56 protein-coding genes (1 of these 56 running past the window's edge) are annotated in these 57,671 nt (G+C 46.3%); 25 read left to right on the top strand and 31 right to left on the bottom strand.

Annotation, left to right across the window (positions count from 1 at the left end; all coding sequences use genetic code 11):
- The 5 genes in view from HY200_11070 to HY200_11050 are tightly spaced (at most 45 nt apart) and all read left to right on the top strand, a layout consistent with a single transcriptional unit that may run on beyond the window.
- Positions 1–666: the 3' portion of a triose-phosphate isomerase gene (locus HY200_11070; GenBank protein ID MBI3595487.1), read on the top strand. Its footprint begins 138 nt before the window's first position; 666 of the gene's 804 nt are visible here — the last part of the coding sequence; its start codon lies beyond the left edge, outside the window; it ends in the stop codon at positions 664–666.
- Positions 667–689: 23 nt separating this feature from the next.
- Complete coding sequence (gene secG / locus HY200_11065) at positions 690–1,133, top strand: preprotein translocase subunit SecG (GenBank protein MBI3595486.1); 444 nt, start codon at positions 690–692, stop codon at positions 1,131–1,133.
- A gap of 1 nt (position 1,134) precedes the next feature.
- Positions 1,135–2,703, top strand: coding sequence for a peptide-binding protein (locus HY200_11060; protein ID MBI3595485.1), 1,569 nt, complete (start codon positions 1,135–1,137; stop codon positions 2,701–2,703).
- A 45-nt stretch (positions 2,704–2,748) separates the two neighbouring features.
- A complete protein-coding gene (locus HY200_11055; protein ID MBI3595484.1) occupies positions 2,749–3,384 on the top strand; it encodes a hypothetical protein in 636 nt (211 codons plus the stop codon).
- 35 nt (positions 3,385–3,419) lie between these two features.
- Complete coding sequence (locus tag HY200_11050; protein ID MBI3595483.1) at positions 3,420–4,679, top strand: hypothetical protein; 1,260 nt, start codon at positions 3,420–3,422, stop codon at positions 4,677–4,679.
- 11 nt (positions 4,680–4,690) lie between these two features.
- Here the strand turns inward: HY200_11050 and HY200_11045 are convergent, their stop codons facing one another.
- From HY200_11045 to HY200_11035, 3 genes are all read right to left on the bottom strand, one after another.
- Positions 4,691–4,930, bottom strand: coding sequence for a DUF2934 domain-containing protein (locus tag HY200_11045; GenBank protein MBI3595482.1), 240 nt, complete (start codon positions 4,928–4,930; stop codon positions 4,691–4,693).
- Positions 4,931–5,034: 104 nt separating this feature from the next.
- Positions 5,035–6,567 carry a YifB family Mg chelatase-like AAA ATPase gene (locus HY200_11040; GenBank protein ID MBI3595481.1) on the bottom strand — a complete coding sequence of 511 codons (1,533 nt, stop codon included), beginning with the start codon at positions 6,565–6,567 and terminating at the stop codon, positions 5,035–5,037.
- 82 nt (positions 6,568–6,649) lie between these two features.
- Positions 6,650–7,018 (bottom strand): phage holin family protein, encoded by a 369-nt coding sequence (locus HY200_11035; protein MBI3595480.1) that lies wholly within the window; start codon positions 7,016–7,018, stop codon positions 6,650–6,652.
- A gap of 261 nt (positions 7,019–7,279) precedes the next feature.
- Here HY200_11035 and nfo point away from each other — a divergent pair, with 261 nt between their 5' ends.
- Positions 7,280–8,155, top strand: coding sequence for a deoxyribonuclease IV (nfo, locus tag HY200_11030; protein MBI3595479.1), 876 nt, complete (start codon positions 7,280–7,282; stop codon positions 8,153–8,155).
- Positions 8,152–9,411 (top strand): hypothetical protein, encoded by a 1,260-nt coding sequence (locus HY200_11025; protein MBI3595478.1) that lies wholly within the window; start codon positions 8,152–8,154, stop codon positions 9,409–9,411. Before nfo ends, HY200_11025 begins: the two co-directional genes overlap by 4 nt.
- A 428-nt stretch (positions 9,412–9,839) precedes the next feature.
- Here the strand turns inward: HY200_11025 and HY200_11020 are convergent, their stop codons facing one another.
- Complete coding sequence (locus tag HY200_11020) at positions 9,840–11,840, bottom strand: SBBP repeat-containing protein (protein ID MBI3595477.1); 2,001 nt, start codon at positions 11,838–11,840, stop codon at positions 9,840–9,842.
- Between the two features lie 132 nt (positions 11,841–11,972).
- A complete protein-coding gene (locus tag HY200_11015) occupies positions 11,973–12,794 on the bottom strand; it encodes a response regulator transcription factor (GenBank protein ID MBI3595476.1) in 822 nt (273 codons plus the stop codon).
- 254 nt (positions 12,795–13,048) lie between these two features.
- Here HY200_11015 and HY200_11010 point away from each other — a divergent pair, with 254 nt between their 5' ends.
- The 4 genes from HY200_11010 to HY200_10995 all read left to right on the top strand — a co-directional run bounded on the left by HY200_11010 (position 13,049) and on the right by HY200_10995 (position 18,515).
- Positions 13,049–13,528, top strand: a complete 480-nt coding sequence (locus HY200_11010) for a diguanylate cyclase (protein MBI3595475.1) — start codon at positions 13,049–13,051, stop codon at positions 13,526–13,528.
- 157 nt (positions 13,529–13,685) lie between these two features.
- Complete coding sequence (locus HY200_11005; protein ID MBI3595474.1) at positions 13,686–17,150, top strand: diguanylate cyclase; 3,465 nt, start codon at positions 13,686–13,688, stop codon at positions 17,148–17,150.
- A gap of 150 nt (positions 17,151–17,300) precedes the next feature.
- Positions 17,301–17,996 carry a response regulator transcription factor gene (locus tag HY200_11000; GenBank protein ID MBI3595473.1) on the top strand — a complete coding sequence of 232 codons (696 nt, stop codon included), beginning with the start codon at positions 17,301–17,303 and terminating at the stop codon, positions 17,994–17,996.
- 222 nt (positions 17,997–18,218) lie between these two features.
- Positions 18,219–18,515 carry a hypothetical protein gene (locus tag HY200_10995; protein MBI3595472.1) on the top strand — a complete coding sequence of 99 codons (297 nt, stop codon included), beginning with the start codon at positions 18,219–18,221 and terminating at the stop codon, positions 18,513–18,515.
- On the opposite strand, the gene HY200_10990 is transcribed toward HY200_10995, so the two are convergent.
- The 6 genes from HY200_10990 to HY200_10965 form a co-directional block, all read right to left on the bottom strand.
- Complete coding sequence (locus HY200_10990; protein ID MBI3595471.1) at positions 18,500–19,474, bottom strand: AgmX/PglI C-terminal domain-containing protein; 975 nt, start codon at positions 19,472–19,474, stop codon at positions 18,500–18,502. The two genes, HY200_10995 and HY200_10990, sit on opposite strands and share 16 nt — an antisense overlap.
- On the bottom strand, positions 19,471–19,932 hold the full coding sequence (locus HY200_10985) for a biopolymer transporter ExbD (protein ID MBI3595470.1): 462 nt from the start codon (positions 19,930–19,932) through the stop codon (positions 19,471–19,473). Before HY200_10985 ends, HY200_10990 begins: the two co-directional genes overlap by 4 nt.
- The gene (locus tag HY200_10980) at positions 19,929–20,411 is read right to left on the bottom strand and encodes a biopolymer transporter ExbD (protein MBI3595469.1); all 483 of its coding nucleotides are present in this window, start codon (positions 20,409–20,411) and stop codon (positions 19,929–19,931) included. Before HY200_10980 ends, HY200_10985 begins: the two co-directional genes overlap by 4 nt.
- Complete coding sequence (locus tag HY200_10975) at positions 20,408–21,055, bottom strand: MotA/TolQ/ExbB proton channel family protein (protein MBI3595468.1); 648 nt, start codon at positions 21,053–21,055, stop codon at positions 20,408–20,410. The genes HY200_10980 and HY200_10975 overlap by 4 nt, the downstream gene beginning before the upstream one ends.
- A 328-nt stretch (positions 21,056–21,383) precedes the next feature.
- Positions 21,384–24,176 (bottom strand): tetratricopeptide repeat protein, encoded by a 2,793-nt coding sequence (locus HY200_10970; protein MBI3595467.1) that lies wholly within the window; start codon positions 24,174–24,176, stop codon positions 21,384–21,386.
- The gene (locus HY200_10965; GenBank protein MBI3595466.1) at positions 24,173–25,042 is read right to left on the bottom strand and encodes a hypothetical protein; all 870 of its coding nucleotides are present in this window, start codon (positions 25,040–25,042) and stop codon (positions 24,173–24,175) included. Before HY200_10965 ends, HY200_10970 begins: the two co-directional genes overlap by 4 nt.
- 347 nt (positions 25,043–25,389) lie before the next feature.
- Here HY200_10965 and HY200_10960 point away from each other — a divergent pair, with 347 nt between their 5' ends.
- Genes HY200_10960 through HY200_10950 form a run of 3 tightly spaced genes read left to right on the top strand, consistent with a single transcriptional unit; the run spans position 25,390 to position 27,843 of the window.
- Positions 25,390–26,778, top strand: coding sequence for an FAD-binding protein (locus HY200_10960; protein MBI3595465.1), 1,389 nt, complete (start codon positions 25,390–25,392; stop codon positions 26,776–26,778).
- Positions 26,779–26,782: 4 nt separating this feature from the next.
- Positions 26,783–26,962, top strand: coding sequence for a hypothetical protein (locus HY200_10955; GenBank protein ID MBI3595464.1), 180 nt, complete (start codon positions 26,783–26,785; stop codon positions 26,960–26,962).
- The gene (locus HY200_10950) at positions 26,962–27,843 is read left to right on the top strand and encodes a site-2 protease family protein (GenBank protein ID MBI3595463.1); all 882 of its coding nucleotides are present in this window, start codon (positions 26,962–26,964) and stop codon (positions 27,841–27,843) included. Before HY200_10955 ends, HY200_10950 begins: the two co-directional genes overlap by 1 nt.
- Here HY200_10950 and HY200_10945 read toward each other — a convergent pair.
- The 14 genes from HY200_10945 to HY200_10880 form a co-directional block, all read right to left on the bottom strand.
- Positions 27,840–29,354 (bottom strand): response regulator, encoded by a 1,515-nt coding sequence (locus HY200_10945; GenBank protein ID MBI3595462.1) that lies wholly within the window; start codon positions 29,352–29,354, stop codon positions 27,840–27,842. The two genes, HY200_10950 and HY200_10945, sit on opposite strands and share 4 nt — an antisense overlap.
- Before the next feature lie 3 nt (positions 29,355–29,357).
- The gene (locus HY200_10940; protein MBI3595461.1) at positions 29,358–31,535 is read right to left on the bottom strand and encodes a hypothetical protein; all 2,178 of its coding nucleotides are present in this window, start codon (positions 31,533–31,535) and stop codon (positions 29,358–29,360) included.
- Between the two features lie 6 nt (positions 31,536–31,541).
- Positions 31,542–32,783 carry a hypothetical protein gene (locus HY200_10935; protein ID MBI3595460.1) on the bottom strand — a complete coding sequence of 414 codons (1,242 nt, stop codon included), beginning with the start codon at positions 32,781–32,783 and terminating at the stop codon, positions 31,542–31,544.
- Positions 32,784–32,956: 173 nt separating this feature from the next.
- Positions 32,957–33,706 carry an inositol monophosphatase gene (locus HY200_10930; protein MBI3595459.1) on the bottom strand — a complete coding sequence of 250 codons (750 nt, stop codon included), beginning with the start codon at positions 33,704–33,706 and terminating at the stop codon, positions 32,957–32,959.
- A 20-nt stretch (positions 33,707–33,726) separates the two neighbouring features.
- Positions 33,727–36,366, bottom strand: coding sequence for a DNA mismatch repair protein MutS (mutS, locus tag HY200_10925; protein MBI3595458.1), 2,640 nt, complete (start codon positions 36,364–36,366; stop codon positions 33,727–33,729).
- Positions 36,367–36,390: 24 nt separating this feature from the next.
- Positions 36,391–36,723, bottom strand: a complete 333-nt coding sequence (locus HY200_10920) for a LapA family protein (protein MBI3595457.1) — start codon at positions 36,721–36,723, stop codon at positions 36,391–36,393.
- Positions 36,720–37,211 carry an HIT domain-containing protein gene (locus HY200_10915; GenBank protein MBI3595456.1) on the bottom strand — a complete coding sequence of 164 codons (492 nt, stop codon included), beginning with the start codon at positions 37,209–37,211 and terminating at the stop codon, positions 36,720–36,722. Before HY200_10915 ends, HY200_10920 begins: the two co-directional genes overlap by 4 nt.
- A 14-nt stretch (positions 37,212–37,225) precedes the next feature.
- Complete coding sequence (locus HY200_10910) at positions 37,226–37,915, bottom strand: uracil-DNA glycosylase (protein MBI3595455.1); 690 nt, start codon at positions 37,913–37,915, stop codon at positions 37,226–37,228.
- Positions 37,897–38,364, bottom strand: a complete 468-nt coding sequence (gene tsaE / locus HY200_10905) for a tRNA (adenosine(37)-N6)-threonylcarbamoyltransferase complex ATPase subunit type 1 TsaE (protein ID MBI3595454.1) — start codon at positions 38,362–38,364, stop codon at positions 37,897–37,899. Before tsaE ends, HY200_10910 begins: the two co-directional genes overlap by 19 nt.
- Positions 38,365–38,371: 7 nt before the next feature.
- On the bottom strand, positions 38,372–38,986 hold the full coding sequence (locus tag HY200_10900) for a hypothetical protein (protein ID MBI3595453.1): 615 nt from the start codon (positions 38,984–38,986) through the stop codon (positions 38,372–38,374).
- Positions 38,983–40,536 (bottom strand): NAD(P)H-hydrate dehydratase, encoded by a 1,554-nt coding sequence (locus tag HY200_10895; protein MBI3595452.1) that lies wholly within the window; start codon positions 40,534–40,536, stop codon positions 38,983–38,985. The genes HY200_10900 and HY200_10895 overlap by 4 nt, the downstream gene beginning before the upstream one ends.
- Entirely contained in the window at positions 40,523–40,903 is a 381-nt protein-coding gene (gene acpS / locus HY200_10890) for a holo-ACP synthase (protein ID MBI3595451.1), read from the bottom strand. Before acpS ends, HY200_10895 begins: the two co-directional genes overlap by 14 nt.
- 30 nt (positions 40,904–40,933) lie before the next feature.
- Positions 40,934–41,662: a pyridoxine 5'-phosphate synthase gene (locus HY200_10885; GenBank protein MBI3595450.1), complete on the bottom strand. Its 729-nt coding sequence runs from the start codon at positions 41,660–41,662 to the stop codon at positions 40,934–40,936.
- Between the two features lie 155 nt (positions 41,663–41,817).
- Positions 41,818–42,852 carry an FAD:protein FMN transferase gene (locus HY200_10880; GenBank protein MBI3595449.1) on the bottom strand — a complete coding sequence of 345 codons (1,035 nt, stop codon included), beginning with the start codon at positions 42,850–42,852 and terminating at the stop codon, positions 41,818–41,820.
- Positions 42,853–42,892: 40 nt separating this feature from the next.
- Here HY200_10880 and HY200_10875 point away from each other — a divergent pair, with 40 nt between their 5' ends.
- From HY200_10875 to HY200_10860, 4 genes are read left to right on the top strand one after another with little or no spacing between them, the layout of a single operon-like run.
- Positions 42,893–44,878 (top strand): ATP-dependent helicase, encoded by a 1,986-nt coding sequence (locus HY200_10875; GenBank protein MBI3595448.1) that lies wholly within the window; start codon positions 42,893–42,895, stop codon positions 44,876–44,878.
- Positions 44,875–45,339: a DUF4149 domain-containing protein gene (locus HY200_10870; GenBank protein ID MBI3595447.1), complete on the top strand. Its 465-nt coding sequence runs from the start codon at positions 44,875–44,877 to the stop codon at positions 45,337–45,339. The genes HY200_10875 and HY200_10870 overlap by 4 nt, the downstream gene beginning before the upstream one ends.
- Positions 45,332–46,543 carry an iron-containing alcohol dehydrogenase gene (locus tag HY200_10865; GenBank protein ID MBI3595446.1) on the top strand — a complete coding sequence of 404 codons (1,212 nt, stop codon included), beginning with the start codon at positions 45,332–45,334 and terminating at the stop codon, positions 46,541–46,543. Before HY200_10870 ends, HY200_10865 begins: the two co-directional genes overlap by 8 nt.
- A complete protein-coding gene (locus tag HY200_10860) occupies positions 46,544–47,044 on the top strand; it encodes a DUF2127 domain-containing protein (protein ID MBI3595445.1) in 501 nt (166 codons plus the stop codon). It abuts the gene before it with no gap.
- 7 nt (positions 47,045–47,051) lie between these two features.
- Here HY200_10860 and HY200_10855 read toward each other — a convergent pair whose 3' ends face one another.
- Genes HY200_10855 through HY200_10840 form a run of 4 tightly spaced genes read right to left on the bottom strand, consistent with a single transcriptional unit; the run spans position 47,052 to position 50,093 of the window.
- A complete protein-coding gene (locus HY200_10855) occupies positions 47,052–48,458 on the bottom strand; it encodes an NAD-dependent malic enzyme (GenBank protein ID MBI3595444.1) in 1,407 nt (468 codons plus the stop codon).
- Entirely contained in the window at positions 48,455–49,405 is a 951-nt protein-coding gene (gene queG / locus HY200_10850; protein MBI3595443.1) for a tRNA epoxyqueuosine(34) reductase QueG, read from the bottom strand. The genes HY200_10855 and queG overlap by 4 nt, the downstream gene beginning before the upstream one ends.
- 17 nt (positions 49,406–49,422) lie before the next feature.
- Positions 49,423–49,863: a type II toxin-antitoxin system VapC family toxin gene (locus HY200_10845; protein ID MBI3595442.1), complete on the bottom strand. Its 441-nt coding sequence runs from the start codon at positions 49,861–49,863 to the stop codon at positions 49,423–49,425.
- Positions 49,863–50,093 carry a hypothetical protein gene (locus HY200_10840; protein MBI3595441.1) on the bottom strand — a complete coding sequence of 77 codons (231 nt, stop codon included), beginning with the start codon at positions 50,091–50,093 and terminating at the stop codon, positions 49,863–49,865. Before HY200_10840 ends, HY200_10845 begins: the two co-directional genes overlap by 1 nt.
- A gap of 114 nt (positions 50,094–50,207) precedes the next feature.
- Here HY200_10840 and HY200_10835 point away from each other — a divergent pair, with 114 nt between their 5' ends.
- A complete protein-coding gene (locus tag HY200_10835; GenBank protein ID MBI3595440.1) occupies positions 50,208–51,491 on the top strand; it encodes a hypothetical protein in 1,284 nt (427 codons plus the stop codon).
- On the opposite strand, the gene der is transcribed toward HY200_10835, so the two are convergent.
- Positions 51,488–52,822 carry a ribosome biogenesis GTPase Der gene (gene der, locus HY200_10830; GenBank protein ID MBI3595439.1) on the bottom strand — a complete coding sequence of 445 codons (1,335 nt, stop codon included), beginning with the start codon at positions 52,820–52,822 and terminating at the stop codon, positions 51,488–51,490. The genes HY200_10835 and der overlap by 4 nt on opposite strands.
- A gap of 178 nt (positions 52,823–53,000) precedes the next feature.
- Positions 53,001–53,555: a hypothetical protein gene (locus HY200_10825; protein ID MBI3595438.1), complete on the bottom strand. Its 555-nt coding sequence runs from the start codon at positions 53,553–53,555 to the stop codon at positions 53,001–53,003.
- Between the two features lie 169 nt (positions 53,556–53,724).
- On the opposite strand from HY200_10825, the gene HY200_10820 reads away from it, so the two are divergent.
- The 6 genes from HY200_10820 to HY200_10795 all read left to right on the top strand — a co-directional run bounded on the left by HY200_10820 (position 53,725) and on the right by HY200_10795 (position 57,326).
- Positions 53,725–54,033: an MTH1187 family thiamine-binding protein gene (locus HY200_10820; protein ID MBI3595437.1), complete on the top strand. Its 309-nt coding sequence runs from the start codon at positions 53,725–53,727 to the stop codon at positions 54,031–54,033.
- A gap of 35 nt (positions 54,034–54,068) precedes the next feature.
- On the top strand, positions 54,069–54,425 hold the full coding sequence (locus HY200_10815; protein MBI3595436.1) for a cupin domain-containing protein: 357 nt from the start codon (positions 54,069–54,071) through the stop codon (positions 54,423–54,425).
- A gap of 89 nt (positions 54,426–54,514) precedes the next feature.
- Positions 54,515–55,126, top strand: coding sequence for a DUF177 domain-containing protein (locus HY200_10810; protein MBI3595435.1), 612 nt, complete (start codon positions 54,515–54,517; stop codon positions 55,124–55,126).
- 1 nt (position 55,127) lies between these two features.
- The gene (gene rpmF / locus HY200_10805) at positions 55,128–55,310 is read left to right on the top strand and encodes a 50S ribosomal protein L32 (protein ID MBI3595434.1); all 183 of its coding nucleotides are present in this window, start codon (positions 55,128–55,130) and stop codon (positions 55,308–55,310) included.
- A gap of 16 nt (positions 55,311–55,326) precedes the next feature.
- Entirely contained in the window at positions 55,327–56,343 is a 1,017-nt protein-coding gene (gene plsX / locus HY200_10800; GenBank protein MBI3595433.1) for a phosphate acyltransferase PlsX, read from the top strand.
- Positions 56,340–57,326 (top strand): ketoacyl-ACP synthase III, encoded by a 987-nt coding sequence (locus tag HY200_10795; protein ID MBI3595432.1) that lies wholly within the window; start codon positions 56,340–56,342, stop codon positions 57,324–57,326. Before plsX ends, HY200_10795 begins: the two co-directional genes overlap by 4 nt.
- Positions 57,327–57,671 lie beyond the last annotated feature (345 nt).

The following is a 57,671-nucleotide window of genomic DNA, read 5'->3' as shown; positions in this document are numbered from 1 at the left end:
ATTTCCCTTTTTTCTTCTGAGTGTGTGAATAGCCGGGTGCAACTCGGCGCCCAGAATATGCATTGGGAAGATGCGGGGGCTTATACCGGTGAAATCTCGCCTGTCTTGATTAAGGAAGCGGGATGCCAGTGGGTGATTCTCGGGCATTCTGAACGGCGTCAATATTTTGGAGAGACCTATACCCAGGTTCGCCGCAAACTGGAAAGTGCTTATAAACACAAGATCACGCCTGTGGTCTGTATTGGGGAAACCCTTTCCGTCCGGAGGGCCGGCCGGACATTTTATCTAGTGGAAGATCAGATAGATGAGGCATTGAAAGGCCTCAAACCCAAACAGGTTGCGGGGACGGTCCTGGCCTATGAACCGATCTGGGCGATCGGTACAGGTAAAACCGCCTCGCCCTGGCAGGCCAATGAAGTGCACCATTTTATACGAAATAAGATTGAAAACCTTTTTGGGAAGCCGACCGCGTCGGAAATTCGAATTTTGTATGGAGGAAGTGTCAATCCTGAAAATTGCGAAGCCTTGATTCAAGAACCTGAAATTGACGGATTTCTGGTCGGAGGCGCAAGTCAAAAGGAAGAATCTTTTCAAAAGATTATTTCTGCCGTTGAAGAAAACTGGAAAATTAAAAGAACAAAGAAATCACGAACGCGCATGTCCTAACACCCATCAGGAAGGAAATTTAAATGTATACTTTTTTAATCATCATCCATCTTTTTGTCAGTTTCATCATGATTGGAGCCATATTGCTTCAGGCCGGAAAAGGAGCGGAGATTGGAGCGTCATTCGGGGGTTCTAGCCAGACGATATTTGGAAGCCGCGGCGCTGCCACTTTTTTAAGTAAAATGACCGTGGGTGCCGCCGTCATCTTTATGCTCACCTCCCTGAGTTTGGCGTTTTTGTCGCGAGAACGGGCTGGAGAACATTCTATTATGAACAGTTCCACAGCGGCTCCCTCATCCGCTTCTTCAATTCCTGCGACCCTTCCCTCACCGGCACCGGTTTCTCCGGCTCCGCAGGCATCGTTGCCCCCAGCTCCTCAGCCGCCTGCGCCTTCGAGTTCAGCCGCGGTTCCTGGACCCCCTGCCGTTTCGACCGGAATCCCGACCCCTTCTCCGGAAAAAAAATAAGATGATTGATACAAGATTCGGTCTGGTTTTGACCCTTCTTCTGGTGTTGTCCTCTCCAAATAACGGTTTCGCTAAAAATCCAAAATCGATTTCGGTCGGATCGATCGCTGATGCCCAGAAATTAAGCCCGATTCTTGCCTCGGATGGTGCCTCAGCTGAAATATCAGGATGGATTTTTAATGGGTTGGTTAAATACGACCCCGATCTGATGCTCGTTCCTGACCTGGCAGAGACGTTTGAAGCTTCTCCAGATTGTAAAAAAGTTTCCTTTCACCTGCGCAAAGGGGTCAAATGGCACGACGGGAAAGAGCTTACCGCAGAAGATCTCCTATTTACCTATGAGAAAATTATCGACCCTAAAGTTGCCACTCCGTACAGTGGTGGTTTTGACAAAGTGAATCAGGTCAAAATCGTCAATCCCTATCAGATCGAGGTCACCTATAAAGAATCATTTGCCCCCGGTCTTGCGAACTGGGGGATGGGCATCATTCCCAAACATCTTCTAGTCGGGAAAGATCTTCAAACGGATTCGTTCAATCAACATCCGGTTGGAACTGGTCCGTACCGTTTTAAGGAGTGGGTTCCTCAACAAAAAATCGTTCTCACTTCCAACCCGGCCTATTTCGAAGGAACCCCCGATATACAGGAATATCTCTTCAGGATTATCCCGGATGGCGCTACGATGTTTCTCGAACTGAAATCAGGAAATCTTGACTATATGGGATTGAGCCCGCTTCAGTACCAAAAGCAGACCGAAACGTCCTATTTCAAAAATAGTTTTAATAAGTATCAATACCCCAGTTTTTCCTACACTTACCTGGGGTTTAATCATCTTAACCCCCTGTTCTCAGATAAGATGATTCGACGTGCAATCACGTATGCAATTAATCGGCAGGATATCATTGATGGTGTCATGCTGGGCTACGGGAAAATTGCGACGGGTCCTTTTCTTCCCGAATCTTGGGCTTACAACCCTGAGATCAAACCCTTCCCATATGATCCGGGAAAAGCGAAAACCTTGTTAGCCGAGGCGGGATGGAAGCCGGGAGCCGATGGGATTCTCGAGAAAAAGGGCCGCCGGTTTGAATTTACCGTGTTGACGAATCAAGGAAATGAAGAAAGAAAAAAAAGTGCGGAAATCATTCAGTCCAATCTGAAACAGATTGGTATCAAAGTCAATATTCAAGTTCTGGAATGGCAGGCGCTTCTTCACCAGTTTATCGACAAGAAAAGATTTGAAGCCATTATTCTCGGATGGGGATTAGGTCAGGAACCGGACCCATACGATATCTGGTCCTCCGAGAAGACGAAAGAAGGAGAGTTTAATTTTATTTCCTATCGAAATCCAAAAGTGGACCAGCTTTTGATTGAAGGGAGAAAAGTCTGTGATCAGGAAAAGAGAAAACAGATTTATCACGAAATTCATGCCCTGATCGCGGACGATCAGCCCTATACTTTCTTGTATTATCCTCAGTCTCTTCCCATACTTGCAAAAAGATTTACCGGAGTAAGAGTGACGCCAATCGGAATCTGGTGGAATTTTCCCCAATGGAAAGTCATGACACAGTAGACCAGGAACGGCGCTCAGGAGTCGATCTTGCACAGGGGTTTTCGAATGAACCCATTTCTCTTCGTTTTTGCTTTTCTTTTATTCTCCGTCTTCTTTTTCCTGACCTCCTCCTTTTTTCAAAAGGGACAATCTCTTCAGGTTATGGTGGGATTTCTTCTGTTAATCACCGCATTCTATTCATTGTATGAATCCGGGCTTCCTCAAACGCAAGATCACATGGCTGGTATGGCATCTCACATGACCCCAAAGCTGGCGCTTGAGACCGATTCGCCGGAACAAATCATTGAAAAAATGGGATGTTCCTCCTGCCACCAGATCCCCGGAATGCTCTGGAAAACGGGAACCCTGGGGCCTATTTTGATCGAGAAAGTGCTTGCTCCAAAACGGCTTGCCTCCCCTGAATATCAGTTGCGTTTAAAAACCGGAAAGGCATCTGCCCACTCTCCGAGAGAATATGTGATGGAGTCCATCGTATCTCCGGATCATTTTATTTCGCCAGATTTTATCTATCATTCAAATTCGGAACATTCGATTATGCCCGCGGGTTACGATCAAAAGTTTACATATGCCGCATTGGAAAAACTGGTGGATTATCTCCTTATTCTGGACTGTGATTCCGCGAAAAAAGAAGGATTAAAGGGCCCTCCCGCCGAAACGCTGGTCCGTATTTGCGGGGGATAGTTTCAGAAATCGACGTTCTTAAAACAAGAGGGAAAATGATCGGGAATTGCGGACAAAGATTACTCGTGGCCATCGCCTTCATACTGTTCTTGAACAGCATTGCCGATGCCGGGGTGATTCCAGAGCGACGGAAGTCCCAGTTTTCAACCGAGTTTGGCTATGCGGTTTTTCCTTATCCCTACAGTCTGCCAGGAATTGGTTCGGGTGTTGGACTGGTGGGAGGCGCCAGTAACATTGCCGGAACTCACACTGATGCGTACGGCATCTTGTTTGGCGGCCAAATTATCGGACTTGCGGTAGGTCTGGCAGATGTGCAAATTCTTCCGAAGATGCTCATTCTCGACAGTGGCTTTAGCAAAATCAGTTCCGCGAATATCCAGAACTACAGCCAGCGGGGAATGAATACCGATCAATCCGATTATACGAATATCGAGCTGGGAGATATTACCTATTATGGTTCCCGGCTGACCGCCACATTTTTTGACCGGCGCTTTGAGTTCTACGGAGCGTATTATGAAGGAAGCACGCAGCTGAAGAGCATTCGCGACCGGGATGGCAATGTCATTGTCCAGAGCCAGAACGCGCCCGTAGAACGAGGCCACGTCGCCCTGGTTGGGACTCGGCTGGATCTGACTGATGATTACGCCGATCCGAGACGAGGATTCCGCCTGGACATCAGCCGGACGATGACGCCTCCGAGAGAAATGGGCCCGGACTTCTATCTCCAGGATTACAATGCATCGGCCTATTTTCCTCTTGGAAGACGCAGCACTTGGGCATTCAGCTTTTTGCGCTCCGATGCACATGTCGATCAGAAAGGGGACACCAATCCGTCCACGATAGAATCGACTCTGGGACTCAACTGTTCTGCGCTGGCTCCGCCCCAAGCCGCAGACTGCACTCACTTTATTCAAAACACGGTCGTGGGCAATACCTATGGAACAGCCACGACTTTGGGCGGATTCAATCGTCTGCGATCGTATCCCAACATGAGGTATCAAGGGTCCCACACCCTTTTTTACGGATCCGAAATTCGGTGGAATTTGACAGATGAATCGACCTTTTTCGACATTTTTATCATGAGGGATATTCGCAATTCGTGGCAGCTTGCGTTCTTTTATGAGACGGGAAGCACTGCAGATGAGCCGAGTCAGCCGGGCGACGTTTGGCGGTCGTCCGCAGGATTCGGTCTGCGCATGGTGACCGCTTCAGGGGTCGTCTTCAGGGCTGATCTGGCCACCGGATCGGAAGGGACATTGCCTTGTGTCTTCATTGGCTATCCCTGGGAACTGTAATGACATTTTTTCTAACCGACAACTGTCTTGAGCCACTGTCTCATAAAATCCTTGGAGCCGATTTCGGAAAGAACAATCTTCTCTGCTTCTAACCAGTGCTCAACGTGGTAGCCGTCAATTCGTCCTCTATTCAGATAAATTTCATAAGCTTTTTGGGCAATCCGCTCATTCAATGATTTGTCAATGAAAGGCTTGCCCTCTGCATGAACTTCGACGGATACTTGAGTCTTGTCCGGATTTTTTTTTGACATAAGTTCCTCCAATAGGTTCGAAGATTTATTTGTTCTGAAAAGGGACTCTCAATGAGGGTCGCTAAATTAAAAAGAACCATGATGCCGTAAGGGCAACCACATTGTCAGAGCCGGTTGCGTCGGTCCAGATTCCGGTATCCGATTGCTTCGGAGACATGCCCAGGAAGAATTTTTTCGTTTTGATCCAAATCTGCAATGGTCCGTGAGACTTTCAAAATCCGATTATAGGCACGGGCTGAAAGACCCAACTTTTCCATGGCCAACGAAATCAGCTTCCGGGTAGACGTGTCCAATTCGCAATATTTCCTGAAATGTCTTGGTTTAAGCTGGGAATTGCAGAAAATGCCATCTTTGTGGAAGCGCTCTTTCTGAATCTCCCTTGCTGCCACGACTCTTTTTCTGATTTCAAAAGACGTTTCCTTTGTTCTGTCGCTTGAAAGTTCTTTAAACTTGACGGCGGGAACTTCAATATGAATATCGATGCGGTCAAGAAGGGGTCCCGAAACGCGAGCCCTGTATTTTTGAATTTGCGAAGCCGAACAGACGCAGGGATGAAGCGGATCCCCCAGATGACCGCAATGACAGGGGTTCATCGCGGCAATCAGCATGAATCGGGCAGGGTAAGCAAGAGACGCCGAGGCTCTGGAAATAACGACCTGGCCTTCTTCAAGTGGCTGTCGAAGAACCTCCAGAACGTTTCTTTTAAATTCCGGGAGTTCATCCAGGAAAAGAACTCCGTTATGGGCGAGACTGACCTCACCCGGTTTTGGAAATTGGCCCCCACCGATCAGTCCGGCATCCGAAATTGTGTGATGGGGCGATCGAAAGGGACGATGAGTTAACAACGGTTGATCTCGCGACATGAGTCCTGCGACGCTGTGAACACGTGTTGTTTCCAGTGCTTCCTCAAAATGAAGCAGGGGAAGTATTCCGGACATTCTTTTGGCCAGCATGGTTTTTCCGGAACCGGGTGGTCCAACCATCAAAACATTGTGACTGCCTGAAGCAGCAATTTCGAGAGCCCTTTTTGCCGACTCCTGTCCTTTCACATCGATGAAATCTTCAAAGCACTGTAACTGATTTTGAAAAAGTAATTCCGAATCAAACTCAACGGGTGAGAGTTTCTGGTTTCCGGCAAGAAATTCGACCACCTCCGGAATGGTATGGATCCCGAATACATCCAGACCTTTTACCACGGCCGCCTCCTGGGCGTTGTCAGCGGGTAGAATCAGACCTTTAAATTTAGCCTCCCGGGCTAACATGGCAATTGAGAGAGCACCCCTAACCGGTTTGATTCTGCCATCCAGGGAGACCTCACCGACAAATAGATAGTTCTGAACCGGATTCAGGGGAACAACGCCGTCACTCGCGAGGATTCCAATGGCAACCGGAAGATCGAATGAGGAACCCTCCTTTTTGAGATCGGCGGGAGCGAGATTGACTGTAATCTTTTTAACCGGAAAATTAAATCCTGTGTTTTTAAGGGCCGCCCGAACCCGGTCTTTGCTTTCTTTGACCGCAGCATCGGGAAGCCCAACAATTGAGAAATGAGGTAGGCCCTGGGCGAGATCGACCTCAACTTCGACAAGAAAAGCATCGAGGCCATAGACCGCACTGCTAAACACTTTAGAAATCATGGGGTAACTCAAACGCAATATCAGCTATAGAAACTATAGGATATTTGCCAGGCAAAAGTCAATTTGGCTTCGAAAGGCCTGATTAGGTGCGGTAGGGCCTCTCTACGTGAGAAGAAGAAAAGAAGAAAAAATGGGCGATCCCGTTGACAACAGATATAATCAGCGCTCCGAAGAAGGCGGGCCAAAAGCCGGCGATTGCCATGCCTTTTACGACATTTCCGATAAAGTAAAAGATGAATCCGTTAAGAACAAATGTGAATAGCCCCAATGTGAGAATGTTCAATGGAAGCGTCAGCAAAATGAGAATCGGACGGATAAGAACATTGATCACACCCAAAACACCCGCGGCGACAACTGCAGTCAGGTAGCCCTCAAGGTAAATTCCCTGGACGAGATATCCTGCGAATAGAATTCCCACAGTATTGATTAACCATCGCAAAAATAATTTCAAAGGATCCTTTTGATAGCGTAATTCTAAAGATCTAATGCAAAAATAGGTAGCTGAGGCGACCGGATGAAAAAGCGCCTTGACTATCGCCAGATCCTTACTCCATAATTAACCTATTGAAAAACCACAATTTCCGGCTCTTAAATTGAGCGGGTTAACCTTCCTTTATGACCTCCTCAAGCGAATGATTGAAGGGATGCCTGGCCTGAAACGGGCATTCCGGTATGGGCTCGATGAGAACCGGGCCGTTGAAAGGAATACTCTATGTTATTGGGCGCCCATATGTCAATCAGCGGCGGTCTTTACAAAGCCATCGAACGTGGAAAAGAGGCTCAATGTGAAGCGCTGCAGATTTTTAGTAAAAACTCAAACCAGTGGAAGGCCAAGCCGCTTCAAAAGGACGAAATAGGCCAGTTTAAGGAAAAACAGAAAAGCTGGGGAGAATTTAGCATTCTTGTACACGATTCCTATCTGATAAATCTCGGAAGCCCGAAAGAAGGGGACCGGCAAAAATCGATCCACGCTTTCCTGGATGAAATCGATCGATGTGATCAACTCAGCCTTCCTTATCTTGTTTTTCATCCCGGTTCTCATCTTGGCGCAGGTGAAGAAGAGGGATGCCGTATCATCGCCAAAAGCCTGAACGACATTTTCGAAAAGAACCCGGGGTTTCAGGTTAAACTGCTCATGGAAACGACGGCCGGACAGGGGACCAATATCGGTTACCGGTTCGAACATTTGAGAAATATCCTGGATTTGCTGGATTCCCGCGAAAAAATGGGGATCTGTGTGGATACCTGCCATATTTTTGCTGCAGGTTATGATATTCGCACGCGAGAAGGATATGACAGAACTTTTCAAGAATTTGACCAGAAGATCGGTTTAGAATGGATCAAGGCGTTTCACCTGAATGATTCTAAAAAGGACTATCTTTCCAGGGTAGACCGGCACGAACATATCGGAAAAGGATATCTCGGCATTGAAGCGTTTCGGTTTCTGATGAACGATTGTCGCTTCGAGAAAATTCCGATGGTTTTGGAGACTCCTAAAGGGGACACGGACAAGGAAGATAAAGAAAATCTCTCTTTATTGCGTCAGCTCAGCCTGGAATCCACAAGCAAGAAGGTCGTCAGGGCGTGAAAAAGATAATAGGGGCATCGATTCTTGTTTTGATCGGATTTCTCCTTTTTGAAGGGTACAATCATTTTATTTATTCTCCCGTTATCTTTAAAATTGCACCGCCGTTTAATAAACCCATTCCCTACCAGGCCATTCCGGCCGGATTGACTGGAATTAAAGCAAGTGACTGCGGCGTCTGTCACACTGAAATTTACCGGGAGTGGGAAGGATCCATTCACGGGAACGCCTGGAAAGATCCCTTTTTTCAGGCTTATTGGAAAAAAGATCAACAGATTTGGGTTTGTCTGAACTGCCACACTCCGGTTGAAAATCAACAGGAGTTTCTAATACAGGCGCTGCAGAATCAAAGGGCAGACCGGCCCGTTAGAATCAAGAATCCCCGCTTTGATCCTCAATTCCGTGAGGAGGGAATCTCTTGCGCGACCTGTCATCTTCGAAACGGAACGATCTATGGTCCATTTAATGACCTCCAGGCCCCGCATCCGACGGCGTTTGATCCGAGATTTCGAACCGCCCGGCTTTGCCTAGACTGTCATCATGTCCCGAAGGAAAAATTCATGTTTTACAGGGGCAACCCCTGTAATACGCAGGTGGAGTGGGAAAACGGACCTTACGCAAAAAAGGGGATAATTTGCCAGGACTGTCATATGCCGAAAATAGAAAGGGCTTTGGTCCCCGGCGGTCCGGTCAGGGAAGTCCGCCAACATTTATGGTGGGGGGGGCACCGGCCCGAAATGCTTCAAAGGGCACTCCAGGTCGAATTGAAATCAGACCGAATGGCCTATGCTCCCGGGGTTAAGGCGAATTATGTTCTGACTTTGAAAAACAGGGGAGCGGGACATAACCTCCCGACCGGTGACCCTGATCGCTATTTTACGGTTGAATTTACCGTCACGAATGGTAAAGGTCAAAGAGTTCAACATTCCCTAAAAACAATAGGGAGGTGGCTCATCTGGAAACCGGTCATTTTCGAATATTACGACAACCGTCTCAATCCTCTTGAAGAAAGAAATTTTTCTTTTTCGTACTGGATTCCGTCTGACGGAGAAAAACTTACTCTTGAGGCCAAAGTCAGCTATCATATTATGACGCCACGGGCGCATCAGAAATTAATCAAACGTTACGGTCTTTCTGCTGAAGATCCGACCCCAATCGAGACAATTCTTTATGATGAAAAGATTCCAATTGAAAAAGGAATGGAGCCCAAAGATTTACAGGCTGCGGATAATCACGTCGCTTGCGATTCATCCTCTTGAAAAATCCGTTAAGGCATTGAATTGTCAAAGGCTTTTCAATGTCTCCACCAAAATCGTTTCAAAGAATTAAATCATTCTTACCCTTCCTTAATAGAATCTTTATAAAAATTTACATCACCTTTATTCAGCACTGATAATAATCCATTAATCTTCGGACATATTTAATTTAAGGAATTTCTTATCACCCTAACCCTTTCACCAGGAGGTCCATATGGTTCCCGTCAACGGTTTCATCGAATATGGCATTGCGGCATTGCTTGGAGCTGTAGGAATGATTGCCTTAAGTATCTGGGCCCTGATTAGCGACGATTCCGGGAAAAATAATAGACGATCTCTTTAATCGGTAACGAAAGGATCTTTTCCTGGAATCCGTTCATGGCCGTGGCAATTGTTTTGAGAGTATCTGCCACGGCCATGAATTGACCTCACTAATGGACCTGTATCGCAGTGGTCATTGCGAGGCCGTTGTTCGTTTCATTTCCCTCCGGAACCTTGTTTGAAAAATCGGAATAGGCCCCGAGAAAATAGCTGCCTGGTGTTGTACTGCCTGGAATAATCAGGGAAACCGTACCACCAAATGATGCGCCCCCAGCCAAACCGTTTTTCATATAAACAGTACCGAGCAGTTTATCGGTCGTGGTGATCGTACTATCCGTTGAAAGGTAAAGTCCGATATAAAACGCCGATGCCCCGTTACTTCCCAAGTTCTTAACGGTATAAGTGACGGAAACGGCTCCCCCTTTCACAAGATTCGTGGCGGGAGTACCGACCGAAGTCATGACCAAGTCAGCCGGCGCAACAGAGATCACACCGGACGAATTGGTCAATGCGTTGTTGGTTTCGTCCGATTCTACAATTTGATTGGTATAATCGGCGATGGCTTGCAGGTAGTAAGTTCCTCCCGGCGTATTGGCAGGGAGTTTAACAGATGTTGTTGCGGTAGAAGCGGCTCCGGAAGCCAGGCCGGAAACAAATCGGCTTCCGAGAAAGACCGTTTGTCCCTGTCCGATCGGAGAGAGAAAGATTCCCACGGAGAATGATCCCGCCGGACTATTTCCCTGATTGGACACCGTATCTGAAACCGCAAAACTTGCACCCGGATTTTGAAGAGTTCCTAAAGCTGGACTGGCCATATTTGTTTCAAACAGGTCAGGCGCAATCTTGTACTTCAAAGTGAGATAATCTAACGCGTTGTGATTACTCACACCTGTTATCAGGAGATTCCCCAACGGGTCAAATGCGAGGGCCATGGGCCAATCATTGAATCCGTTATTGAATCTCACTTTCCATATTTGATTGCCGGAAGAGTCGAGCTTGATAGTCGTGATGCCTAAGAGGGATGTGGTCTCAGAGCTCGTCTCTGTCACATAAATATTTCCTGATGGATCAACCAGGACATTATGCGGGAATCCATTTGCGAAGTGCCGAAACCAAAGTTGATTTCCATTTGAATCATATTTTACCAATTCCAGCGGGATTGCACTGCTATCGCAGCCAAATACAATAGCGCTTCCTGCGGAATCGATGGCAAGATCCGCATTTTGAATGACATTACGGGCCACCCAGAGCTGATTACCGCTTGGATCATATTTAATTGTTGCGTTTTCGATATTGCTGGATCCTGTAACATATGTATTTCCAAGGGCATCTGAGACAATCCGTACGGGATAGTCATCTCCCGATGCAGGCCCATTGTAACGATTGAGCCAAAGTCGATCGCCACTGTTACTATATTTAATCGTCGCGAAATCTTGTCCGGTTCCAGTTCCGTAGCTCGATCCGGTAATGTAGATATTTCCAATTCTATCAATTGAAATACCGATGGAATGATCGGTCCCTCCATTATCGTAGGTTTTCATCCAGATCCGAGTTCCGTAAGTATCCAATTTTAGGGTGACATAGTCGTCGTTCGATCCGTTAGATGTGAAACCTGTCACGTAGACATTTCCCGCCAAATCAACGGCAATCGCCGTTGCATTTCCGTTAATTGACTTGTCTGCCCAAAGTTGATTTCCATTTTGGTCGTATTTTATGGTAGTCAAATCATAATTGATGCCGTTAAAGCTGGTTCCCGAGACCCATACGCTTCCGGTAGAATCCGTCACAATGTCTCCGGGACTACCATTTACGTACCGAGCTATCCAGATTTGATTGCCGGACGAATCATATTTTATCGTGGTTATATCATAGTCTTTCCCATTCAAAGAGCTGCTTCCCGTCACATAGACGTTTCCCGCGGAATCTGTCGCAATTTTTCGCACGCTGTCGCTGTATCCGGAATCGTATTCAACGGACCATGCCAGAGGCGGGACGGTTTGTGCATAAAGATTTGTCGAATACATTATTTCTAAAGCAAACAGCCACGATAAAACGAAAAACAGCTGATAAATGGGTCTCTTGGTGATATCGAAATGAAATTGCCTTTTCATCGGATCCCCCTGTGTAGTAGATGAAACATCGCGGTATAAGCGGAATTTACCGCTGATCATGGAGCTCATCCTATTGACTATTGTCGCGTGTCAATATTTACCAGATTGTCTTTCAACGACACTAGGTGTTTTCTAAAAAAGAGTAGGAGTTTGTTTGGGCAGGACATGGAGATCGGAAACAGGCGGTTTCGACCTTTTGTAGCACGACGGGACGGTTCCGAAATATCTCTTAAAGATGCGGGTAAAATGCGAGAGATCATTAAATCCCACGGAAAATGCAATGTCCGTGATGGATGAATAGGGGTTGTCCAACAGCTGTTTTGCTTTGTTAATTCTAAATTGAATCAGGTGTTCACGAATGGAAATGCCGTTTTCCTTTTTAAAAGCCAGGCTGAACTGGGCTGGTGTCAATGTACAAAGCTCGGCCAGCATCCTAACTCTTATCTTATCGCCAAAATTTTTTTCAATGAAAGAGATGGCGGGGAGCGTCATTCTTTTTTTTAACGGGTGGCCGATAAACCTGAATGCGACGGGTATAAGCTGGCAGGACGAATACATCGTCCTGGTATAACTGTCATTTCGCTGATTACAAATTTTGAAGAGGGTTTCAAGTCGAAGAGCCATCTCTTCCAGAGACAAGGGTTGTACCATATAATCCCAAACGCGCGCCCTGAATGCCCACACCGCCAGTTCTTCGGAGTGGTAATGAGTGACCATGAGAATTGGCAAGAACGGAAATTCAAGCTTGGTTTTTCTGATCGCTTTTAATCCTTCGATATCGGGGTAATCGAACTCAAAACAGAGAAATTGAGGGGAAGTCTCCTTTATTTTGGCGGGAATATCTTCCCCAATTTCTATTCGAAATGTCAGCCACTGTCTGGATAGGGTGGCAAAAAGACTTTTAGGAGAAGGGTCGCATCTTAGATCAATCCAAAGATAGCCAGGACTATTCATATCAACCTCTTCATCGAATTCGCGCTTATCATATTTCAAGAGGATAAATGAAATTGATTAGAATTTGATAAAAGAGGAGTTAACTTTTGTTGTTAAATTTTCAAGATCGCATTAAGGATTTCTCACGCTCGTCAAATCTGGAAAAGTCTTTAGAAAGGTTTTACGCGTTCTCAATATATCATTACGAGAATCTCATCAATTCTTAAAAACACCCGAGTATTCTTGAAACTAAACATCTATCAGGAGTGGTTAAAATGATGAACCTCATTGATGAAACCAGTGCGATTTCTCGAAACGTTTTTAGATATTTACTCGAATCGGAGGAAAAACGAGCCCTTCGGTATGATTATTTTTTTTCGCTGCTTTCCGTGGCGTTTGATCAATTGGACAACGGTGAAGGCCTAAAAAGTCTCGTTCACTTCATCAGACAGTCCATTCGAGATACCGATTTGATCGGGAGGATCAATCATAGCCGGATTCTCGTTATCCTGTATCAGGCGGAAGGCTCCCATGCGTTGGATATTGGAGAAAGGATTCGGAGCAAAGTGGAACTCAGTGATTTTGTACAGCCTGAAGGAAGAATGAGAAAGACCATCAGCATTGGGGGTGCCTGTTTTCCAACTCACTATGCGAACATTGATGATTTGATCTTCATAGCCCACGAAATGGTTCTCATTGCGAAATCCCTGGGGGGTAACAAGGTCCTGCTTCCCGGCATGGCGAATTTTCAATAATCCAAAATCGACCATACCTTCTTTCCCGGTTCTCTCATGGAGCCGCCCGGCCTTTCAAATTAAAACTAAAAGTTAATCTGGTATTAAATTAAATGAAATTATGGTAGATTGGGGGGGAATTTTTAAAAAACTTAAACCCCTATTTTGATGGTTGTTTATGACGGTCAGACAACACAAGACAGGACTTAGAAACAAAATAATCGTAGCCCTCCTTATTGTGGGACTTGTCCCGATTATCGTAGGACTTTCGATTACCTACTGGAATGGTATATACAGGCTGAGAGAATCAATGGGCCACAATTTTCAGGGATTGGCCCGGGAAGCTGCACGTAAAACGGATCTCGTCATTGAAAAGGAGATTGAAGGAAAAAGGAATCTGTCCATCAACAAGGAGCTCAAACAGGCTCTCAAAGAGTCCAATCGAAACTACCGCGCGCTTTCCGACCCGGAAATCCGAAATGAACTGGCTCAATTGAATCGGCGATGGGACGAGGATGACCCAACCCTTAAAGAAGCCATTCTCATGAAAGACGCCTCTATTCTTCTTAGAAGCTTTATGGTAACCAAAGGGATTTTATATCCCGCCTTTTATCTGACGGACGAAAAAGGGGCCATCGTCGCCAGTGTCAATGGTTTCCCGGATTTCTTGCACAGTCAGGAAAGTTGGTGGAAAGAGGCTTACAATGACGGCGTGGGGAAAGTTTATATCGGGGATCTTGCGTTTATTGAGAAGTCTCAATCTTGGGTCATCAATATTGCTGTGCCCGTGATCGATGAAGAAAAGGGAAAAACGATCGGCATTCTGGTCGTTTTCCATGATATTCGAACCCTGATCCAGCCGTACATACACGATATCCGTTTCGGCGAAACCGGTCACGCGATGCTCATTGATTCTTTAGGCCGGGTTTTGACCTGTCCCGTGATGCCAACCGGGAGCTATTTAAAAGACAGTGGACTGCTGACATCTGTGATTTCATCGACTCCCGGATGGATCAGGGCAATCGATGACGGTCATGGCGGCCATGATTCAATCGTCGGATTTTCTGAAGCCATTGCGGCTTCCGAAATCACGTTGAATTCGACCGGCAAAACCTGGCACAGTTTTATTCGACAGGATCCTCGTGAGCTCTACGCACCGATTAATTCCCTGCTCATGTCCGTTTCCATGTCAGGCCTCGTCCTGGTGGGATTTGTCGTCGTCATGGGGGTGATGCTGTCCAAGAAATTGGCAAAACCCGTACAGATTTTACATGAAGGCGCCGAAGAGATCGGGAAAGGCAATCTGGATGTCAAACTGGATATCAGAACCAATGATGAGATAGAACAACTTGCCGATGAATTTAATCGAATGGCGGAAAAGCTCAAGGAATCCTATTCGACCCTTGAAAAGAAAGTGGACAGTCGTACTCGCCAGCTTACCGCCTTGAATATTACTGCGACGACCATCAATCGATCGCTGGATCTTCAGGAAATTCTTGAAAACAGTCTCGATAAGATCATCGAACTGATGCAGTTTCAAGCGGGCGCGATTCGCTTATTGGATTCAACCAAAACCCGGCTCCACCTCAAGGTCACACGCGGACTGCCGCCGGACTTTTCCAGTCAGTACCAGGACATCGCGGTCAAGGAATTGATCGCAGGTCAGGTCGCGGCATCGGGACAGCCGCTCATCATCGAAGACGCCCGGAAACATCCCCTGCATGAAAGTCCGATTTTTAAGCTCGGGTATGTTTCGATGGTAGCGATTCCTCTAAAATCAAAAGACCGTGTTGTCGGGACCCTCACCGGAACTGGACGCACTCCCCGAATTTTCACAGAATCGGAGATAGAGTTAATGACCTCAATCGGAAACCAGTTAGGAATCGCAATTGAAAATGCCACCCTCTATTCCCAGACGCTTGAAATGGTCGAACAACTCAAAGAAGCCGATCGGTTTAAGTCCGAATTTTTCTCCAATGTGAGCCATGAACTTCGGGCACCCCTGACGTCGATCATCGGCTATTCCGAACTGCTGCTGGACGAAATGACCCAGCAGCTTAATTCGAAGCAGGAAGAATATATTACAAATATTCAGAGCAGCGGATCACATCTTCTCGATATCATCAATAACCTCCTGGATCTCTCGAAAATTCGAGCGGGAAAAATGGAACTCCATTTTGGAGAATTCTCGATGAGGAGTGTGATTCACAATTGCATTAAAGCCGTTACGCCTCTCGTGACAAAGAAAGGTCAAGTTCTTGAATCCAGGATGGGAAATGGAAATTTCGTGATCAGTGCGGATGAAGTGAAAGTCAAACAGATTCTTTTGAATCTCCTGAGTAATGCGATCAAGTTTACCTATCAGGGAGGGCTTATTGCAATCGAAGTCCGGGCTTGCAAACTGGAAGATCAGGATGCCATTGAAGTCTCTGTAATCGATTCCGGTGTTGGAATTAAAGATACCGATCTGATTAAAATATTTGAGGAATTCAGGCAGGCCGATACTTCCTACACCCGGCAGTTTCCCGGAACGGGCCTGGGACTCCCCATTGTGAAACGGTTCGTTGAAATGCATCACGGCCAGGTCAAATTGGAAAGTCAGATCGGAAAGGGCAGCCGCTTTTCGTTTATCCTCCCGACGCGGATGGAATCGGAAAAAGAGGTGACGGCAAAGTCCGGTAAGGACGATGAACGGATCGAAACCTCCGGTTTGACAGATTCCGGACAGGTCAACTCGGGCATGACAGTCCTTATTGTCGAGAAGGATCTGCATTTCACCCATTTCCTGCAGAGCTGCTTTACCGGGTTAGGTTATCGGACAATTCATGTGGATTCAGTCATCCAGGCGATTGAAAAATCACGCGAAGTGAAGCCGGGTCTCATCACCCTGGATGTTCTCTTGCCGGACCGAGACGGCTGGGAAGTACTCAGTTCCCTAAAAGGCATCCCCGAGACCAGCAAAATTCCCGTGATTATTATTTCGAATACGGGTAATCGTGAAATGGCATTAAGCATGGGTGCGATAGATTATCTCGCCAAGCCCCTGAGAATAGAAACGCTGCTTGAATGTTTAAAACGCCACAACCTTTCGACTGGAGGAAGAAGGAGAGCGGAAGCGGCTTCGAACATTCCGGAAAAATTCAGAATCATTGATCCTCTCACGGGCTTGCATAATGAAAAGTATTTCGAAGACACTCTCAGACAGCGGCTAGACAAACTTTTGGACACGTCTTCGCTGAATACCATTTTGATCACACGGATTGACTATTTTAAAGAGCTCAACGAAAAAACGGGGAGAATTGCCGCCGACGAGACGATTAAGCGGGTCGCAAAAATGTTTTGTGATTCATTGCGTAAACCGGATCTTGTCTGCCGCTGTTATGGCAGTACCTTTGGAATTGTATTAACCGAAACACCTAAGGAAAATGCGATCGGCGTTGGAAATAAGCTGAAAAGCCTTCTTGAAAAGGAATCTTTTCCGAACAGTGAAAATATCCCGGGAAGAACGATCACAATGAGTATCGGCATCTTTGAAATAACAGAAGGCATTCCGTCTGTGGAGGCATTTTTGACGCGGGCACGACGGACATTGGATGAAGCCGAAAAACGAGGAGGAAATCAGCTGATAACGGCTCTCCTCTGATCTTTAGGGGAATCCCTTTACCAATTCTTAATATAATCTTTATAAAATTTAACATTATTTTTATCCGCGCCTTATAACGACATTATATGCTCCCTACAGTATTAAATGAAAAGATTTGGAATCTCATTGAAACAGTGGGGGTAATTGCTCATGAATCCGATATTGATAGTCGATGACGATATTAAAATTTCATCTTTAATTGCAAATTCACTTCAAAACGATGGCTTTGCGACGATCCGAGCTTCTGACGGTGAAGAGGCCATTCAAAGTGCGGAAAAAAACGATCCGAGATTGATCATTCTCGATTTGATGCTTCCCAAGATAGATGGAATTGAAGTTTGTCGTCAAATACGTAAGAATTCAGAAATTCCCATTTTAATGCTTACCCAGAAAGCCGATGAATTTGACAAGATATTGGGTTTATCCATCGGGGCAGATGATTATTTGACCAAACCGTTTAGCCCGCGGGAATTGATTGCCCGGGTTCGCGCCATTCTGAGACGGAGTATTCCGAAAGCCCAGGGGAGCATAAGGAAATTAAAGTGCCTCGATCTTGAAATTGATTTTGACAAGTGCAATGTGACGCTATTGGGGAAAGATGTTTCGCTGACGGTATATGAATACAAGATTTTGCAAGCGTTGGCAAGTTCACCCGGACATGTTTTGACGCGAGAGCAGTTGATTCAAAAGATTTATGCTTATGAAGATGTCAGCGTTGTTGATCGGGTCATCGATGTACATGTTGCCAATCTGAGATCAAAAATAGAAGACGACAATACTTCTCCGAAATATATCCTGACTGTCAGAGGAATGGGCTACAAGTTTTCCGAAGCATTTTCAAATTAAGAGTCCTCCATGCGTGATCGTCCGCTACCGTCTGTCACCTCGTTTGACCTGTCTGGAGAGTCCCGCTTTTTATAAAGAATAGGGTTTTCGCATCCTTGAACCGTGATTAATTTAGAAAATCTTTACCACCTTTTTATCTCTTCTTAACAATTTCCCGGTACACTTCCATCTAAATCAATTGAAGAATTGGAAGTTCACATTTTAGCGGGAAGGAGAAAAGAAATGCTAAACGAAGAGACGATCGGCACGAGTCATCATTCATTGAGCATTCCTTGTCCCCATTGTCAGGCCGGCCGCGATCGGGATGCACTCGGACTGATATGGGATCTTGCAGAAGAAGCATGGCGGTGTCTTCTTTGCGGTCACCGGTCCTTTTTACAAAAGGAAAAATCGGATGAGGAAAAGGCCGAAGAAAAGATGTGGGACCGTATCCTTTCCAGCATGGCACCCGAAGAATCCTCAGATCATTCCGGTGACGACATCGAAGAAGAGGAATTGCCGGTTCATTTCTCCGGGTGAAACTTCAGCGAATGATTGTAAGACTCTTCCCCCTGTGCAATTCTGGAGAAGCGAAATTGTTCCTGGATCATCCGCCGGATCTCTTCCTCAAATGTTCTGTCATTGAGTGTGCTGGAAAGGATATCGCATCGGATGACTGATCCGTCGGCGGCAAGAATAATCTTGACCAACATCTTTCCCGCTAAAGCCGGTTTTGACTGGAGGGTTTTGTCATAAAACGATTTCAACCTTCCTTCGTAAGCTTTAAATGACCTTTCGAAGTCTTCAGGAGATCGGATACTTTCAATTTTCCCCGTGCCACCTCCGGAGCCAAAGTGTTTCGTCTCGTGCTCACCAAATAATGCCGTTGACTGGTTATCTTTTCCCGCGGGGAGGCCTTTCAGAATCGAATCCGTATCCAGATTCTGAATCGGGATCTGCAAATCCTCTCCCTTGGGAGCCGCAGGGATCTCCTTGACTCCGGTGTGACCCGCAGGATTTTTGGCGGCAATGACATTCAAATTTTTGTTTTGAATCAAATCTTCCGCACTGTTTCCAAAAAGCGAAGCAATTTTATTGTTTGCAATCTCCTTATTTTTTTCAAGCTCCCTGGCTTTTTGCAAGGCAAGGGCTGCTGACCTTTTTTGTTCAAGCTCTTCGGCGCTTGGTTCAGGGGGCCTTTCTGGAACGGGTGAAGGTTCCTTTGCGGCCTTTTTAGGACGAATGGGAACTGGAGGTTTCTTTTTCTCCGGTTTTGGAATAGGTAGCGGAAGAACCGGCCGGGGAGCAGGCTTGGGCGGAGAAACGAGTAGAGAGATCTTCCTTGCTGGCCGGGTCGATTGGGGTCGGATGTGATTCCAGTTCAAGGGGAGTATAGACAAGAGGACGATCAAAGCCAGATAGAATGCAGACGTACCCGCGAGAATCAGATTAAACTCGAGCCGGTCATCAATCTTGTGAACATCGACCCTGCTGCTCATTTCCCGCTCTCTTTCGGATAGACGGCAAGAGAAATATCTGTGAAGCCGTTTTGAGTAAAAGTATAAATGATCTTTCTAAGGAGGTAGTATGGGATTCGTTTATCGCCTTGAATAGTCACCTGTTTTTGACTGGAAGGCGTATTGTTTTTATGCATGAGAGAAACCACCGCTTCATCTAATTTTGGAATGTTAGGAACGTCAGTAGAAAAAAGCGAGGAATCCACAATTTTAGTTTGGTCAAGAAACAGTTCTTTTTCTGTCACGGTAACAACCAGATTCAGATCACCTGACAAGTTCGCCGTGGAGATCGGGAGATTGACAGGAACAGGAGAATTCAGGGTCCCTTCGGCAGAGTAGCTTTTTAGCAAGAATACAAGCAGAACGGTAAATACGTCCACCATAGCGGTCAGATTTAATCTCGGAGGTTCGAGATGACGCCTCGATTTGTTCCGAATCATAGGGTTTCTCCGGGGGAGTCCGACCCAAGCGAGATTTCTGGAAATCCCGCGCTCCGACATTGGTCCATCGCCTGAATCAGCGTTTCATAAGAAACATGCGATGAACTGGAAAGAATAATCGTCTCTTCGGTTGCGTTCTTCCTTTTAAAGTCCTCCAGCAATGCTGCAAGTGCTGTGATATCGTACCGCCCTTCGCGAAGGGGAATCAGGTTCCTTTGCGAAGGTCCCTGTTCGAGGATCATGCCGTCCATTTTGAGCGTGAGCTGTATGGGGACTTTTACAGGACTGGTGGGTTTGGGTTCGGAGGGAGAGGCGGTAACGGCGGGTATCATGAGATTGAGAATGGCGGTCTCTGAAAATGCGGCGGATAGAAGGAGAAAGGGGATCAAGATCAGCATCAAATTCCAGAGGGCGACGATATGAATCGCTTCGTCCGCCTGAGCCCTTCTCTTTTTTCGTTTTTCCCGGTTCAGATTCATGAGGATTTCGGATTCGATTCGGTTAACAGGTGGAGAAGCTTCAGAGAGTATTCATCGATCTCATCTTCAAGTGTAGCGCTCTTAGACTGCATAAAGGAGTAGGAAAGCATCAGGATAATCGCGATGAGGAGTCCGAACGCGGTATTATTGAGCGCCAGTGAAATGCCACTTGCCAGGAGAACCGACTTTTGAGCCGGGTCCGAAGCCGAAACCGCGGTGAAAGATTGAATCAGACCGGTAACTGTTCCGAGAAGCCCAAGAAGTGTCGAAACATTCGATAGCGCATAGAGATAGTGAATCCGTTTTTCCAGGTAAGGCTGAATTTCAAGCAGCGTTTCTTCAAAGGCTCCCTGGATTTCCTTTTCAGATGTGGACTGAATTCTTTTCTGGATTCCTGAGGCAAGAACATGGGAGAGGTAAGTTCCGGTCCCATCACAGAGTTCGAGCGCCTCCTTCAGCTGGCCCTTACCAACGAGATTTTTTACCTTTTTCCAGAGAATCTTTCCATCGCCCCGGTTCCTGTAGAATAGCGATAATAATCTTTCTATGATAATCGCTGTTCCAATAGCCAATACCGCCAAAATAGCATACATAAAAATGCCGCCTGCTTTGAAACTTCCGATCAGAAAAATAATAATTTCCATTTATACTCCTCTTTCCAGGGCCAATTGCTGGGTCTCATTTTTATATTTTTTTAAGGGTGAACCGGACGAAATATTTCCTTTTTGAAGGTTCGATGTGATTGCGGTGAATTAAAATTATTAATCAAGGGACCTTTCCACCGGAGCTCTGTATTCAACTGTGGCCTTTCAAGTGTTCCCAAAATTTCAGACTCCCTGAAAGTAGATGATTTCGGCACGACCGGATCATTCGACATCTTGCGGAGTTCCTCTGCATGAACCGGGTTGAATGAATATCCGAAAACGAATATGAGGAGAATAACTCCGAAAATGAATTTAACCTGTTTCATCATCATGACCCTTTATTTTCCAGTATCAGCTGACGGTATCGGGCGTCGCTTTTCTTAACCCATTCATTTTCAAGCTGTTTATCCAGGAGCAAGGATTGCTTATAGACATCGATTGCTTTTTGGTAAAACGGTTTGATCTGATTGGTCAAAAGGCCTTCATAAATTTCCCTCTGTTCCGGTGTCAATTCTTTGGGCCTTTCAGACCTAACCAGATCATTTGCGAATTGTTCGAAGAGACTGCCAATATGATAGAGCGCTTCCGGCGCAATGTCCGGGTATCCGGATTGGGCGGCGATATTAAAGGTGTCCAGGGTCTCTTTAAGCTTTTCCTTTTTTAGCGGGAGGCTTTTTTCAATGGGATCTGAAAGAATCAATGTGACAAATTCCCGCGCGAGAATATCACCTTTCAATAACATTGCTTTCATCACCCATTTTTCATCTTCAGGTTCTTTCAGTTCATTCTGATTGAGGAGAATCAGCGCCTGATCGGCCGAAAGAAGCACATCAGCATCCATGTTTAATTCTTTGGCTGATTTTCCATAAAAATAGAGATATTTCAAGTTTTTCAGAGAGGATTCTTTAAATGCCGATTTCAGAATCTGATTGAGTTTTAGCCAGTTGCCATCCCGGTAGTAAAGAGAATAGAGCTTGTCAGAATACCGGTTCTTTTTATCGGATTCAGAAGTCTTTGAAAGAAGGAGTTCATATCCTGATGCGGCTTCGTTCCATTTCCCCTTTCTTTCATAAAGCGTAGCCAGTGCCAAAGCTGCATCTTGATAAAAAGAGGATTTTGGATAGGAAACGGTGACTTTGTTGAAGGAGTTTAATGCAGAATCATAGTCTTTTGATTCCAAAAACGTACTTCCGGAATTCATCAGGGAGACGGCCGCCAACTCGCTTTCCGGATACTCCTCGTAAAGGTGATAGAATGCATTGGCGGCCTCCTTCCACTTCAGTTCGTTTTTCAGGAGGTCTGCTCTCTTATATTGAATTGAAGCGAGAAATTCCATGATTTCCTTTTGAGGCGGACCATCCGGATCATGATACCCGGGTCTTCTTCTCCAGGACTCCGTCTCTTTAAATTCGGCTTCTGCTCGATCGAATTCTCCGTTCTCATAGGCGTTTTTTGCCAGCAAGAAATGGGTCTGAACAATCATTTCCGCGGAAACGATGTCTAACGGCGAGTCAAGAATCTGTTGCGCATAAGCTCTTCCATTTTTGCTATTTCCGGTCTGTAGCGACAGGGTCATCGCTTTAAACAAAACGGTCTGTCGTTTTGGAGAATGGGGAAAGTTTTTCAGATAAGATTCACACGATTTCAACAGGGATTGTTGAAGAGATTTGGAAGAATCGGGAGACCGAATGAGCGCCTTTTCGTAGGAAATCAGAGCGGTCCATCCGGCGTCCTGGCTGTACAGGTGTAAAGGGTATTGATAAGCGGATGTTTCATAAGCCGAAGCCGCCTGTTCAAACTGATCTGTTTCAAAAAAAGCTTCTCCAAGAAAAAAGTGAATTCGGGGAGCCTCCATTTCTTTTGGAAAATTGGACAAAAATTTCTGATAACTTGTAATGGCATTTAGATAATCGCCTCTTTTATTTGATTTCTGGGCCTCCCCATGGTAGGACTGAGCCTGTTGAAAGAGTATTTCCTTTCGAACGAGAGCGGTTTTTTCCCGTGCAGTTTGGTTGTTTGCTTTCCACCAGGCTGTTTCTGGTTTGAAGTTTTCAATGAGTGATTCCCGGGCCTGTTTAGCCAATTCGGGTTTTTCGCCTTTCTGGTAAGCCTCAATCAGGTCCAGTTGAAACAGTGGGGCATCTTCATGAGTTGGGTATAAAGAAAGAAAGGTGTTAAAAGCATAGGCTGCTTCCTGAAACTTTCCTCGATTCAGGTAGAGATGGCCCAAGGGCCGATATATCAGGTTTTCAAAGGAGACATGTCCATGAAAGTCAAAATAGCTCCTTGCTTTATCCGTGCCACCCCAGAAATCAATGGAAAGCGTTGCCAGATGAATCAGTTCTTTGACCTCATTCCAGCTGGAATCAGAAAGTGATTCAATATCGAGAAGCGTTTTCCCATTGGGCTGGTGCACAGAATATCGATTTAAAGACGAGATGACCCGATCGACCGTTCTTCGATAGTCCCCCATTTTGAAGTAAGACCAGATGAGCTTATAAGAAATGAAATCCATTAACGGATTGGCCGGATTGGACTCCAGCCCTTTCAGATACGAAACCGAAGCTTCCGGAAATTTACCCTCATTGAAATACGATTCCCCGATTCTGAACCGGGCTTCGGCATAATAACTGCTCTTTGGAAAGCGGTCGGCCAGTTCTTTGAGAAGGGAAAGCGACCGTTCCTTTTTATCCGACTCGTCATAACCATGGGCCAGTTGATAGAGTAGTTCGTCATTGGTGGGATACAGGGCAGCATTGGCCCGGAGTTTTTCATAAATTCCTATGGAATAGGTATGATCTCTGTGATGCCGGAGGGGAACGACTGGAATCTTCTGAAGTTCTTCTTCATTTTCTTCCATAGCCATAATCAAATGGCCTAACCGGAGTAGCGATTCGGCCTGCTGGTTGTTGGAAATATCAAATTGGGACAGAAAAGATTCATATTCTTTCAGTGCCTCAGCCTGACCCGATTGAGTTAAGGAATTTTCATTTCCGACCATAATATTCGAAATGATCTTTTTGAGCTTTTCATCTTCAATTTTGAGCCCATAGACCGATGAAGGATTCACTGAATTTAAGACCAGACAGGCCGATAGGAGAGAGACAAATAACCCTTTCATCGGCCGCTCTTGTTTTGCGCCTGCAAAGACTGTTCCATTACCATATTTCTTGCGAGTTCGACTGCGGTGTCCGAGGATAGATCCTGGTAAATAGACACTCTTTCCATCAGGCTTTCCTGAACATATTTCTGGATAAGCGTTTGAATATGCACTTTCATGGGCGCCAAAGAATTCCGGACGGTACCTGCATTTGACTGAAAAGCCGGATTTTTATTAATTCGTTCGGTTAGATTAAAAAACTCCTCCGCCATTTTTAAGAACTCCTCGCCGGTGGAAGTGGTTTGCATCTGATGAAACAATAATTTCCAATCCGGGGGAGAATGGACAAAAATAAATTCCCTTTCAAATAAAGTCGGTTCTTGGGAAGCCTGAAGAAGTCTGTGAAGCGTCTCGATACGTTTGTTATAGAGGTGCAGGGCTTTTTGGTAATAAGCAACACCGTTAGGGTAGGAGAGAAGACGGGAATAACAAAAGCCCATTTTGGAATAGGCCTCCGGACTGTTTTCTCCATCCGGATATTCATTGACCAACTCTTCAAAAATAGCGATAGTTTTGACAAACTCTTCTTCTTCCAATAGACTCCAGGCGATTCCGTTCAGAGCGGTTTCTCTGAATGCAGGTTCCTTTTCAAGAACCGAAAATTCCAACAGGGCTTCCTTCGGCCGGAGCTGATCCAGGTAAATATAGCCGAGCGTGGCATGTATTTCTTTTTTAAATGAGTCCGAGACCTGACTGGAAGCGAGGAGTTCTTTGAGTTTTTGAATGGCCGTATAGCCGTCGCCGTTATGGAGAAGGTTTAATCCATTCTCATAAATCCGCAGAGGCACATTGTCCGCCGGTGGAAGCGGCGCAGGCTCGTTTGCCATGCTTTTTAACTGCTGGAAGTTGGACCTGAGTTCGACAAGAAGACTTGATTTCAGATCTCCGTATCCCCCGGCGATGACATTAGGAACAAACAGAAAGAACAAACACAAAGCGGAAAAGAGAAAAGAGGGAAAAATCAAAGGATCTAAACTATATTTTTGAGGTTTAAAAATGAGTCACTTTCAAGAAACAAACACCCATTCAAGAGCGAGTCTACTAGGATTAAGGATAGCTTAAATCGTCAAAAAATTCAAATGATTAAAGGTTTCTAAATCGGGTTTTAGGCAGGCTATTCCTGCAAAATCAATTTCAGATTGTGCCTCTTTGAAGGGTTTGTTATGATGATGTCATGCTGACGGATCAACAAATCAAGCGGCTGGAAACACTCCTTCCAAAACCCTGGATTGCCACCGGAAAAGAAGATCTCCTTTGTTATGGTTTCGACGCGACACAAATAGAGTTCATGCCCGATGTACTGGTCCGGCCATCTACCGCAGATGAGATTTCCAAAATCCTGATTTTTGCGAATCAAGAGGGCATCCCCGTAGTGCCGAGAGGTTTGGGGAGCGGTTTTACCGGGGGTGCGGTCCCGGTTCAGGGCGGAATTCTCCTTTCACAAGAAAGAATGAACAGGATCATTAGAATTGACGAAGAAAATCTGATTGCGGTCGCCGAAGCGGGTGTCATTACGGGAGAATTGCACAGAAAGGTGAGGGAAAAAGGGCTCTATTATCCTCCCGACCCTTCAAGCTCCGATTTTTGCACCTTGGGTGGGAATATTGCCGAAGGGGCCTCGGGGCCTCATTCCGTCAAGTACGGCGGCACCCGGGACTACCTTTTGGGGCTTGAAATGGTCCTTCCGACGGGAGAGATTATTCAAACAGGAGGGGAGACGGTCAAGAGAACCGTGGGATACGATCTAACCCGCCTCATGGTTGGAGCGGAAGGAACACTGGCTGTTGTGACGCGGGCGAATTTACGACTCCTCCCGTTTCCGGAGCATCAACAGAGTCTTCTTGCCATATTTTCATCGATTCAATCGGCGGCTCGTGCAATTTCTCATATTATCCGGTCGAAAGTCCGGCCCTCTGTACTGGAATATATGGATGATGCCTCACTCAATATTGTTGACGCATATCAACGCTTCGGTCTTCCCTCCGAAGCTCAGGCCATTTTACTGATTGAGACGGATGGGGAAAGGAGAGCCGCACTCGAAGAAGCGGAAGTCATCAAAGTCCTGTGCATGGAAAACGGAGCCTTGTCGGTCGAGTTCGCAAAGGACGAAGAAGAAAAAAGGAAAATATGGAAGGCGCGGAAAGCGCTTTCTCAATCCTTGTATAAATTAAAGCCGACAAAAATTAATGAGGATATTGTGGTTCCCCGCAGCAAGATCGCCGAAATGGTTCAGGGACTAAGCGAACTTTCCAAAAAATTTCAGTTGATCATAGTCAGTTTTGGTCACGCGGGAGAGGGAAATCTTCATGTCAATATTATGACCGACGAGAAGAAAAAGGAAGAATGGGATAGAGCCCAAAAGGCAGTCGAAGAGATTTTTGAGCTGACCCTTCGCCTGGGAGGAAGTCTATCCGGTGAGCATGGCATAGGACTGACCAAGGCTCCCTATTTGCCGATGGAGCTGGGACCGGGAGAAATTGCATTAATGAAAAGTCTGAAGAAAACCTTTGACCCCAGGGGAATCCTGAATCCCGGAAAGATTTTTCCACGGGTGAAAGGTTAATGTCATGATGATGGATGAAATCGAATCTTTCAGAGGACAGAAAGTAGAAATTATGGCGAACGGCCTCCTTTATCAAGGCGTTTTGATTGGCGCAACGGAGGAAAGTGTCAGTCTGCAGACTTCGGCCCAGTGGGTGGAATTGCCCATGGAACAGATTGCCTGGATTCGGGGGAGTACGTCCTGATGGAAGAAGTCCTCCTCCAGAACCCCTTGGTCATTGAGAAGAAAGAGAAGACAAAATACAAGCTGGCTTTGCTCTTGTTCGTTTTGACGCTTGTCACGACACTTCTTGCAGGAGCGTTCCTTTCAGGCGCAAACCCTTTCCGTAATCCCCGGGAAATTACAAAAGGGATATCATTTTCAATCACGCTTATGGTCATACTCCTTTCCCATGAGCTGGGACATTATCTGGCCTGCAGGCGTTATGGGGTTGATGCTTCATTACCCTACTTTATTCCAGCCCCCCCGTATCCCTTTATCATCGGAACCTTTGGCGCATTTATTAAGATGCGTTCACCCGTTATTTATAAAAAGGCGCTTTTTGACATTGCCGTTGCCGGTCCGATCGCCGGATTCATTCTGTCATGTGCCGCGCTCCTGATCGGAATTCCGCTTTCAGAGGTGACGCTCAAACCGCCTGATATTCAGGAAATCTCATTTGGCAATTCTCCTATTTTCTATTTTTTCGTTCATCAGTTGATTGGTTCCCTTCCGGACGGTTATTTCATTGATCTCCATCCGATTGCTTTTGCGGGTTGGATAGGTCTGTTTGTCACCAGCCTGAATTTGATTCCGATCGGACAATTTGACGGAGGACATCTCGTTTACGCACTATTCGGGAAGCGTCACCGGAAGATCTCTGTCCTTACCGTCATTTTATTGATGTTTGCGGGTTTTTTCGGCTGGCCGGGATGGTGGATCTGGGGGATTCTGGGCGCCGTTATTGGGCTTCAACATCCCCCGTTGGAAGATCAAGATATCACATTGGGAGGAAAAAGGGTGTTCATCGGATGGATTTCCCTGCTGATCTTTCTCGGGACATTTATTTTGGTTCCTTTTTCCTAGACACTCTGTTCCGCGGGAACAGGAATTCCTCCCACGTTTAAGCTCTCGAGAAAAGCTGGCATTCCCATCTTGTCAATGAGTGTGAAAAACGCGTTGATCACGTTTGCATCGAATTGAATTCCGGAAAATTTCTGCAATTCTTCTTTCATATTTTCCAGACCGAGCGCTCTTCGGTAAACCCGGTTGCTGATCATGGAATCGATCGTATCCGCGACGGCGATGATTCTACCTCCCAGGGATATTCCTTCACCTTTCAATCCTCTCGGATAACCTGTCCCATTCCACCACTCGTGATGGGAATGGACGGATTCCAGAATGTGGCTTGGCAGTTCGATCGGCCGGAGTATTTTTACGCCATTGGCCGGGTGCTCTCTCATGATAATGGTTTCCAGATCATCCAGTTTGCCGGGTTTTTGCAATACCTGATCCTGTATTCCAATTTTTCCAATATCATGAAGAAGCGCCGACATGGCGATATCATCGACCATTTTTACCGGGAGGTTAAGTTCCGTTCCCAACAGGCGCGATATTTTAGAAACCCGGGCTGAGTGACCTTGCGTATAGAGATCCTTTACCTCCATGGCGGTCAAAAGCGCTTCGATCGTTTTAATGTAATTTGAAAAGACTTTTTCATAGAGCGTCGCGTTTTCAATTGAGACCGCGGCCTGTCCCGCCATAATCGTAACCAGGTCGACGTCGCTTTCCGTAAACGGCGGGGATTCCTTCAATTTGGAGGCGTTTAGCGTTCCAATCACTTTTCCATTTAAAATCAGAGGAACGGTGAGGGAAGAGGTGATCTGCTGGTTATTTAAATATTGGCTCAATTCAGGATCATTGGTTTGCGTTCCCTGAATGAGGATGGGTTCTTTGGTCACGGCAACTTTCCCGGCCACCCATTCCCCCAGTTTCTTCTTGAACATTTCCGGAAAAACCTCGGTAAATCCACAATGAGCTTTCACCACAAGTTCTTTCTTGTCAGGGTCCAGCAGCATAATGGAAGCCCGGTCTGCTTTAGTCTCTTTTGTGATAATGTCGACGATTTTTGGCAGAAGAAGGTCGAGATGGGTCTCTTTCATCAAGGATTGACTGACCTCGAAAAGCCCCATATAGGACTTCATTCTCATATTCTCCTTAACCATGTCGTTCATTTCGGTCGCGTATTGAATCGATTTTAAGAGTTCCTCTTCAGTAAAAGGCTTGAGCAGAAATCCGAGGGCCCCCTGTTTCATCGCTTCAATCGCGGTTTGAATCGTTCCGTGTCCGGTCATGATTACAATGACCATTTGTGGCTGGATCTGTTTAATGTTTTTGATCAATTCGAGACCGCTGATTCCCGGCATCCGGACATCCGACAAAATGAGATCGAAAGCCTCTTTTTGACAGAGTGCGATCGCATCGTCGCCCCGAAATACGGTCTTGATTTCATATCCCGCGCTGGACAGGAAGCGCTGGCAGAGTTCTACGATCAGACTCTCGTCATCCACGACCAAAACTTTTCTCTTGAACATCATTGATCAACCCTCATTGCTGATAACTGGACATTTGATTTTAAAAGTCGTCCCTTTTCCTGGAGCACTCTGAACCTCGATTTGGCCTCCATGTCGTTCGATGATGCCATAGGTAACCGACAGGCCCAGTCCGGTACCCATTTTTTCGCCCTTGGTCGTATAGAAGGGTTCAAAGATCCGCTTTATGACTTCAGGCGTCATGCCCGCTCCCGTATCTGAAAAGGTGATCTCAACAGTCTGGGAGGCATCATGCGGGACTTCTTCGGCCAGGTTTTCGTCATACGCTTTTTTCACGAATAGAAGATTCGTTTTAATGTATAGTTTACCTCCGTCATGCATGGCGTCAAATGCGTTTTTAATAATATTGATAAAAACCTGTTTCATTTGATCGATATCAATTGAAATGAGCGGTATCTTCTCTTTGTACTGTTCTATGAGTTCGATGTTTGAAAGTTCCGCCTGGTGTCGAACCAAAACGAGCGTACCTTTCAACACTTCATTCAGGTCGGCTTTTTCTCGCTTGGGTTCCCTCTGTCTTGCGAAGTCGAGTAAAGAACGAACAATGGTGCGTGTCCTGAGCGCCTCGCTTTCGATGACCCTGACATCCCGCTTTTTCGGATCACGATCATCCATTCCTTTTAACAGAAGGGTTGCAAAACCGAGAATGCCTGTGAGTGGGTTGTTAATCTCATGGGCGACGCTGGTTGCCAGCTCACCGATAGAGGTGAGCTTTGCGGCCTGAATCAATTGCTGCATCTGGTTTTTCTTGAGTTCTTCCATCTGCGTATTCACCATCTGGTAGAGCCGGGCGTTCTCAATGGTCGTTCCGGTCTGGGCGGCAATAATTTCAATGATTTGAAGGTCCAGCCCTGTAAAATAATCGCCGGATTTCTTGTGGCCGAAAAGATAAAGTCCAATCAGCTTATTTTCGTTATAAAGGGGGGCGATCAAGCCTATCCCTCTTCGTTCCATCTCGAAAAGAATCTGTTCTTCCTCGGCCGATTTATTTATTTTTCCAAGCAGGTTTTCATAGATGAGGGTTCCCGGTTTTTCCAGGTTCCGGATGATCGTGTTTTGAGATGAGATAGGAAATGAGTCGAGCAAACCATTTTGCTCTCTGGGAATATATTCCAGTCCCGTTTCATCAACCAGATAAATGCCCATTCTTTCAAGACTGAAATGGGCCATGACGATATTTTTAATGGAATTGAGAATTTTCGTCAGATCAATAATGGAATGAATGCCTCGGTTCAGCTCGGTCAAAAGCTGTTGAGGATCGTAATTTTTCTTGTAGAAAATCCGGTTGGTGGTCTTTTCGATGAACCGTTTGATCGGTTCGAACCCCAGGGCCAGCAAAATGGCAACAACCATCGTTCCGGAGACGTTTCCGAAATACTTTTCGAGAAACAGGTCAGACGTAAGTATCAGGACTCCCGAATAGGTCGAAAATGCCGAAATGAGCAGGAATGAATACGCGATATTTTTACTGAGAGGTGAACGGATGTCCATCAGGCGATGTCGGACAATGGCATATCCGATGGTAGAAACCATAATCAGCGTAAAGACCGGACCCATCCAGTTGAAGTCGAAAAATCCAAACGTCGGCAGAAGCAGATTGGTGACCAGACCGAGATTGGCAGAAATCAATGTACCGTAAAGAACAAACTGAATCTGAATTTTGACAAGTCCCGCTGAAACTTTTTGCATCTTGTGGAGGCGGACAAATCCCCATGAAAAATAAGAAAGAACCATCAGAAAATACAGGGAATACGCCGGTCCAAATACAATTTTTACTTCCTCCGCGTGAACTGGGAGAATGACAGATTTAATTACTCCCCCCGGGAAAAGGACGAGAAAAATCATGCCCGCGCCTGTCAGAGCGATAATCCCGTGGGTTCGGAAGTCAAAGCGGAAGGGTTTATTGGGAAAGACATAGGTGAATAATAAGAAATTCGTAACAATGAAAACGGGCGGGACATACAGCAGCCTTGCCCAGATCAGGGAAGAATCGATGACAGCAGTCCACCGGAAGAGCGCCATGCAAATCGCCCACGCCGCGATGCCAAAAGAGATAAAGCTGAAATAGTGATGTGCCGCTCTTTTTTGAGCCCGGATGAAAATAATTACGCCGAATATCAGGTTAAAGAGCGCGACGAGAATATTTAGGATATTTTTAAAATCCACTTTTAATTAATCCTTAATCAGAGTAAAGTCCTGGCGATTGCCGGAACCCTTTTTATAAAAGGATTTAATCCGATTTATTTTATCCAGGGTTACGAGTTGGCTAAAGCTTCGAAATGGAGCAATGCCAAATCCCATTTCTTGTCCCCATTTTGATACTTCGTCGACGAGCCCGTAATCAAAATGGCCTACCGCATAATTCTGTTTCCAGTGCCGGGCGCCCAGTATCAATGCCTCGCCAAGACAGGTGTAGATATCATGTTTAAGGGGAAATCTGAAATTAAAATTCGAGAGAACATCAGGGGCCTGAGCGACCACGTCGAGAATGAGAATATCGGGTCTTTGGACCACCAGTTCCATGGAAGTATTTCTGGGCGCGGTATCATCCAACACGACTGCCCCCGGCTTGAGATGTTCCGATTTAATGATGACTTCAAGTGAATTCGTGACCACGATGATAATGTCGGCCTCTTTCAGTTTCGACAGATTGATCGATACAACGACTCGTCGCGGATCTACGACCTCTTTTCTTGGTTCAGAGATCTCTTTCGCCAGTTTTTCAAGGGATTGTTTTTTTCTCTGCCGGTCAACCAGGAAGAGCCTTCCGGGATTCTTTTTTGCAACGAGTCTGGAAACGGGATTGCCCATATAGCCAGCTGCACCAACCACCGCAACGGAAAGGGACGAGAGGTCTCTTTCCATAATTTTTGCGACGCCTTCCAGCATATCGACGATAATCGCGGTAGTGTAGGCATGGCCCGAGGTGACGCCGCATTTTACTTTATCGGAGAGGTAGACCCCTCCATCGGTCATCGAAGCCGTTAACGCTCCCAAACCGATAATTTTAGCGCCCAGTTTTTCGGAAAAACGAACGGTTTGCAGAATTCTTCTTTTTGCCAGCTTTGGATCCTGATGCATCTGTTTTGCCGAAAGAGGACAGATGATAATATATCCGTCGACAGGGGTATCGGGTTGTTCCGGGTTAATGCCTTTCAAGCCGGAAACGCGGGAACCGATAAGCGGAGGAAGAAAATAGATAAGATTTTCAATAATCTCGGATGAAAAATATTTTGCGAACGGGAATTTTTTCTGAACGTCAGCGATATTTTGGGGATGAATCAGAAAAGCAAATGCCCCTTTCTTGACCAGGAGCCTGACCATAAATGTGGGAAGCCAGGGAATGAGAAAATCTCTTAATGCGGAGAGGATGAGCAAAAGGTTTAAAAAATAGAATTTAAGAGATTTTGACAAGGATTGGGTCCAGTGTTTAATAGGTACCGGGCTAGAGAGGGTGCAACTCGTATGCCTGCCTGTTTTTTTTTAAAAAAAAGTAAATCCTTTATTTCCAATGGTTTAAAAGGCAATATGGGATTTGAATTGGGGAGAGCAACAGGTAAAACCTGAACTTGGGGTAAGGGTCGTGACTATTTTTGTAAAAGTTCCATCATCTGGATATGCAGGTTCCCATTCGAAGCCAGGATCTCTTTGGAGTAAATTGAAAAGGGTTCTCCATGAAATCCACTCAATTTTCCACCGGCCTCTTCGACGATCAGGCTTCCTGCGGCAGTGTCCCAGGGCGCAAGATTCATTTCCCAGTATCCATCAAAAAAACCGGCGGCAAGGTAACAGAGATCGAGCGCGGCAGATCCTGTCCGCCGGACTGCCTGGGCAGCATGACTGAATCGATAAAACAGGTCAAAATTCGATTCGGTATTTTCACTCATTTGATAGGAAAATCCGGTAACTAAGAGAGCTTGTGCCAGGAGTGTCACGTCGGAGACCCGTAGGCGCTGACCGTTTAGAAACGCCCCCTTGCCCTTTTCGGCGTAATAGATGTTATTCCTGACCGGTTCATAGACGACTCCGACCAGGACTTTCCCTTCCAATTCCAGTCCGATAGAAACAGAATAGAAAGGAAACCCGTGGATATAATTGGTTGTGCCATCCAGAGGATCAATGATCCACTTGTAAGAAGAGGATTGATGACTGGCGCCGCTTTCTTCGGCCAGGATCTGATGATCAGGCCACCGCTCTTTAATGAAATCGGTAATGACCTTTTCAGCTGCGAGGTCAATATTGGAAACGATATTCCGCTTCGAACTATCTTTGTATTCGATTTGTACCAGCGAGACTCTGTTCATCAGGACTTCTCCCGCCAGGCGAGCGGCTGACATCGCCGGATCAAGGAAAGATTTCAAGACGACCCCTCCCTCTTTTCATCGAGCATCAGTTTAAGGCGATGAATGAGGTTGATGGCTTCAAGAGGAGTCATATTGAAATGATCTGTTTTCTTCAGTATTTCAATCATTTCTCTTTGCCGGTTCTCTTCCTGCGACGGAAATGCGGCCACTTCGGAAACGGTTGTTCCACGATCGTTCGCAAACCGGAGACGGTTTGGTATGGCCTCCCGGCTCAGCGTTTTGTCTTCCAGGTCCTTCAAAATTTCTTTGGCTCGTTGTGTCACTTCCCCGGGTATTCCGGCAAGACGGGCGACCTGGATACCATAGCTTCGATCGGCAATGCCGGCAGCAATCTTCCTCAAGAAAATAATTTCGTCATTTTGTTCCTTGACCTGGATATTAAAATTCTTGGCGCTTTCCCAGGCGAGCGAAAGGCCCGTCAATTCGAGATAGTGCGTAGCGAAGAGCGTCCGGGTTCCCAGATGTTTCAAAATAAATTCAGCAATTGCCCAGGCAATGCTGATCCCGTCGAAGGTACTGGTTCCCCTTCCGATTTCGTCTAGAATAATCAGGCTCCTGGATGTGGCGCTGTTGAGAATATGAGCCGCCTCCATCATTTCAACCATAAAAGTACTCTGTCCCTGTGTGAGATAGTCTGCCGCCCCGATGCGGGTGAACAGTTTATCGACAATCCCGAAAGTGCATTCTTTGGCCGGGACAAAACTTCCCATCTGGGCCATGATGACAATCAGAGCCGCTTGTCGCATTGTCGTCGACTTGCCCGCCATATTTGGCCCGGTAATAATCATCATGTGGGTATGGGCGTCCAGGATGAGATCATTCGGGACAAACTGTCCGACGGGCAGAATATTTTCAATCACCGGATGTCTTCCTTCAAGAATCTTTAAGCCGTTATCAGCCGAGATGACCGGACGGACATATCCGCGATCTCTGGCGACCTCTGCAAATGTACTGAGGATATCCAGCGTAGCAATTCTGTCAGCCATGGCGAGTATCCGCGGGGATTCGGCGGAGACGAGAGCGCGTATTTTTTCGAACAGAGATCCTTCCAGGTCTTTGATCCGTTTTTCTGACTCCGTGATCCTGGATTCCAGTTCCAGAAGTTTCGGAATGGTATACCTTTCGGCATGAGTCAGCGTCTGTTTTCTCTGATAATGGTCCGGCACCCGCCCCGTTTTTCCCTTGGACACTTCGATGTAATATCCCGCTACCTGGTTATATCTGATCTTTAGGGAATCAATTCCGGTCTTTTCTCTTTCTTCCGTTTCCAGATTGGCGAGTGTCGATTTCAGGTTGAAACCGAGAGATTTCAAATCATCCAGCTCGCTGGAATATCCCCGTTTAATCAAAGCGCCGTCCTTGATAGAAAGAGGTGGATCCTCGACGATTGAAGCGTCTATCCAGTGAAAGACATCGTCCAGATTGTCCCATTTTTCCAAAAGGGTCTCGAGGAGAGAAGGAAGGGGAGTTTTAAAATGTTGAGGAATCGAACTTAAAGGGGCCAGCGAGTTTTTTAATGCGATCAAATCTCTTCCATTGCAACTGTTCAGGGAGATTCTGCTAATCATTCTTTCAAGATCGTGAATCGTCTTCAGATTACCTCTCAATCTTTGGGACGTTTCAAATCCTGTGAAAAAAAACTCAACGGCATCCTCTCTTTTTACAATTTCTTCCGGTTGAATCAGAGGGCGATAAATCCACTTTCTCAGTTTTCTCCCTCCCATTGAAGTCTCTGTTTTGTCTAAAACCGACAGAAGGGAATGTTCTCTTTTTCCATTATAACTGTTCTGGGTCAACTCCAGGCTCCGATGTGTGGAGAAATCCATCACCATATAGTGTTCCGGCCGGATCCATTTTAATTCGGTAACATGGGAGAGAGGTGTTTTGACCATCGCCATAAGATAAGTGAAGAGCGCGCCCGCCGCAGATAGCGCTGCTTTCTGATCTTCCCTTTGGAATCGGGAAAAGTCGCTATTTCTGAAATGTTTTTGAAGGGCGAAAATATTATTGTCAGAAGCAAAGGATTCCCGGGGAAGAAGATGAATCTTCCACTTCGGATTCAATTCGATCGATTTCAGGCGAGGATCTGAAAACGTTCCTTCCGGAACCAGGAGTTCTCTCGGGACCAACGAATCGAGTTCACTACAGAGATCGGATATGGCAAAATCACCGTCCAAAGTGGCACAGCTGAAATCACCCGTCGAGATATCGATATAGGCGAAGGCGCTTACTTTAGGGTGAATCGAGATCGAAGCAAAATAATTGTTTCCTGGGCCCTCCAGAAGTTCCGATTCGACAAGTGTTCCGGGAGAGATCACCCGAACAACCTCTCTCTTCACGATTCCCTTGACGAAGCGCGGGTCTTCCATCTGTTCGCAGAGAGCGACCTGGTGTCCTGCCTTAATCAGTTTGGAAAGATAACTATTGAGTGCGTGATACGGAATGCCGCAAAGAGGGATGCCATTTTCTTTGGATTTATCGCGTGAAGTCAGGGCGATATTGAGTATTTTAGATGCCGATACCGCATCCTCGTAAAACATTTCATAAAAATCTCCTACCCGGAACAAGAGAGTCGACCCTGGATAGTTTTTCTTGATTTGAAGATATTGCTTCATGAGTGGAGTTTGATCCATGGTTCTTTCCGGGGAAAAGTCCTCTTAATGCTCGGGAGAATCCTTCTCGAGAGCCGAGGGAGTAGAAGAAGATGTTGAGGGAGAGAGGATTCTTAAATGTCCGATTTCTTCAGAAAGAGATTCGATTTCCTTTCGCTGCCTTCTCGTCTCGAGCTTTAATCTGAGCCAGCTTGGGATCATCATAACGACAGAGAGAACGAACCCCAACAAAAAAGTGCCCAGAACAAACAGGTAGAGCGGAATCATCTTGGCGCTTCCACCCGGGAAATATTGAATGGAAATAACCGCATCTTTATTGTTCACCAGAAAAACAAAAACGATAAAGAGCACGACCAAAGAGATCAGGGCGCGAATCATTCCTTACGTTTCCTCCTAAATAGAGGAAGGAGTTTTTGATAGGTCGTATCCAGATGTTCCGGCATGACTTTGGTTTCAGCGAGGAGAGGCATGAAATTGGTATCTCCGGTCCAGCGAGGAACGATATGGATATGGACATGATCTTCAATTCCGGCGCCGGCAGATTTACCCATATTGATTCCAATATTGAATCCTTCCGGGTGAAGCGCTTCTTTGAGTATAGCGACCGAAAGTTGTACGGCGTTCATCATTCCGACGAGACTTTCCTGGGGCAACAGATCAATCCCGTTTACATGTTCAAATGGAGAGACGAGTAGATGGGCGTGATTATAAGGAAAGATATTCATCATGACCATCGAGTATCTGTTTTGATGGAGAATATAGTTCTTTTCGTCCTTATTTTCTTTGGGTTTGACGCAGAAAATGCAGCCGCCATTTTTTTCACCTTTGATAAAGGCCATTCTCCAGGGAGCCCAGAGCTGTTCCATCCGATGCTTCCTTCCTATAAGGGTTTAAGATTGAGTTCTTTCATGATTATTTGAATATCTTCCCAGGAGGATTTTTTTTCCGATGGATTTCTCAGGAGGTAGGCGGGATGGTAAGTCGGCATCAAGAGCATCCCTTCGTAGGGGTGAAACCTTCCTCTGAGCCTGGAGATCTTCTCATCGGTCTTAAGAAGAGTCTGGGAAGCAAAAGTTCCCAGCGTGCAGATCACCCGGGGTTTCAGGACTTTGAGCTGATTCTCGAGAAACGGAGAACAAGCCCTGATTTCTTCCGGTTCGGGATTACGATTGGCGGGAGGACGGCATTTGACCACATTGGTGATATAGACCTCTTCCCGTTTAATTCCCATCGCTTCAATCATTTTTGTCAGTAGCTGCCCCGCTCTTCCGACAAAGGGTTTCCCTTGATCGTCCTCGTCAGCGCCCGGACCTTCTCCGACAAAAACAAGATCAGGATGTGAATTTCCGGTTCCAAAGACAATGTGATTTCGGGTCGTATTCAATTTGCATCTTTGGCAATCTCCCATCCAGGTCTGGATCTCCTCCAGCGTTTGACAGGACTTTACAGGAGAGGCCTCTTTTTGTTTCAATTGAACCTCTATGATTCCTGTCATGCGGGCCTCCTGAAGGTGGTCCTCGACGGATTGAACAATCGATAATAATTCTTTTTCTAATTTTTTTCGTGACATTTCAATTCGAAGATCAAATATGAATAATCCTGGCCCCGTCCGTTTAAAGAGAATTTTCTGTGTTCGGTTCCCTTCGGGCTGATCTTAATTTCCAATCTTTCCCGAGGAAGAATCTCTTGTGCTTTTTCAGGCCATTCAATCAGTAAAATGGTCAGAGGGTTTTCCTGGTCAAAGAGCCCCAGCCTGTTCATCTCCTCCAGCCTGTCAACGCGATAAAGATCGATGTGGGCAAGCGGAAACCTGCCCTCATGCTCTGCTCTTAAGATAAAGGTCGGACTGGTCATGACAAGGGGAGAAATGGACAGAGCCTGTCCCACCCCTTTGGCAAAAGTGGTTTTTCCAGCCCCAAGCGGCCCCGAAAGCGTAATGACCTCTCCCCCTTGCAAGCGGGCTCCCAACTGATTGCCTGCCGAAAGGGTCTCCTCTTCGCTTCGGGTGATCCATTCCATTTTCACTCTAGGAAACCGATTCCATTGCTTCTGCCAAATCATGCAACAGTTCAAAGCTGTCAGCAATGGCGTCAGGGTGGGTGTCTTTAACACCATCATAGGGTTTGCTGATAATCACGGCGTCAGGACCAAATTGAGCGGCTGGATATCGATCCAATTGAGCGAGATGCTTTACCACCTGCTCATTTTTAAAAAAACGCCTTGTCCTTTCTTCATCGTTGCTCCGGATTTCAAATCGGGGGTCGAGATCCGGAATGAGCTTTCCCGCGTTTTTTTCAAGACGATTGCTCTGGACAGGTCGGTAAAAGTGCTCTTTCTTGAGGAAAAGGGAGAAAGGAGACTTTACTTCAATACTGCTGGTAAAATAGATGACGCTGGTCTGCTTCCCTTCCGCGATATGAAAGAAGGCCGATACTTTCCGGTTCTGATCTTTTCCCTCGAAAGAGGGAAAAGCGAGTATGTTTTTCTGAATCGCTTTTCCTTCCATCTTTTTTGCATTGAATGAAACTTTTTGAAAGTTCTTTAATATTTTTCTTCGGCTTTGATAGGTATGAATAAACATACTTAAAGCAAGTGCTCCCATCAAAATCGCAAATAAAACGGACAACTGGAAAATCATCATTCATCCTCTTCTGATCTGAATGTTTTTATGACTACGGGTATTTTTTCAATCAGATCGCTTGCGATCATCCCGACTTCTCCTTTTTCTTCACGAGCAAGATCTCCGGCCATGCCATGGAGATAGACACCCGCCTGGGCGGCTTGAACGAGGGATAATCCCTGAGCGGCCAAAGCGCCGATTATTCCCGTGAGGACGTCGCCCGTTCCGGCAGTCGCCATACCCGGATTACCGGTGGGATTAATCCAGACCGATTCATCCGGTGCCGAGATCAGGGTATAGGCTCCTTTTAAAACGAAGACCGATCGATTTTCCCGGGCCGCAACACTGACCATTGAAAATCGGTTTTTTTGAATGGCTTCCGGTTCCATCCCAACCAGCCTTGCAAATTCTCCCGGATGGGGAGTCAAAAGGATCGGGTTTTTTAACGACTTCAAAAGCCCTTTTTCTTCCGCAATTAAGTTGATCCCATCGGCGTCAAGAATAACAGGAATTTCGATTTGCGGCAGAATTTTTTTCAGAAGAGCCCGGGTTTCCCGATGAGTGCCCAACCCCGGACCGATCGCCACGGCCGTTTTACGACGAACAGCGTCAAGGATCGTATCCGCGCCTGCCAGGCCAAGATTCCCTTCTGGCGTTTGAGGCAAGGGGAGCGTCATGACTTCGGGAATAAAGGGATCGGGAGAATCGAGACTCTCGGGGAGTCCCCAGGTGACAAGGCCCGCCCCGGTACGGAGCGCAGCTTTGCAGCAGAGGGCTCCTGCTCCCCGCTTTCCCCTTGATCCCGCCAAAACGAGTAGATGTCCGTAAGTTCCCTTATGACTATCCGTCGTTCGTTTTTTTGGAAGAATTTCCTTGATCTGAAGAGCGTCCAGGAGCGTGGTTTTAATGCCTGCCTGATGCACGAGTGCCGGAGGAATCCCGATATCTTCGACAAATAACTTTCCTCGATAGGCCGCTCCAGGGAAAAGAAAATGTCCTTTTTTGGGGAGGCCGTAAGTCAGTGTAACTCTTGCGTTCACCGCACTTCCCAGAACTTCTCCGGTATCAGCCGAAATTCCGGATGGAATATCGAGCGAGACAATTATTTTACCCGACTGATTAATTTGGCGGATCATCTCTGAAAGTTTTCCCGACACAGGACGGCTCAGACCCGTTCCAAATAGCGCGTCGACGATTATGTCACTTTTAAGAATGAGTGCTGGAAGTTCATCGACACCCATTTTGCCCTGAAATATATTTCCCCCCATTTTCTTGTAGATATCATAATTCACTTTCGATTCTGATTTCTTTGGTGATCCCAGGGGGAGTACGAGGACAGGTGAGAGATCTCTTTGCAAAAGAGCGCGTGCGAGGACCAGTCCATCGCCACCATTGTTCCCTTCACCGGCAACAATCAAAATGGAAAGCGCATTGAGCGGGCCGAAGAGGGAAGCGATGCGTGTATAACTCTTTTGGCCGGCATTTTCCATCAGGATCAGGGAGGAAATATCCTGTTTCGCCGAAGTTTCCCGGTCAAGCCAGGCCATTTCTTGAGCACTAACGACTTTCAAGAATTACCTCTCCCAATGAATAGTCGGTATCATGTGAAATTGAGACATGAATCTTTTCCACTTCTCTCTGACGGAGGATCTCTTTAATTTTTCCAAACACCTGAACGACCGGTTGGCCGGATTGAAGATTTTCAACCTGAATTTCTTTCCATTGGACCCCGCCGCGCCATCCGGTTCCCAAAGCTTTAAACATGGCTTCTTTGACGGCAAATCGGCCGCCGAAAAAAAGATGCGGAGATTTATGACGGAGACAATATTCCTGCTCCGGAGGGGTGAAAATCCGATTCAAAAACCTTTTTTCCCATTTCTCAATGGCCTCTTTAATCCGTCTCGATTGAACAATATCGATCCCGATTCCAATGATCACGGGCCGGTCCCGCCGGTCGGCTTCATGCGATCAAACCTTTTCCGGCGGATTGACCAGCTTTTTCATTTCAGATACCGCCTCCTTTAAGCCGATAAAGATGGCCCTGGATATAATGCTGTGGCCGATATTGAATTCTTCAATCCCTGCAAGTTTGGTCAAGGGGATAATATTGCGGTAATTCAATCCGTGGCCGGCATTGATGCCGAGACCCAATTTGGCAGACATGCTGATAATCTGGGTAATTTTTTTTAATTCAAGTTCGACATCTGAAGCTTTCTCGGCCTGGGCGAATTGACCGGTATGAATTTCGATCTTGTCGGCATTGATCTTGTGGGCCATTTTGAGCTGTTCCATATCAGGATCGATGAAAAGTGACACCGGGATATTACAGTCATGGAGAAAATCAACGGCATTTTTCAAAGAATCTTTATTCAGGAGAATATCGAGGCCTCCTTCCGTCGTGAGTTCCTTCCTCTTTTCAGGGACAAAAGTGACCAGCTGAGGTTTTAGAGAAACCGCCAGTGCGATCATCTCTTCCGTAGCGGCGGCTTCGAGATCAAGCGGAATCTGGAGAACTTCCTTCAGAAGTTTGACATCCCGTTCCTGAATATGACGACGGTCTTCCCTTAAATGGACGACAATGCTGTCCGCTCCTCCCAATTCAGCAAAAGCCACTGCCGTCACAGGATCGGGTTCCATTCCCCCCCGAGCCTGACGGAGCGTTGCGATATGATCGATATTGACTCCTAATTTAGCCATTTTCTTTTCCTCGATAAAACAGTAAATTGGATTATGACAAAAAGAAAACGGTATATCAAGCTTCCACTGAGAACTCTGATTTCTTCCCTTTCTCAGTAAGAAAATGTGTCCGGATTGGTCTGAAACGAATGGCCGTCCGTCAGATCAGGTGAAATTCAGGGGAGTTTGACCTTGTCTTTCAGATTCGAAGAGATAAGGATTTTACCGTTTTTATCGACAATGACTCCTCCCAAATAGGGAAGCTTTTCAACCAGTGCCATGCCTTTCTCAGGACCCATCACAAAAATTCCGGTATCAAGACTATCCGCAATGATTCCTTCGTCAGAGATGAGTGTCACGGATTGACATTCCCGTGCGGGCTGGAGAGTCACGGGATCGAGAATATGATGATAGATCACGCCGTCTTTTTCAAAAAAACGTTCATAATCACCGGCTGTAGAAATGGCCTTGTCTGTCAGCTCAAGGTAGGCAAGGACTTCGCCCTTCTTTCGAGGGTGGGAGATTGCGACACGCCAGGGTTTTCCGTCGGGTCTCTTGCCAAAAACTTTATCGTCTCCTGCCAGCGCGACGATACCGGACTGAATTCCCGAATTTTGCAAGACCGTCTTGACCCTGTCTGCGGCGAATCCTTTACCGTTTCCTCCGGAATCAATCTTCATCCCCTTTTCTGTTAAAAAGACAGTGCGATGGGAGATATCGACGACCACCTTGCTCAAATCGACAAGCGGCCTGATCTGTTCGAGTTCTTTTTGGGACGGGATATGGTGAGACTCCGTGACCCCCCATAGCATGACAGCAGGGCCGATCGCAATATTAAAGCCTCCATCGGTCATTTTTCCAGCCTCCAGTCCCTTTTGAACGAGTTCAAAAGTTTCCGGGCTGACCGCGACAGGTTCAATTCCCGCCATTTGATTTATTTTTGAATATTCGCTGGTCTCCTTGTAGACGCTCAGGAGTTCTTCCAGTCTCCTGATTTCTGCAAAGCCGGCACTCATAGCCTCGTCCGCCGCTTTTTCCGAAGAGGCGGCAACTTTCAGATCCACAATGGTTCCCATCTGATATTGGCTTCTATGATAAACCTCGAGCTTAGGAGAGCAGGCTGAAATCGAAAAAATAAGGAGAACGCCGGCAGTGAGAACCCACATAGGAAACGAGACGACTCTCAGACGCAGACGGGGCAGTATAGTCATTGAGGAGGATGTATAATTATGATATAAATGAAAAAGCTTAATGGGTCAGAGGGGAGGGACCCGCTCGTTGCTGAAGTATACCATAAAGAGACAGGAAACCGAAAAAACTTTTTTAATTGATTACCAGGAAGCGCTTAATTCCGCTCAATTCGAGGTGGTGACTTCTTTGTCAGGGCCCCTGCTTGTCGTCGCCGGTGCCGGGAGCGGTAAAACAAGAACTTTGATTTATCGGCTTGCGAGGCTGATTGAAACGGGCGTGTCACCGAAAAACATTCTCTTGCTGACCTTTACTCGGAGGGCAGCGCAGGAAATGCTGAGGCGGGCGTCCCTTTTGATGGATGACCGGTGTGAAAGAATCTCCGGGGGCACGTTTCATTCCGTCGCCAATACGGTCTTAAGACAACATGGCGGACTCATCGGAATCGAGTCTTCATTTACCATCCTGGACCGGTCCGATTCGGAAGAGATTATTCATCTTCTGAGAAACACCCTCGGACTTGCTGAAAAAAAACGGCGGTTTCCACGAAAAAACACGATTCTCGATATGATCAGTGCCTCACAGAACAAAAATCTTTCTCTCGAAGATATTGTCTTGAGAGACTATGACCATTTTTCACACGAGATCGACAGTTTAATCCAGTTGAAAGAACTCTATGCGCGTTACAAAGAACAGAAACAACTGGTAGATTACGATGATTTGTTGATCAAATGGCTGGAGCTCTTGAAGAAGTTTCCGGAACTTCGAGACCGGCTTTCAATGGAATATCAATACATTATGGTGGACGAGTATCAGGATACGAACCTGGCGCAAGCTGAATTGATCAAGGAACTGGCCGCCATCCACCGCAATGTCATGGTGGTGGGAGACGATGCACAGAGCATTTATTCTTTCCGCGGAGCTTCTTTTCAGAATATGTTTGATTTTCAAAGAGACTTTCCGGAATGTCGAACTTTGACGCTTGAAGAAAATTACCGGAGCCACCAGAAAATTCTCGATCTAGCAAATCATACGAATGAAAAAGCAAGAATGAAACATGGAAAACAGCTCTTTTCCAGAAAAACGGAAGGGATGACTCCGGTCTTGATTCAGGCGCCGGATGAAAATATGCAATCTAAATTCATTTGTCAGAAGATCCTGGAACTTCGGGAATTGGACATTCCGCTGGAGGAAATGGCGGTCCTTTTCCGTTCCGGTTCCCACTCTTTTGATCTTGAAATTGAAATGGCCCGATACCATATACCGTTTATTAAGAGAGGCGGAATGAAATTTATGGAGACGGCGCATATTAAAGATGCGTTAGCGTATCTCCGGGTTGTGCAAAATCCCAAAGATTCGCTCGGATGGATCAGAATTCTTCCAGCCCTGGATGGAATTGGAATCAAAACTTCTCAAAGACTGATACAGATCCTTTTAAACGCCGGAAATCTGCCGGAGGGGATCCGTCAATTGAGGATGCAGAAAGAGAAACAGATTCAGCCCTTATTGGATCTTTTGGAATCGATCCTGGACCACTCGCCAGCCACTCAGGTTGAAAAAATCGTCGATTATTACTTTCCCATTATGAAAGAAAAATTCGATGACTATCCAAAAAGACTCAAAGATCTTGATCATTTGAAGGCTCTTGCGGAAAGATATCTTTCACTGGAACACTTTTTGTCAGAACTCATGCTCCACCCTCCGGAAGGGAGCGTGGCAGACGTGGACGGAGAAAAAGAAGTTGAAAAAATGGTTCTTTCCACGATTCACTCTGCCAAAGGACTGGAATGGAGAGTCGTATTTGTGATTTGGCTTCTAGACGGAAAGTTTCCATCGCTTTATTCTTTTGAAAACCAAGAGGAGCTGGAAGAGGAAAGGCGCCTCTTTTACGTCTCGATAACCCGGGCCAGGGAGCAGCTCTATCTCTCCTACCCCATTAATATCTATGATCATCGGTCCGGTTCGGTCCTTTCCAAACCGTCATCCTTTTTAGACACCTCCTCTTCCGGATTGCTGGAGGAATGGACAGTGGTCGGTGAGGAAGCATGAAAGGAATTTTTAAATTTATCCACCTTTTTTCGCTCATGGTTTGGTTTGGAGGCGTTATTTTCTTTACGACCTTTGTTGCTCCGGTCATGTTCAGGGCTTTTTCCACTGAACAGGCGGGCGATGTCATGGGAGCCATTTTCCCGGTTTATTACTTAATGGGCTACAGCGCCGGATTTCTTGCTTTGATCTCCCTTTATTTCTCCTCCAAAAAGACTCCTTGGTTTCGACTCATTCTCATGACGATCATGCTGGTTTCCACTTTTTACGGGGGACAAATCGTCGGGAAGAAGGCCGGTGATCTTAGAGTTGCCATTCGGCACGAGTCTGATCCCGGACGGAAGGCGATATTAAAGGAAAATTTTCACGCCGAACATCGTTTGTCCGTGATTTCCAACAGTCTGGTCCTCCTTTTGATTCCGGTTGTTGTTCTGCTTACCTCCAGAAAGATTACCGATGGATAATTTTGTCCTCCATAACCCGACCCGGATTGTCTTCGGAGCGGGAGCCGTGGATCGCACAGGACAGGAAGTGAAGGAATGGGGACGAAAAGCCTTTATTGTGACCGGGAAAACCGCCGTCCGCCGATTTGGCATTCTTGATCGTGTGGTTAAATCTCTCAAATCGGCCGGAGTCGAGTCGGTGGTATACGACCAGATAGAAAGTAACCCGAGAACCGGATCGATTGATAGCGCGGCAGTGGTTGTCCGAAAAAATCAATGTGACTTTGTCATTGGCCTGGGAGGGGGCTCCCCGATGGATGCCGCAAAGGGAATCGCGGCATTGGCGACACAGGACGGATCGATCTGGGACTATATCAAGAGCGGTCCGGGCCCCCATAGGACAATTACAAACGCCTTGCCAGTCATGACGATTCCCACCTTTGCCGGAAGCGGTTCGGAAGTCAACTCCTACGGCGTCGTGACGCATTGGGATCTTCGTCAGAAGGCCGTTTTTGCGTCAGACCTTCTTCACCCGAAAGTTGCGATCGTCGATCCGGCTCTCACCCAAACGGTTTCTCCCTCTTCTACCGGCGAAGGGGGAATAGATATGCTTTGTCATCTTCTGGAAAGTTATTTCACCGGAAACGACAACTCCCCCGTCCAGGATCGATTGACGGAGAGCCTCGTGTCCGTTGTGGTTGATAATTTGGGAAAAGCCATCGAAAATGGTAACGATCCGGAAGCGAGAACAGCCCTCTCCTGGACCAGCACTTTGGCGCTTTCGGGATATATTGATTCGGGCCGTGAAGGCTCGTTCCCTTTGCACTGGATTGAACATGCCTTAAGCGGACATTATGATATTCCTCATGGGCGGGGTCTCGCGATTCTTCTCCCGAGACTGGTGGCTTTTACATTGGAAAGCCGTCCCGTGCGATATGCTCAGCTTGCAAAGAGAGTATTCGGTCCCTATGTGGTTGGAACAGGACGATCCCACCTTGAAGCCGCTCATATTTTTCACCAGGAGTTAATTAAATGGATGAAAGGGATCGGAATGTATTCTTCATTAAAGGATTTTGGCATTGACGATGCCTTATTTGAAAAAATGGCGGACGATACGATTCACTTATACGGAAAGGGCCGTCCTTACCTTGAAAATCCAAGAAAAATTGCAAAAGAGGGCATCTTAGAGATTTTGACTCAAGCCCTGGGAGAGAATGGCCGTTGAATGTCTAACAAATCCGAATATTTTCTGAAATTTATTATTTGGGAACGGATGGTAAAAGGGATCCTGCTCATTCTCATTTCAGTTAAAGGAATGTCTCTTCTGAACAGAGATCTGCATCAAGTCGTTGATCAGCTGATCAGCCAGTTCAATCTTGACGTGGATCGATCTGTTATCGCGATTACGTTGAAGAAGGCCCGAATGATCAATGGCCATCTTCTTTTTATTATTTCTGTTGCGCTCTTTCTCTATGGCGTACTTGATCTGGTGGAAGCCTATGGACTTTACCTGCGAAAGAGGTGGGCAGAATATCTGACGGTATTTGCAACGGCGCTTTTTATTCCTTTTGAAATTTATGAAGTATTGGAAAAGATCACGCTGATTCGTTCCGGTGCGCTGATCCTCAATATCCTGATCGTGATCTTTCTGATTCGGCACAAAGAACTTTTTCCCAATACCCCGCTTTTGGGAAAAAAACGACTGGTTCAGGGGGCAGAACGGTAAGTCAGGGCTATTTCCGTTGAGAGACCTCTGAGGCCACAGCCGCTTTCAAAACTTCCCTGGCGACCGTTTCACCGACCGAACGGTTAAAAATACTCGGAATAATATAATCCTCAGTGAGCTGGTCTTCCAGGACGAGAGAAGCAATCGCCCGGGCTGCGGCCAGTTTCATTTCCTCATTAATTCTTTTCGCCCTGCAATCGAGCGCACCCCTGAATATTCCCGGAAAACAAAGAACATTGTTTATCTGATTGCTGTAATCTGAGCGGCCGGTGGCCATGATCCGAACATAAGGTGCCGCTTCTTCAGGCATCACTTCCGGGACCGGATTGGCCAGAGCAAAAACAATTGCGTCGGAGGCCATCGTTTTCAGCCACTCCGCACGCATCACGTCGGGGCCGGAAAGTCCGAGAAAAACATCGGCTCCTTTAAGCGCCTTTGACAGATCTCCGGCCTCACGTTCCGGGTTGCTGTGTTCTGCAACCCAGACTTTTTGCCGGTCCATATTTTTTTTTCGGCCGGTATAAAGCATTCCTTCCCGGTCACAGGCAATAATTTTTTTCACACCGGAAGAAAGCATCATTTTGATGCAGGCTGTTCCCGCCGCGCCAATTCCGCTGACCACCACCTTGATCTCATGAAGGGGTTTTTGAACGATTTTCAAATCATTAATCAGTGCGGCAAGGACCACCACCGCGGTTCCATGCTGGTCGTCATGAAACACCGGTATATCAAGTAAGTCCCGGAGACGCTCTTCGATTTCAAAACAGCGTGGTGCTGAAATATCCTCCAGATTGATTCCGCCAAAGGGAGTTGAGATCAGTTGAATAGTTCGAATAATTTCTTCAGTGTCTTGAGACTCCAGACAGATGGGGAAGGCGTTTATAGCACCAAATTCTTTAAATAGCATTGCCTTCCCTTCCATGACGGGGAGGGCGGCCCGCGGTCCGATATTGCCTAGACCCAGTACGGCACTTCCATCGGTCACAATGGCCACGGAATTTTTCTTCATGGTGAGTCGATAGACATCGTCTGGATTCCTGGCAATCGCTTCGCAAATCCGTCCGACACCCGGAGTATAGGCCCGGGAAAGGTCATCCCTTGTTTTCAGGGGACTCTTGCAGACGACTTCAATTTTTCCTCCCAAATGGAGTAAGAAGGTCTGATCGGAAACATTCAGGACCGTGACGCCCTCGATCGTTTTCAATTGGGCAATAATCTGATCTCCATGTTCCGAATTTTGAACGTTTACGGTGATGTCCCGGATTAAATGGCCGGGATGGGCCGATACGAGATCAATTGCCCCGATATCTCCTTTAAGTTCTCCGATGGCGGAGGTGATCTTCCCCAGCATTCCCGGTTTATTATGGATCTGAAGCCGAAAAGTGAGACTGAAGCTCGGACTCAGCTGGTTCATGGTTTGACCGATACCTTCCCGGAACTTTTTTCGGGCATTCTGTTACCTTCAACGGATTTAAGATTTCTCATTAATCCGGAAAATTTCAATCGTTTAAGAGGACTCAATTTGAACATTTGATTGAAATCCGTTTCTGAAAGAGTTTGGGAAGACAAGTTTTTAAGAAAAGGATTCATCTCCCGGAATCCCGGTTCATCGCTAATTTGAGGCGAATTATTCCAGGGGCAGATGTCTTGACAGTCATCACAGCCATATACCCATTCGCCCAATTGGGGCTCCTGATCTTTCGTAAAGGTTCCTTTCTTTTCAATGTTCAGATAAGAGATACATTTTGTGGCATCCAGTGAATAGGGAGACAGGGCTTCCGTCGGACAGACCTGGATGCATAAAGTACACTGACCGCACAAATCGACTCCGGGAGAATCATAGTAATCCCATTTCCGGTCGATTAATATGACTCCGAGAAAAAGAAAGGAGCCATGGCCTGGCGCAATCAGGTTGGTGTTTTTACCTATCCAGCCCAGGCCGGCTTTCTCAGCCCACGCTTTTTCCATCACCGGACCGGTATCGACATAATATCTTGCACGGGCTCCCGGGAGAAGTTTTAAAATAAATCCGGTCAGTACTTCGAGCTTTTCTTCCATAATCATATGATAGTCGACACCCCATGCGTATCGGGAGATCTTGGCCTGGCCGGTCATTCCGGGAGGATCAGGAACATAATAATTCATTCCGACGACAAGCACTGTCCGAACGCCTTCCAGAACCAGATCCGGGTTGAGCCGCTTTTCTTTTGTCCTTTCCATCCAGGACATTTCTCCATGCTTCCCTTCCTGAAGCCAACTTTCAAGGAAATTCAGTCGAGAAAGCGATTCAGCGCGTGCGGCGCCAATTTTAAAAAAGCCGATTTCCTCAGCCTTTTCTTTGATTTGAGAGGAAAGAGACATAGTTTGGGACGGCAGGATTATTTTTCCGGATTCAAAATCTTGAAACCGGTCAATTTGCAGGTTTCCAGTAAATGGAGGTCAGACGAAACGATCGTAGGTTTCAAGGCAAAAACTTCTATGGCGTAGGAGATCTGAAGAGCAGTCGAAAAACGAAGGTAAGGGTGCTGCAGGAGCAGGATTTTACTGTTTCTAATTACCAGGGGCGATATATTGATAATTTTGAAAAAGCCCTGCTCGATTTCGGACTCAAATTTATAGACGACCGTATAATAGTCATCGCGGGTCAGATCGTTCTTTCGGACTTTTTTATTCAGGGTGGAGAAGAGTTCTGTCATGGTGCATTCGGCCAGGATGACCTGGTTCCGTTTCTCCTGTAAAATTTCATTGATTCGATGTGTTCCCAACTCCAGACAATATCGTTTAGCAACTGCAGTCGTGTCAAAATAGAAATAGGCCATTAAATTTGCTCCCTGTCGATCAAAACCTCCTGGGAAAACGCGCGTCTTGATTTGGACAATCGATCCTGAATCTCTTCCAGTGGAAGATCTGAAAAACCGAGTTTTCTCAAAAGCGGTTTCATGCCCAATGCCTGAGCCTCAGAGGTTGATTTTGCAAGACGTTTTAAAATGACATCTTTGGAACTAAAGCCATATTCCTGCTTGGTGATTTTTTTCGAACCTTCTCTCATGGTGCCTCACAAGTCAATTTACTTTGTTGTAAAATAGCCTTGCTGTGAACGGATTGTCAAGACGAAAATTCCGTCATTTGATTTTTAAACACCCTTTCTATAGAATGTTGAAGCATGGTGAGAATAGATACGATTATGCTTCCTGATCCGCTTGGTGTCAGTCAACTCTTTGTCGATATTGCCCGCACCCTTACACCCGAACTTACAGACCGTCAAATTGCGGAAAGTCTTCTCAAGATTTTCTCCCGCTTCATCTCATATCAAAAGGTGGCCTTTTTTTTTCTGAACGAAGAAAAAGAACGGTTTGATTTTCAACTCGGCGATTCTCTTGCCGAGGCTGACTTTAAAAATATCGATAAACCGCTCCAATTCAAGATCCCGGAGGCGTTTCGGGGAGGAAAGATTCTTCAATTTTCTTCAAACAAGAGAAAGTCAGATCAGGAGTGGGTGACTTTGTTGAGAGAAAAAAGACTCGACGCAGGTCTCCCATTATTGACCCGGGGAAAGCTGACAGGATTCGTCTTTTTAGGCATGAATTCCGAATGGACCGGGCTTAAACCGGAAGTTGAACAGTTTCTCCTCCTGATAGGAGAACAGGCGGCTATTACCATTGAAAGCAACCGAATGGCCCAGGCGTTAAAGAAGTCAAAAGTCCTGGTCCGCCGGACAGACCGACTCAAATCTCTGGAGACGATTGCGGGAGGAATGGCACACGAAATCCGCAATCCTCTGACCTCGATCAAGACGTTTGTAGAACTTGCGGGCGAAAGACGGGAAGACGCCGATTTTTTTAACAGCTTTTCAAAGGTCGCCCGCGAGGATATCGGACGAATTGAACGGATCATTCGGGAAGTGCTGGATTATAGCCGGTACATGGAACCGATCTTTACGGAAGAAGACCTCAATGAAGTGATTCAGACGACCCTCCCTTTTATGATCGTGGAGGCCAATAAACGGGGAGGCCGGTTTTTAACCGAGTATCAGAAAGATCTCCCGCGAATAGTGATCGACCGTCAGCAGATCAAGCAGGTGCTTTTGAATCTTTTCATCAATGCATTGGATGCGCTCCCTCCATCAAACGGAATCATCAAAGTGAAGACGAGTCAATTTAATCGAAAGGAGACTTACTGGATCCGGATCATCGTGGAAGATAACGGAATAGGCATTCCGCCTGAAAATCTGGAAAACATCTTTGATCCTTTTTTTACAACCAAACATGAGAGCAAGGAGAGGGAAGGGACAGGACTAGGATTGGCAATCGTCCACCAGATTGTTCAGGACCATCGCGGTGAAGTAGATGTGAAAAGCACTCCGAATGTGGGGACCCTATTTTCGGTCGATCTTCCTTCCAATCCCTTGATTTACGAAAGGCGAAAAGGGAGGCAATCCAGGAATTAATCTTTTTTATAGATATTTTTTTTCTGTTTAATCAAAAGTCTGACCGGGGTTCCCTTGAATCCGAAACTTTCACGAAGGGAATTTTCAAGAAATTTCTGATAACTCCTTGTTACACCATCCTTAAAATTGGTAAAAAAAATAAAAGTGGGCGGTTTGGTTCCTCCCTGGGTGGCATAATTAATTTTAACCGGTTTTTTGCGATAGAGCGGAGGAGGAAATTTTGCCAGAATTTTCTCCAGAAACTGATTGATTTCGGAAGTGGAAATTCGTTTCTCGTAGGATGCCATTATTTCATTAATGGTTTTGTAAATTTTCTCTGGATCGAATCCATCCTTGGCAGAAAGAAAGAGGAAGGGGAACTCTTTGATAAAGGAAAAATAATTGACCAGATCTTTTTCAAACTTTTCCCGTGCTTTGACGATCTCCTTTTTCAGATCCCATTTATTGACAATGATTGCGAAACCTTTCCCTTCTTCAATGACCCTCCCGACCAATTTAATATCCTGGTCGGTTATTCCTTCCCCGCCGTCGATTAAAATAAACACGATATCCGATTTATGAATCGACTCGTCCGACCGGATGACACTCGCTCTTTCAACCCCTTTTTCGATCTTGCCTCTTCTTCGGATTCCTGCAGTATCAATAAAGAGGTAGTTCCGTTCCTTCACTCGGACCAGCGTATCGATGGCATCCCGAGTGGTGCCTGGAGTCGCACTGGTAATCAATCGATTTTCGCCAAGCAAAAAATTGATGAACGTCGACTTTCCCACGTTGGGCCGGCCGACCACAGCGACTTTCGCAAATAGGTCGATTTCTGGCAAGGACTCCGAGACGGATTCTTCCGGAAAAAGCTTTTCAACCGCTACCATTAAATCATCAATGCCGGTACCCGCTTCCGCAGAGATGGGGAAGATCTCTTTGACGCCTATCTGATAGAATTCATAAAAGCTCTGGAGAAGTGCAATCCCTTCTATCTTGTTCACCACGTAGAGAGTGGGTTTCTGAAAGGGTCGTATGAGGTTTAGAATTTCCCGGTCATGAGGGAGCGGCCCGGTCCGGCCGTCCATGAGAAAGAAGACCAGATCAGTCTCTTTAACGGCTTTTAAAGTCTGGTCCTTGGTATCTTCCGTTAAAGGGAGAGAGGGATCGGCATAGAGTCCGCCGGTATCAATCAGAGTATAGGATTTGTTGTCATGGGTGAATGCGCCATAGAGACGGTCCCGGGTTACGCCGGGCTGGTTTTCGACCACAGCGCTTCTTCGTCCGACCAATCGATTAAAAAGAGTCGATTTGCCGACGTTCGGCCGCCCGATAATAGCAATCTTTTTCATAAAAGAGAATGATTCAACTTGAGATTGAGGGGTTTTAAATTGCCGCTAATTTGACAGAAGAGAAGGGGTAAGTTGCCACGCCACTGTCACAAAGGCGACTGTGGCGTATTAGGTCAATACGTTGAAGAAGAATGAGTGACGAGAACGCCGCAAATGACCCCTTATCGACAGGCCAGGTTTAGTGGAGGGTGTCGAGCGTGATATTGATACCCTTTCCACCTGAAGCGACAGGATTCTTGGAGTATTTCCCTTCAATATCTCCTGGGCCCATGGGACCTGCGGCCCCATTTTTCATTAATTTTGCGACAATATTGAATTGTCCCGATAAAGTGGCTCCCGGCATAATCACATCGGCCTGAGAAAGGGTATATTCTAACGGAAATTTCGGGCTTGCGATTCTCTGGGAGGCGACGGGAGGGACCCCGACCTGAGGGCCTTCAGACGGCTTTGCGCTGATGAAAAGCACGGCATTCGGATCCACTTTTCCTGATAATTTCGAGTCGAGTGCAATCGTCCCTGAAAAGGTACCTCCAGTCGTGGCATTCTGGCCGGAGGGTGTTTCGGCCACTGCCGCCGCAGGAGACTGTCCGTAACTGTTTTGCGCCGCTGGGCTTGCCGGAGGCGGAGTAGAACCGACCGGCGTATCATTTTTATTGCAGGCCGACAGCACCGACAAGATCCCTGTGAACAATAAAATCATAAGGTATCCGCTTCGTCTTGTTTTCAATTCCATTCAAATCTCCCTGTAAAATAAGATGATTTTCCGAAAAATACGTTTTTATTATTATCAAAAAGAGATCCCATGTCAATCTAAAAACCTTTCTTATTACCAATTGCACCCCCTTTTTTTTAGTGGTATGATACCGGGGGATTTTAACTGATTTCATACGGGGCAAAGGAAAATGGTTCTTTTGGAGTTTAGTATGTCTCCACTTGATAAAGGGGAAAGCGTTGGAGAATATGTTTCTCGTTCACTTAAAATAATCGATGAGAGTGGCGTGGATTACCGCTTAAATCCGATGGGAACGGTGCTCGAAGGAGAATGGGATGAAGTATTTGGCGTAGTTAAAAAGTGTTATCAGGAGATGTCCAAGGAATGTAACCGGATTTCAACAATCATTAAAGTCGACTTCCGAAAGGGAAAAACAGGGAGGCTCGAAGGAAAAATAAAGAGTGTCGAGCAGCGGTTAAATAAAAAATTAAAAACTTAACGGAACCACCCTCTTGTTGAACAGGATGACCCAAAATGCCATTTAAAAATCTCAAAGAAGCGGCCTCATTCTCAGCTGAAAAAATGAAAAAAAACAAGGTGTTTGAAACTTCCCGCCTGAACTGCGACCTTTACTGTTTTGAACCGGGCCAGGAGCAGAAAGTTCATAGTCATGACGATCAGGACAAGATATATCTTGTGATTGAAGGGACAGGGACTTTCAAAGTCGGGAGTGAAGAAAAGATATTGTCAAAAGATATGGTCATCCTGGCAGAAGGAGGCGTGGACCACGGGGTTAAAAATAACGGAACAGGTCCTCTGACACTCTTTGTCCTGGTCGCACCGGCCGGTCACCATGCTCCTCACGCTCAGGGTCACGGGCATCACCATTAGGCTTGAATCTTGCACTACTTATCGCTTGACTTTCTCCATTCCTGATCGATATAATCCACCGTTTGTATTCCTGAAGCAGGTATAAGTTCATGAAAATAGATGTTTTATCAATACCTGATGAAGGAAAGGAGATCGATTATCAGGAGGATCCTCTCGCGCTTCAACTTTCTCCCGAGCTTGAACTAAAAGGAGAGGTTCGAATACGGGGTTTTCTCTACAAGACTGGGAAAACGATCATCGTAAAAGGAATCATTGAGGCGGAACCGCATCTTGAGTGCGGCCGATGTTCAAGCTTTTTTTTTCTCCCCCTCTCCTTTGAATTTGATCAACTTTTTGTCCCGAAATCTCCCCAGCGACCCGTTTTTCATAAGACCCGGGATGAGAAAAAAGGAAACAGACATCCCAAAACGGGAAAATCTGAACTTTCGGAACCTGAAAGCGGTGACGAAGAAGGGATAGACCCTTTTAATGAGAATTGGTATGAGGGTTCCTCTCTCTCTCTGGATGAAATGATCAGAGAACAGGTTCTTCTGGCGCTTCCCATGAGACCTCTCTGTACGCCTGAGTGCAAGGGACTCTGTCCGGTGTGCAAGAAAAATCTAAATCTGACGATCTGCGACTGTCCCAAAGAGGTTGAGGAAAAGTTTAATATGATGAAAAATCTATTCAATCAGAAAATGAAAGGCGATAAAGGAGAATAACATGCCGAATCCAAAACATAAGATATCTAAAGCGAGAAGAGATAAACGGAGAGCAAACAAGAAACTAAGCCGGCCTAATTTGAGCGTCTGCCCCCAATGTCTTGAGCCCAAGCTTCCCCATAATATTTGTCTTAATTGCGGCACCTATAAGGGCAAGGAAATGATTGCCATCAAGGAAGTCTAAAGATTCAATGGGTGGGATAAAAATTGCGCTGGATGCGATGGGTGGCGATTTTTCACCCTCGGCCGAAATTGAAGGAGGAGTTTCCGCATGCAGGGAATGGGGAATTGAACTCGTCCTGGTAGGGGACGAGACGAGAATTTCGGCAGAATTAAAAAAGCATTCAGTTGAAAATCTTCCCATTTCGATTCTTCATGCCGAGCAGATTGTGACCATGGAAGACGCTCCTTCTATGGTGATCCGAAAAAAAAGAAACTCTTCCATCTGGAAGGCGACAGAACTGGTAGAACAGGGAAAAGCATCCGCGGTTGTCAGCGCTGGAAACACCGGTGCATCCATGGCTGCCGCGATTTTCATTCTCAAGCCTTTAAAAGGGATAGATCGTCCCGCCATTGCGGCAATTTTTCCGACCTTAAAAGAGCCCATGATCATTATCGATGTCGGGGCCAATGTGGATTGTAAGCCGAAGCATCTTTTCCAGTTTGCCGTGATGGGACATGTTTACTCAAAACGGGTCTTCGCTATTCAAAAACCAAAGATCGGGCTCTTGAGCAATGGGGAGGAAGATACCAAGGGAAACGATTTGACGAAGGAGACTTTTAAACTTTTAAAAACCCATCTTTCCGATTTCCGTGGAAATATTGAAGGAAAAGATATCTTTAAAGGTGACACTGACGTCGTGGTTTGTGACGGTTTTGTGGGGAATGTCGTTCTGAAGACCAGCGAAGGACTTTCGGAAGCCATGTTTAAACTCCTCCGGGCAGAAATCAACAGATCTTCTATACTAGGAAAGCTCGGATATCCGCTGTTGAAGTCAAGTTTTTCCCGATTTAAAAAACGGGTCGATTATTCCGAATACGGAGGAGCACCCCTGCTCGGGGTCAACGGGATCTGTATGATTTGCCATGGTCGGTCAACGCCCAAAGCGATTAAAAATGCCCTGGGCCGTGCCTACCATCTTGTTAAACAGGAGGTCAACGCCTATATCCAGCGGGAAATTGAATCTACCCTAACGCTTGAATCCGGACCAAAATGAATCAAAAATATTCCCAGATTGTGGGTACGGGATCGTACCTTCCTCAAAAGGTGATGACGAACGCTGATCTTGAACGGATCATCGATACTTCCGATGAGTGGATTAGGGAACGAACCGGGATTAGAGAGAGACGAATTGCGGACGATAAAGAGGCCGCTTCTGATCTGGCGGTGGAGGCGGCAAAGAAGGCATTGCAGGCGGCCGGCATTGGACCCGAAGAGATTGACCTGATTTTGGTTGCGACCTTGTCGCCCGACATGGCCTTTCCTTCCACGGCCTGTATGGTACAGTCCGTGATTGGCGCACGCAAGGCGTTTGCCTTTGATCTTTCGGCCGCCTGTTCAGGTTTCATTTACGCCCTTTCCGTTGCGGATCAATACCTGAAGTCAGGTCGGTATCGTTATGCGTTGGTGATTGGGTCGGAAGTGATATCCAGAGTGCTCGACTGGAAAGACAGGAGCACCTGCATCATTTTTGGCGATGGAGCCGGGGCGGTCGTCCTGAAAGCAATAGATTCGAAGAGAGGAATCCTTTCCACCCATCTTCATTCCGACGGTCAGTATTGGGATCTTCTTTATGTTCCAGGGGGAGGATCGAGACTCCCTTTTACCGAAACAGTTCTGGCAGAGCGCCAAAACTTTTTAAAAATGAAGGGGAGTGAAACGTTTAAGATTGCTGTGCGAAATCTTGAAGAGGTCGCCTGGGAAGCGCTAAACGATCTCCATCTCTCAATTGAAAATATTGCCCTGATGATTCCTCATCAGGCCAATATCCGGATCATCAGAGCCCTTGCAGACAGGTTGAAACTTCCGGAGGAAAGAGTTGTGGTTAATATAGACCGGATCGGCAATACTTCGGCGGCATCGATACCGATTGCCCTGGATGAAGCGGTTCGGTCCAATCGGATCCAAGAAGGGGATTTTCTGCTATTAATCGCTTTCGGAGCCGGATTGACCTGGGGTGCATCGGTCATAAAATGGTAGCCGGATTAGGCTTGACTTTGGAAATGAAAATGATCAATATCTACTCGATTTCATTAAATTTAAAACGAGAATCCGGTCAAATCGTGCCCCCTGCCTCCTGGGGTTTTCCGCAGTGGAGAAACCTGAAGAAGGTCGCAAAACCGCAGAATCAAGTCGACCGGGGCATGGGGTGCCACGACGCAGTGGATCCCGTGAATCCAGTATACGGCAGAGGGTCATTTAAGTCGGCCGGTCTCAGGAGATCATGTTGATCGCATATGTCTTCCCTGGACAAGGCTCCCAATATGTCGGAATGGGTAAGAAAATTGCGGAAACCTATCCGGAAGCCAAAGCGATATTTTCCCG

It is taken from the genome of Nitrospirota bacterium, assembly GCA_016194305.1.
In the GTDB taxonomy this organism is placed as follows: Bacteria; Nitrospirota; Nitrospiria; order JACQBW01; family JACQBW01; genus JACQBW01.
Note: the sequence above shows the minus strand (reverse complement) of the source record. Positions and strands in the feature narration are given on the sequence as shown.

Excerpts from the sequence above, each read along its gene's own strand:
- HY200_11055 (MBI3595484.1), top strand. The coding sequence starts at position 2,749 with ATGAACCCATTTCTCTTCGTTTTTGCTTTTCTTTTATTCTCCGTCTTC.
- HY200_10825 (MBI3595438.1), bottom strand. The coding sequence starts at position 53,555 with ATGGAATTGAAAACAAGACGAAGCGGATACCTTATGATTTTATTGTTC.
- HY200_11060 (MBI3595485.1), top strand. The coding sequence starts at position 1,135 with ATGATTGATACAAGATTCGGTCTGGTTTTGACCCTTCTTCTGGTGTTG.
- HY200_10945 (MBI3595462.1), bottom strand. The coding sequence starts at position 29,354 with ATGATGTTCAAGAGAAAAGTTTTGGTCGTGGATGACGAGAGTCTGATC.
- HY200_10845 (MBI3595442.1), bottom strand. The coding sequence starts at position 49,863 with ATGGCCTATTTCTATTTTGACACGACTGCAGTTGCTAAACGATATTGT.
- HY200_11040 (MBI3595481.1), bottom strand. The coding sequence starts at position 6,567 with ATGATTTCTAAAGTGTTTAGCAGTGCGGTCTATGGCCTCGATGCTTTT.
- queG (MBI3595443.1), bottom strand. The coding sequence starts at position 49,405 with ATGTCTCTTTCCTCTCAAATCAAAGAAAAGGCTGAGGAAATCGGCTTT.
- HY200_10930 (MBI3595459.1), bottom strand. The coding sequence starts at position 33,706 with ATGTCAGCCGCTCGCCTGGCGGGAGAAGTCCTGATGAACAGAGTCTCG.
- HY200_10980 (MBI3595469.1), bottom strand. The coding sequence starts at position 20,411 with ATGAATCTGAACCGGGAAAAACGAAAAAAGAGAAGGGCTCAGGCGGAC.
- HY200_11050 (MBI3595483.1), top strand. The coding sequence starts at position 3,420 with ATGATCGGGAATTGCGGACAAAGATTACTCGTGGCCATCGCCTTCATA.
- HY200_10965 (MBI3595466.1), bottom strand. The coding sequence starts at position 25,042 with ATGGCAAACGAGCCTGCGCCGCTTCCACCGGCGGACAATGTGCCTCTG.
- HY200_10870 (MBI3595447.1), top strand. The coding sequence starts at position 44,875 with ATGAAAGGAATTTTTAAATTTATCCACCTTTTTTCGCTCATGGTTTGG.
- HY200_10995 (MBI3595472.1), top strand. The coding sequence starts at position 18,219 with ATGCTAAACGAAGAGACGATCGGCACGAGTCATCATTCATTGAGCATT.
- HY200_10810 (MBI3595435.1), top strand. The coding sequence starts at position 54,515 with ATGAAAATAGATGTTTTATCAATACCTGATGAAGGAAAGGAGATCGAT.
- HY200_10835 (MBI3595440.1), top strand. The coding sequence starts at position 50,208 with ATGGTGAGAATAGATACGATTATGCTTCCTGATCCGCTTGGTGTCAGT.
- HY200_11045 (MBI3595482.1), bottom strand. The coding sequence starts at position 4,930 with ATGTCAAAAAAAAATCCGGACAAGACTCAAGTATCCGTCGAAGTTCAT.
- HY200_10970 (MBI3595467.1), bottom strand. The coding sequence starts at position 24,176 with ATGAAAGGGTTATTTGTCTCTCTCCTATCGGCCTGTCTGGTCTTAAAT.
- tsaE (MBI3595454.1), bottom strand. The coding sequence starts at position 38,364 with ATGGAATGGATCACCCGAAGCGAAGAGGAGACCCTTTCGGCAGGCAAT.
- nfo (MBI3595479.1), top strand. The coding sequence starts at position 7,280 with ATGTTATTGGGCGCCCATATGTCAATCAGCGGCGGTCTTTACAAAGCC.
- HY200_10955 (MBI3595464.1), top strand. The coding sequence starts at position 26,783 with ATGATGATGGATGAAATCGAATCTTTCAGAGGACAGAAAGTAGAAATT.
- HY200_10885 (MBI3595450.1), bottom strand. The coding sequence starts at position 41,662 with ATGGCTAAATTAGGAGTCAATATCGATCATATCGCAACGCTCCGTCAG.
- HY200_10985 (MBI3595470.1), bottom strand. The coding sequence starts at position 19,932 with ATGATTCGGAACAAATCGAGGCGTCATCTCGAACCTCCGAGATTAAAT.
- HY200_11020 (MBI3595477.1), bottom strand. The coding sequence starts at position 11,840 with ATGAAAAGGCAATTTCATTTCGATATCACCAAGAGACCCATTTATCAG.
- HY200_10795 (MBI3595432.1), top strand. The coding sequence starts at position 56,340 with ATGAATCAAAAATATTCCCAGATTGTGGGTACGGGATCGTACCTTCCT.
- HY200_10960 (MBI3595465.1), top strand. The coding sequence starts at position 25,390 with ATGCTGACGGATCAACAAATCAAGCGGCTGGAAACACTCCTTCCAAAA.
- HY200_10920 (MBI3595457.1), bottom strand. The coding sequence starts at position 36,723 with ATGATTCGCGCCCTGATCTCTTTGGTCGTGCTCTTTATCGTTTTTGTT.
- HY200_10915 (MBI3595456.1), bottom strand. The coding sequence starts at position 37,211 with ATGGAACAGCTCTGGGCTCCCTGGAGAATGGCCTTTATCAAAGGTGAA.
- HY200_10820 (MBI3595437.1), top strand. The coding sequence starts at position 53,725 with ATGGTTCTTTTGGAGTTTAGTATGTCTCCACTTGATAAAGGGGAAAGC.
- HY200_11000 (MBI3595473.1), top strand. The coding sequence starts at position 17,301 with ATGAATCCGATATTGATAGTCGATGACGATATTAAAATTTCATCTTTA.
- HY200_11010 (MBI3595475.1), top strand. The coding sequence starts at position 13,049 with ATGATGAACCTCATTGATGAAACCAGTGCGATTTCTCGAAACGTTTTT.
- HY200_11015 (MBI3595476.1), bottom strand. The coding sequence starts at position 12,794 with ATGAATAGTCCTGGCTATCTTTGGATTGATCTAAGATGCGACCCTTCT.
- secG (MBI3595486.1), top strand. The coding sequence starts at position 690 with ATGTATACTTTTTTAATCATCATCCATCTTTTTGTCAGTTTCATCATG.
- HY200_10900 (MBI3595453.1), bottom strand. The coding sequence starts at position 38,986 with ATGATGATTTTCCAGTTGTCCGTTTTATTTGCGATTTTGATGGGAGCA.
- HY200_10975 (MBI3595468.1), bottom strand. The coding sequence starts at position 21,055 with ATGGAAATTATTATTTTTCTGATCGGAAGTTTCAAAGCAGGCGGCATT.
- der (MBI3595439.1), bottom strand. The coding sequence starts at position 52,822 with ATGAAAAAGATTGCTATTATCGGGCGGCCGAACGTCGGCAAATCGACT.
- HY200_10840 (MBI3595441.1), bottom strand. The coding sequence starts at position 50,093 with ATGAGAGAAGGTTCGAAAAAAATCACCAAGCAGGAATATGGCTTTAGT.
- rpmF (MBI3595434.1), top strand. The coding sequence starts at position 55,128 with ATGCCGAATCCAAAACATAAGATATCTAAAGCGAGAAGAGATAAACGG.
- HY200_10990 (MBI3595471.1), bottom strand. The coding sequence starts at position 19,474 with ATGAGCAGCAGGGTCGATGTTCACAAGATTGATGACCGGCTCGAGTTT.
- HY200_10880 (MBI3595449.1), bottom strand. The coding sequence starts at position 42,852 with ATGACTATACTGCCCCGTCTGCGTCTGAGAGTCGTCTCGTTTCCTATG.
- HY200_10865 (MBI3595446.1), top strand. The coding sequence starts at position 45,332 with ATGGATAATTTTGTCCTCCATAACCCGACCCGGATTGTCTTCGGAGCG.
- HY200_10875 (MBI3595448.1), top strand. The coding sequence starts at position 42,893 with ATGGGTCAGAGGGGAGGGACCCGCTCGTTGCTGAAGTATACCATAAAG.
- HY200_10860 (MBI3595445.1), top strand. The coding sequence starts at position 46,544 with ATGTCTAACAAATCCGAATATTTTCTGAAATTTATTATTTGGGAACGG.
- HY200_10855 (MBI3595444.1), bottom strand. The coding sequence starts at position 48,458 with ATGAACCAGCTGAGTCCGAGCTTCAGTCTCACTTTTCGGCTTCAGATC.
- HY200_10815 (MBI3595436.1), top strand. The coding sequence starts at position 54,069 with ATGCCATTTAAAAATCTCAAAGAAGCGGCCTCATTCTCAGCTGAAAAA.
- mutS (MBI3595458.1), bottom strand. The coding sequence starts at position 36,366 with ATGGATCAAACTCCACTCATGAAGCAATATCTTCAAATCAAGAAAAAC.
- HY200_10910 (MBI3595455.1), bottom strand. The coding sequence starts at position 37,915 with ATGTCACGAAAAAAATTAGAAAAAGAATTATTATCGATTGTTCAATCC.
- HY200_10950 (MBI3595463.1), top strand. The coding sequence starts at position 26,962 with ATGGAAGAAGTCCTCCTCCAGAACCCCTTGGTCATTGAGAAGAAAGAG.
- HY200_11005 (MBI3595474.1), top strand. The coding sequence starts at position 13,686 with ATGACGGTCAGACAACACAAGACAGGACTTAGAAACAAAATAATCGTA.